We start from the raw sequence: 56,776 nt of genomic DNA, 5'->3' as shown, positions 1-56,776 counted from the left end.
GTTCCACTTGACGAGCTTCTCCATGACCACGGAGCGGGCGGGCATGTTGATGCCCAGGGCCAGCGTCTCGGTCGCGAAGACGGCCTTGACCAGGCCCTTCACGAACAGCTCCTCGACCACTTCCTTGAACCGGGGCAGCATGCCGGCGTGGTGGGCGGCGATGCCGCGCTCCAGCCCGTCCAGCCACTCGAAGTAGCCGAGGACGTGGAGGTCCTCGTCGGGGATGTCGGCGCAGCGCTCCTCGACGAAGGCGCGGACCCGCGCCCGGTCGCCGTCCTTGTTGAGCCGCAGGCCGGAGGAGAGGCACTGCTGGACGGCGGCCTCGCAGCCGGCCCGGCTGAAGATGAAGGTGATCGCGGGCAGCAGGCCCTCGGCGTCGAGGCGGTCGATGACGTCGACCCGGCCCGGGGTCCAGACCTTGCCGGGGCGGCCGTTGGGCATGGAGCGGCCCCGGCCGCGGCCGAAGCGGTCGCGCGGGTTGCGGTCGAGTTCGCTGCGGGCGAGGCGGACCAGCTCGGGGTTGACGGCCTTGGCCGGGTTGCGCGGGGCGTCCTTGGGGCGGCCGTCGCGGTCCGGGTTCGCGAACAGGTCGTACATCCGGTTGCCGGCCATCACGTGCTGCCAGAGCGGGACGGGGCGGGTCTCCGAGACGATGACCCGGGTGCCGCCGCGGACGGTGTCCAGCCAGTCGCCGAACTCCTCGGCGTTGGACACGGTCGCGGAGAGCGAGACCAGGGTGACGGACTCGGGGAGGTGGATGATGACCTCCTCCCAGACCGCGCCGCGGAAGCGGTCGGCGAGGTAGTGGACCTCGTCCATGACCACGTAGCCGAGGCCGTCGAGGGTGCTGGAGCCCGCGTAGAGCATGTTGCGGAGCACCTCGGTGGTCATCACCACCACCGGGGCGTCGCCGTTGACGGTGTTGTCTCCGGTGAGCAGGCCGACCTTGGCGGCGCCGTAGCGCTTGACGAGGTCGCCGTACTTCTGGTTCGACAGCGCCTTGATCGGCGTCGTGTAGAAGCACTTCCGCCCGCCGCGCAGGGCCAGGTGGACGGCGAACTCGCCGACGATGGTCTTGCCGGATCCGGTGGGAGCGGCGACCAGGACGCCCTCGCCCGCCTCCAGGGCGCGGCAGGCCTCCAGCTGGAAGTCGTCCAGCGGGAAGTCGTACAGCTCCTGGAAGCCGTACAGGGCGGTGGCCTGCTCCTTGGCCCGCCGGCGGGAGGCCGCGAAAGCCTCGGCGGGGCTCAGCTCCCGGTCGTCGGAGGGCTCGGGCTCAGGAGTGTTCATCGCCGTCCGGGGGTCGTTGGTGTGATCTCGCATCTCAGCGAGAGGTTACCCGGCGGGACCGACATCGATAGCACCGTTTTTCCCGGGCAATGCATCGGATCTCTCTCACATCCATAGTTGCAAATGTCTTCAAGCAGTCACCCGGCGACCATCTTCGAACGACTCCGGTCATCCGCGCTGCCACGCCGGGAGTCCTCCCTACATTCGGTGCCACATCCCGGTGGCACCCACCGGGCCCGCGGGAGGAGCGCACGATGGCGAATCTGGAGACCTCGCTCAAGGAGGCCATGGCGATCGAGGGCGCGATCGGCGTGGCCCTGGTCGACTACGGCAGCGGCATGGCGCTCGGGAGCCTCGGCGACAGCACCGAGATCGACCTCCACGTCGCCGCCGCCGGGAACACCGACGTGGTGCGGGCCAAGATGCGGGCGATGGAGATGCTCAACCTCCACGACAACGAGATCGAGGACATCCTGGTCAGCCTCACCAGCCAGTACCACCTGTTGCGGCCGCTGACCACGCAGAGCGGGCGCGGGCTGTTCCTCTTCCTGGCGCTCAACCGCTCCCGCGCCAACCTGGCGATGGCCCGCCACCAGCTGAAGCGGATCGAGCTCTCGCTGGAGATCTGAGCCGCCGCAACACCGGGGACGCACCGCGGACGCACCAGGGACGCGGCAGGGACGCGGCAGGGGCCCGCGAGGGCCCGCACCAGGGAGGGAGCACCGTGGCGGTCGCGCTGTACCAGGCCAAGGCCGAGTTCTTCCGGATGCTCGGCCACCCCGTCCGGATCCGGGTCCTGGAGCTTCTGCAGGCCGGACCGACGCCCGTCCGCGACCTGCTGGCGGATCTGGAGATCGAACCGTCCAGCCTCTCCCAGCAGCTCGCGGTACTGCGCCGGTCCGGCATCGTCACCGCCACCCGGGAGGGCAGCACGGTGGTGTACGCGCTGGCCGGCGGGGACGTCGCCGACCTGCTCCGGGCGGCGCGGCGGATCCTCACCGGGCTCATCTCGGAACAGCACGCGCTGCTCGCCGAGCTGCGCGCCGCCGCGGACGGGCCGGGCAAGGACGGGCCGGGCAAGGACGGGCCTGCCGTCGCCCGGACCCCCGACGACGGGACCCCGGGCGACGGCCACCCCCACGACGGCCACCCCCACGACGGCTGACTACCGCAGCAGCTCCGCCAGCCCGTCCGCCAGCACCTTGTACTCCGGCGCCCGGTTGTACAGCTGCCCGCACAGCCGCAGCACCCCGCCGCCCGCCCAGGGCCGCGCCACCGTCCGCACCGCGTACCGCCGCCACATCTGCGCCATCAGCCCCTGCGCCTGCGGGAGCGTCTCGGAGACACCGGGCGGCAGCCGCAGCGCGCGCATCGACAGCCCGGCCGAGGACGGCAGCGCGGCCAGCCCGGCCCGCTCGGCGACCACCGCCGCCCCGTGGGCGACGAGCCGCTCGTTGTGCTCGCGCACCAGCCCCGGCCCCAGCCCGTCCAGCAGGTCGATCCCGGCCGGGGCGGCCAGCCAGGGCGTGTAGTCCAGCGTGCCGCGCCACTCGACGGCGGCCGGATAGCCCTGGTGGTCCTCCCAGGACAGGATCAGCGGCCGGATCTTCCCGGTCCACTCCGGGCGGACCACCAGCACGCCGGTGGCGCGCGGGGCGAACGCCCACTTGTGCAGGTTGCCGAACCAGAAGTCGGCCTCCGCCGGGACCGGGTCGGCCAGCATCCCCGGCTCGTGCGCGGCGTCCACCACGGTGGTCACGCCGCGCCCGCGCAGCTCCCGGAGCAGGCCGGGGGTGGCGATCCGGCGGGCTGTGGGCGAGGTGATGCCGTCCAGCACGGCGAGCGCGGTGCGGTCGGTGACCTCGGCCAGCACGGCGTCCCGGACCGCGTCCCCGTCCGGGAGGTCCAGCGGCAGCCGGACGGTGCGCAGTTCGGCACCCAGCTCCTCGGCACGCCGCCGGACGGCCTCGGTGACCGTGCCGTAGCCGTGGTCGGTGACCAGCACCTGGTCCCCGGCCGCGAGCGGGACGTTGGCGAGGGCGACGGCGATCGCGTCGGTCACGTTGGGGACGAGCGCGAGCAGCTCCGGCCGGGTGCCGAGGGCGTCGGCGAGCCGGGCCCGGGCCGCCGCGACCCGGCCGGGCAGGTCGGCGAAGAAGCCGTCCGGATCGGCCTCCTGCTCCTCGTACAGCCGCCGCTGGACCTGCTGGACCGGGACCGGGACGGCGCCGAAGGAGCCGTGGTTGAGGTGGACCACCGCCGGGTCCAGCGTGAACAGCCGTTCGGTCCCGGCCAGGGGCTCGGGGGCTTCGACGGTCGGCGCGGTCTCGGTCACTGCGTTCCTCCTGGAAGTGGGGCCGGGGCCCGGGGGTTCGGCACCCGGGTCTCTGTTACCCAGATCACGTGATGTGTGACATTTCACATGTCGTCCTACTGGTGGCGAGCCCGTTCCACGGCGACCATCGGGCGGTGACCATCACCGACTCCTACCTCTCCCTCAGCGCCCGGACCGGCCGCTTCAGCTTCGGTGCCCCGCGAGCGATCTCGCTCAACGAGGACGGTACCCGCCTGCTGCTGCTCCGCTCCAGCGGTCCCGAGGACCGGTTCGACCGGCTCCACCTCCTCGACCTCACCACCGGTGCCGAGCGGGAGGTCGCCGATCCGACCGCGCTGGCCCCCGGACGCACCGGCTCCACCGCCGACCTGCCCGACGTCGAGCGCCGGCTGCGCGAGCGGTCGCGGCTCACCGCCGCCGGCATCGGCACCTTCGGCGCCACCCCCGACCTCTCCGTCGCCGTCTTCGCCCTCGACGGCCGGCTCTTCCGCACCGAGACCGCCACCGGCCGCACCACCGAACTCGCCACCGCCGGACCCGTCTTCGACCCCCGCCCGGACGCGACCGGCGAGCGCGTCGCCTACGTCGCCGACGACGCCCTGTACGTCACCGACCCGGCCGACGGGCCCGACCGGCGCCTCAGCCCGGACGACGGCGCCCGCTGGGGCGTGGCCGAGTTCGCCGCCGCCGAGGAGCTGGGCCGCCACCGCGGCCACTGGTGGCGCCCCGACGGCGGCGCCGTGCTCGCCGCCCGGGTGGACGAGTCCGCCCTCCCGCCCCGGTACTTCGCCGACCCGGCGCACCCGGATCAGGCTCCCGAGCAGTTCGCCTACCCGCAGGCCGGCGGCCCCAACGCGGACGTCCGGCTCTTCGTGCTCGGCCTGGACGACAGCCGGGTCGAACTCCGCTGGGACACCGCGGCCTTCCCCTACCTGTGCGCCGCCCGCTGGGCCGGACCCGAGGAACTGCTGCTCACCGTCGCCGACCGGCTGCAGCAGAACGTGCTGCTGCTGAGCGCCGACCCGGCCACCGGCGGCACCACCGAACTCTCGCGCACCACCGACGAGTTCTGGGTGGACGACCTGCCCGGCACGCCGGACCGGCTGGACGGGGGCCGGCTGCTCACCGTCCTGGACACGCCCGAGGCCCGAGGCCTGGCCGTGGACGGCAAGCCGCTGGACACCACCGGTCTGCAGATCCGCCGGGTCGTCGGCCGGGTCGGCGGCCGGCTGCTCTGCGAGACCGGCGAGGGCGACCCGTTCGACCAGCACGTCCACCTGGTCGACCCGGACGGCGGCGCGCCCGAGCGGCTCTCCGAGGGCCCCGGCGTGCACAGCGCGCTGGCCGCCGGCGACACCCTGCTGCTCGTCTCGGCCGGCCCGGACGGCGTGCGCCGCGAGGCCCGCACCCCGCACGGCACCGTCCCCCTGACCGACCTCTCCGCCCCGCTGCCGTACCGGGTGGAGCCGCTGCTGGCCCGGGTCACCGAGCGCGGCCTGCCGAGCGCCGTGGTCTACCCGCGCGGGCACGTCCCGGGCCGCAAGCTGCCCGTACTGCTCGACGTCTACGGCGGCCCCGGCTTCCAGGCGGTCGCCAACGAGCCGCGCCGCTGGCAGCTCAAGCAGTGGTGGGCCGACCAGGGCTTCGCGGTGGTCACCGTCGACAACGGCGGCACCCCGTTCGTCTCCCCCGCCTTCGCGCGGACCATCTTCCGCCGCTTCTCCCAGGTGGCGCTGGACGACCAGGCCGACGCGCTGCGGGCGCTCGGCGAGACGCACCCCGACCTCGACCTCGACCGGGTCGGCGTGCGCGGCTGGTCGTACGGCGGCTACCTCGGGGCACTGGCCGTGCTGCGCCGCCCGGACGTCTTCCACGCCGCCTGCGCCGGCGCCCCGCCCACCGACTTCCGGCTGTACGACACCGCGTACACCGAGCGGTACCTGGGACTGCCCCAGGAGAACCCCGACGGCTACGCGGCCGACTGCCTGGTGGGCGACGCGGCCTCGCTCGATCGGCCGCTGCTGCTCGTTCACGGTCTGGCGGACGACAACGTGCACCCCTCGCACACCCTGCTGCTCTCGCAGGCGCTCACCGGGGCAGGCCGGCCGCACAGCCTGCTGGCCCTGCCGGGAATCACCCACATGACCCCGGGCGGCGTCAACGAGCAACTGGCCCAGGCCGAACTCGCCTTCCTGCGGAGCGCGTTGAAACTCTGAATCGCTGTGATGCTCGCCACCCGGGCGGAAGCCGCCGCTCCACTGCCGCTCGGGTGGCGGGCACCCCTACCGTGACGCGGGCCACACCGCCCGACTCCACGCCACAGGGGGAACCTTGAACATCTCGACCGCACTGCGCACCCGGACCGCGCGGGTCACCGCCGCCACCCTGACCGCCGCGGCCCTCGGTCTCACGGCCGCCGGCACCGCCGAGGCCCGCACCACCGGCGTCGTCTACGCCTACGCCCTGCAGAACCAGAACACCGGCCGCTGCGTGGACGACAGCGGCGCGGCCGGCCTGCGCGCCTTCCCCTGCAACGGCCTGAACTACCAGCGGTTCAACTACTACAAGCAGAACGACGGCTCCTGGGTCGTGCAGAACCAGAACACCGGGCGCTGTATCGACGACAGCGGCGCGGCCGGCCTGCGCGCCTTCCCCTGCAACGGCCTGAACTACCAGCAGTGGCGCCTGATCTACCTGAACGGCGGCGCGGCGTACCAGAACGTCAACACCGGCCGCTGCATGGACGACAGCGGCGCCTACGGCCTGCGCGCGTTCACCTGCAACGGCCTGAACTTCCAGAACTTCAACTTCGTGTAGTCGCGCCCCGGCGCCGCGCCTCCCGCGCCGCCGGACCCGCACCGCACCCGCCCCGGGCCGCCCGTCGCACCACGCGGGCGGCCCGGCCGCGTTCCCCCGCCGGAGGCCGCTCACACCTCCCGCCGTCCGATCTCTTCCGTGTGACCCATGACATGTGAAATATTACCTGCGCTCGCCCGACCACCCACCGTCCGGAAAGGACAGGTCAGTTGCGCAGACTGTCCGCGGCGTTCGCGGCCGCGCTCACCACGAGCGCGATAGCGGTCACCCTCCTCGGCACCCCCGCCCAGGCCGCTCCCCCCACGCCCGCACCCACCATCTCCGCCGAGTCCGGCGACAGTGCCGAGGCCGGCGGTCTCGAGGCCCCGCCCGCACCGCTCGCGCCCCAGGAGCGCGAGCGCCAGTCGCTGCGCACCAAGGCACTTGAACAGCTCAACAAGGGCGCCGTGGCCAAGACCACGGACCGCCGGGCACCCGCCAAGGTGCGGGTCGGCAACGACTACGTCCAGCTCGCGCAGCAGCGCAAGGACAAGGTCTTCGTGATCCTCGCCCAGTTCGGCGACCAGGTGGACAACACCACCCTGTACAACGGCCAGCCGCGCTACGGGGGCACCCCCGGGCCCGCGCACAACACCATCCCGAAGCCCGGCAAGAGCGACAACCACACGCTCTGGAACCAGGACTTCGACCGGAAGTACTACCAGAAGATGTTCTTCGACGACTCGCCCGGCGCGGTCTCGATGCGCAACTTCTACCGCACCCAGTCCTCCGGCCGGTACGACATCGAGGGCACCGTCAGCGACTGGGTCACCGTGCCGTGGAACGAGGCCCGCTACGGCTCCAACAAGGGCCCGCAGGGCTCCGGCGCCTGGACCCAGGGCCAGGAGTTCATCCGGGACGCCGTCAAGGCCTGGTACGACGGCGAGATCGCCAAGGGCCGCACCGCCGCGGCCGTCAAGGCCGAGCTGGCCCAGTACGACGTCTACGACCGCTACGACCACGACAAGGACGGCGAGTTCGACCAGCCCGACGGCTACCTGGACAACGTCATCGTCGTGCACGCGGGCGTCGACGAGACCTGGGGCGGCGGCGCGCAGGGCGCCGACGCGCTGTGGGCGCACCGCAGCTGGACCTTCCCGGACCCGACCGGCCAGACCGGCCCGGCCGGCAACAAGATCGGCGGCGCGCCGGTCGGCGACACCGGCCTGTACGTCTACGACTACGTCCAGGCGGGCGAGAACAGCGGAGTCGGCCTGTTCTCCCACGAGTTCGGCCACAACCTCGGCCTGCCCGACCTGTACAGCACCAGCGGCGGCGACAACAGCGTCAACTTCTGGTCGCTGATGTCCTCCGCCTCCTACCTGGGCAAGGGCAAGAACACCACCGGCGCCTACCCCGGCGACCTCGACGCCTGGAGCAAGCTGCAGTTCGGCTGGCTCAACTACGACGAGGCGCAGGCCGCCACCCGGTCCAGCCACGCGCTCGGCGTCAGCGGCTACAACACCGACCAGGCGCAGGCCGTCCTGGTCCACCTGCCGGACGGCACCACCAGCACCGACCTCGCCGACCCGCGCGAGGGCGCCAAGCAGTGGTGGAGCGACACCGGCGACAACCTGGACAACGCGCTGGCCCGCGACGTCGACCTCGGCGGGGTCACCGGCCCGGCCGCCCTCGACGCGGCGGTCTGGTACGACATCGAGCAGGACTACGACTTCCTGACCGCCGAGGCCTCCACCGACGGCGGGAAGACCTGGACCGCCCTGCCCGGCACCGTCGACGGCACCCCGATCGGGAACACCAGCGCCAACGTCCCCGGCCTGAGCGGCACCTCCGGCGCGTACCGGCAGCTGCACATCCCGCTGGACGCCTACGCCGGCCAGAAGGTCCGGCTGCGGCTGCACGTCACCTCCGACGGCAACACCCACGGCAAGGGCGTCCTGGTCGACGCGGTGAGGATCACCGCCGGCGCCACCACGCTGTTCACCGACGGCGCCGAGAACGGTACCAACGGCTGGACCGCCACCGGCTTCACCGTCATCACCGGCCGCACCGCGGTCAAGCAGCACCCGCGCGCCTACCTGGTGGAGAACCGGCGCTACGCCGGCTACGGCGAGTTCCTGAAGACCGGCCCGTACAACTTCGGCTACACCGGGGTCGAGGGCAAGAAGGACATCGTCGACACCTACCCGTACCAGGAGGGCGTGCTCGTCTGGCTCTGGGACACCGGCTACGGCGACAACAACACCAAGGACCACCCCGGCGGCGGCCTGATCCTGCCGATCGACGCCCACCCGGCGCCGATCCGCTTCGCCGACGGCACCCTGGTCAACGGCCGGGCGCAGACCTTCGACGCGACCTTCTCGCTCAAGCCCACCACCGGGTTCACCCTGCACAAGGCCGGCGTCCCGGTGAAGATCGGCCCCGAGAAGGCCGTCCCGGCGTTCAACGACCGCACCGGCGTCTACAGCGACCCGGCCACCCCGCAGCTCGGGGTGAAGGTCCCGGACACCAACACCAAGATCGAGGTCGTGCGCGAGTCCCAGGGCGGGCGGATCACCACCGTCCGGGTGGGCCCCGCGTCCTGACCCCGCTGTCCGGGGCCGGCCGCGCACACCCCGCCCGGCCGGTCCCGGCAGTCCGGCCCCCGGTGTCCTGAGCACCGGGCCTCCCCGTGGAAGACAGGTCCCACGGACAGGCAGACCGCCCCGGCCCTCCCACACGGAGGGCCGGGGCGGTCGTGTCTCCCGCACGGCTCAGCCTTCGGCGCGCGACCGCCGCAGGCTCAGCGCGGCGGTGGCGGTGCCGAACACGGTGAGGGCGCCGAGCCCGAAGACCATGTAGCGGGCACCCTCCAACGTGGAGTCCCCGCCGAAGCTCACCAGCGTCCCGGCCAGCGCCGAGCTCACCGTGAAGGCGATCAGCTGGGTGGTGTTGAGACCGGCCGCCGCCTTGGCGCCCTCCACCTCGTCGTCGGTGCTGCGCATCGCCGTGACGCTCAGGTGCGGGAAGGCCGCCCCGATGCCGGTCCCGCCGATCACCAGCACCACCGCCCACAGCAGCACCCGGCCGCCGGAGGCCTGCGAGGTCTGCAGCAGGCCGTAGGCCAGCAGACCGGCCGTGAGCACCGCGGGGCCGACCCGGATCGCCAGCGAACGGGCCCGGTCCGAGCGCAGGTTGACGCTGAACAGCTGCGCCGAGGTCCAGCCGACCGACACCGTCGCGCCGAGGAAGCCGGCCGCCAGCGGGCTCAGCCCGCCCAGCTCCTGGCCGAACAGCGGGATGAAGGTCTCGGTCATCACACCGGTGCAGTACACAGCCACGGTCAGGTAGATCCACTTCAGGTGGTTGCCGCGACGGTAGGTCAGCTTCGGCAGCACGGTCGCCGACCCGCGGCGCTCCACCAGCAGGAAGCCCGCCAGCAGCACCAGGCCCAGCACGATGCACAGCGCCGTCGCCCAGCCGCGCGGCACGGTGGAGCTGATGCTGAAGGCGCCCGCCGCGAGCGTCAGCAGCAGCAGCGAGGGCAGCGGCAGCGGTTCGACGGTGCGCGCCGACCCGGTCGGGCCGGGCAGCGAACGACGGGCCAGCACGGCCAGCACCAGGGCGGCCGCCATGAGCAGGACGTAGGAACCGCGCCAGGCGTTCAGTTCGGCGAACAGCCCGCCGAGCGAGGGGCCGACCAGCGTGCCCACGCCCCACATCGCCGACACCAGGCCGGCCGCCCTGGTCCACAGCCGTTCCGGCAGCGCGGTGCGGATCACCGCGTAGCCGAGGCCGGCCATCAGCCCGCCGCCCAGGCCCTGCACGATCCGGCCGACGATCAGCGTCTCCATCGACGGGCTGGCCGCGGTGAGCCCGGCGCCGGCGGCGAACACCAGGAACCCGGTCAGGTAGGAGCGCGAGGGCCCGAGCCGGGCGAGCAGCCGGCTGACCAGCATCGCGGCGGTGACCGCGGCGATCAGGAAGCCGGTCGCCACCCAGGCGTAGAAGCGGGCGCCGCCGATGTCCTCGACGATCGAGGGGAGCAGGGCGGCGGTGAAGTAGAGGTTCATCGCGTAGAGCGCGACACCGCCGGCCATGATCGAGGCCTGGGCGGCGTACTGCTTGGAGAAGAGGTCCCCCCAGCCGCCGGAGGGCGCCCCGGACTCTGCAACGGGAGCGCGATCTCCCTGGTCGGAGGGGGTGGAGGCGGTCTGGACGCGCGAAGTTTCGGTCACGTGGACACGCTATGAGTTCAAGTGAACTTCAAGTCAAGCGTTCACCCGGAGCCGGGGCCGGCGCTCTCCCCGGGAACGACACCCTCGCCGCGAACGGCGCTTCCCCCCGGGAACGGTGCTCTCTCCGGGAACGGCGAAGGGCCCGCCGGTTCCGACGACCCGGTCGGATCCGGCGGGCCCCGCCCGCCCGGTGGAGGTCCACCGGACGGGACCCGGTCGGGCGCGGCCCTCGTCACAGGCTCCCCGCCGCTCCCGACCGGGGGCTCGGCACGCGAGGAGGGTCGCTCCTCGCGCGTTCGGTGCCGTACCGTCCGCCGTGGGGGTGGCCGGACGGTACGGCGGTTCAGCCGCGGTCGGGGACGCGCCCATCGGCAGGCGCCCCCGACCGCGAGACCGCGTCCCGGATCAGTCCTCCGGGAAGTGGCAGGCCGCCTCGCGCCCGCCCGGCCCGGCGATCCGCAGCAGCGGACGCTCGGTCCGGCAGATCTCCTGGGCCTTCGGGCAGCGCGGGTGGAAGGTGCACCCGGGCGGCGGGGCGGCCGGGCTCGGCGGGTCGCCGAGCAGCACGATCCGCTCCCGCGCCCGCTCCGCGGCCGGGTCCGGCAGCGGCACCGCGGACAGCAGGGCCTTGGTGTACGGGTGCGCCGGGTTGCCGTACACCTGGTGCTTGTCGCCGATCTCGACGATCCGGCCGAGGTACATCACGGCGACCCGGTCGCACACGCGCTTGACCACGGAGAGGTCGTGCGCGATGAAGATGTACGCCAGCCCCAGTTCGTCCTGGAGGCGCTCCATCAGATTGACCACCTGGGCCTGGATGGAGACGTCCAGCGCGGACACCGGCTCGTCGGCGACCACCAGCCGGGGCGAGGTGGCCAGCGAGCGGGCGATGCCGATGCGCTGGGCCTGGCCGCCGGAGAACTCGTGCGGGTAGCGGTCCAGGTGCTCGGGGATGAGGCCGACCAGCTCCATCAGCTCGGCGGCCCGCTTGCGGGCGTCGGCCGCGCCGCTGCCCTGGACCAGCAGCGGCTCGGAGATGATCCGGGCCACCGTCTGCCGGGGGTTGAGCGAGGAGTACGGATCCTGGAACACCATCTGCAGGTCCCTGCGGTGCGGGCGCAGCTGGGCCTGGGTCAGGCCGCCGATCTCGGTGCCGTCGAAGTTCACGGTGCCCGAGGTCGGGTCGATCAGCCGGACGACCATGCGCCCGGTGGTCGACTTGCCGCAGCCGGACTCGCCGACCAGGCCGAGGGTCTCGCCGGCGCCGACGTCGAAGCTGACGCCGTCCACCGCCCGGATCGGGGCGCCGGGCTTGCCGGTGCGGGAGCGGCGGCCGGGGAAGGTCTTCACCAGGTCCCGGACCGTCAGCAGGGGTTCGGTCATCCCAGGACTCCTTCCGGCACCAGCGGCAGGTGGCAGGCGGCCTGGTGGCCGGGGGCGAGCGGGCCGAACTCGGGCCGCTCGGACAGGCAGCGGGCGTGCTCCTCGGCGGCCGCGGCGGTGGTGCGGGCGCAGCGCGGTGCGAAGGAGCAGCCGGGGGCGGGGGCGATCAGCGACGGCGGGCTGCCGGGGATGGCGCGCAGCGGGGCGTCGTCGGTGTCGTCCAGACGGGGCAGCGAGTCGAGCAGCCCGCGGGTGTAAGGGTGCGCGGGGGCCGCGAACAGCCGGTCCACGGGAGCCTGTTCGGCGGCGCGGCCGCCGTACATGACGAGCACTTCGTGGGCGACCCGGGCGACCACGCCGAGGTCGTGGGTGATCATCACGACGCCGAGTCCGCGCTGCTCCTGGATCCTGGCGATCAGGTCGAGGATCTGGGCCTGGACGGTGACGTCGAGCGCGGTGGTCGGCTCGTCGGCGATCAGCAGCTCGGGCTCGCAGGCGAGCGCCATGGCGATCATCACGCGCTGGCGCATGCCGCCGGAGAACTGGTGCGGGTACTCGTCGACCCGGCGGGCCGGCTCGGGGATGCCCACCTCGGCGAGCATCTCGATCGCGCGCTCGCGGCCGGCCTTGCGGGAGGCCTTGAAGTGCACCCGGTAGTGCTCGGCGATCTGCTCCCCGACCGGGTAGAAGGGGTGCAGGCTGGACAGGGGGTCCTGGAAGATCATGGCGATCCGCCGGCCGCGGATCGCGCCGAGCCGCTTCTCGCCCAGGCCGTTGAGCTCCTGGCCGTCGAGCCTGATCGAGCCGTCGACCCGGGCGCCGCGGTGCAGGCCCATGACGGCGAGCGAGGTGACGGACTTGCCGCTGCCGGACTCGCCGACCAGGCCGAGGGTCTTGCCGGCCTCGACGGTGAAGTTGATGCCGTCGACGGCCCGGACGGTGCCGCGCGGGGTGTCGAAGGCGACCTTGAGGTCCTCGACCTCCAACAACGACGTCATCAGTACCTCACTCTCGGGTCGACGTAGGCGTAGAGCACGTCGACCAGCAGGTTCGCGACGACGATGAAGAAGGCCGCGAGCAGGGTCACGCCGAGGATGACGGGCTGGTCGGAGCGGAGCAGGCCGTCGTAGAAGAGGCGTCCGATTCCGGGCAGTCCGAAGATGGACTCGGTGATGACGGCACCGGCCAGCAGACCGCCGAGGTCCATGCCGAAGATGGTGAGGATCGGCGTCATGCCGGAGCGCAGACCGTGTTTGACGGTGACGGTGAGCGCCGGCATGCCCTTGGCGCGGGCGGTGCGGATGTAGGGCTCGGCCATCGCCTCGATCATCGAGGTCCGGCTCTGCCGGGCGTACTGGGCCGCGTAGAGCAGCGCCAGGGCGGTCCAGGGCAGCAGCAGGTTGGAGGCCCAGGACAGCGGGTTGTCGGTGAGGTTGTGGTACGCGGGGTAGGGCAGCAGGTCGGCGGTCCGCACCACGCCCCAGATCAGCATGATCGAGGTGAAGTAGACCGGCAGCGAGGCGGCGCCGACCGACAGGACGGTGAGGACCTTGTCGACGACGGTGTTCTTGCGCAGCGCCGAGGTGATGCCGGCGCCGAGCCCGAGCAGCAGCCAGAGCACGGCCGAGCCGATGGCGAGCGAGACCGACACCGGCAGGCGGTCGACCAGCAGGTCCCAGACCGGCAGCGAGTACTCGTAGGAGTAGCCGAGGCAGGGGAAGCCGCAGTGGGTGGCGCTGGCTCCGCTGCCGTAGTCGCGGCCGGCCACGATGCCCAGCAGGTAGACGAAGAACTGCTCCCAGACGGGCTTGTCGAGGCCCATCGCGGCCTTGACCTCGATCAGCCGCTCGGGGCTGCAGGTCTTGCCGCAGGCGGCCGCGGCCGGGTCGTTGGGCAGCAGGTAGAAGATGGTGAAGGTGATGGCGCAGATGGCCAGCAGGATGCCGGCGACGCCGAGCAGCCGGCGCCCGAGGTAGAGGATCACGACCGTCCTCCCTTCGGGTCGAGGATGTCGCGCAGCGCGTCGCCGAGCAGGGTGAAGGCGAGGACGGCGACGAACAGGAAGACCGTCGGGATGAGGAAGTACGTCGGGTCGGTCTCGTAGAAGACGATCGACTCGGCGATCATCTGCCCCCAGGAGGGGGTCGGCGGCCGGACGCCCACGCCGAGGTAGGAGAGCGCGGCCTCGGTGGCGATCATGCCGGGGATCAGCAGCGTGGTGTACGCGATGATCGGCCCGGAGACGTTGGGCAGGATCTCCCGGGTGAGGATGCGCCAGGACCGGGCGCCGCCGACCTTGGCCGCCTCGACGTACTCGCGGTGCTTGAGCGAGAGGGTCTGGCCGCGGACGACGCGGGCCACGCCGGGCCAGCCGAACAGGCCGATGACCACGGTCATCAGCAGGATCCGGTTGACGTCCTTGGCCACCGACATCATCGCGATCATGAAGATCAGCGATGGGAACGACATCGTGAGGTCCATCAGCCGGGACAGCAGGCTGTCGACGCGGCCGCCGAAGTAGCCGGCCGCGATGCCGGCCAGGGTGCCGGCGATCACGACGACGGCGGTGGCGACGAACGCGATCAGCAGCGACACCTGGCCGCCGTGCAGGACCCGGGCGAACAGGTCGCGGCCGGTGGCCGGCTCGACGCCGAACCAGTGCCGGGCGCCGACGCCGCCGAAGTCGCCCTTGGGCAGGCCGCCCAGGTAGGCGTCGACGGAGCGCTTGTCGAACTCCTCGGCGTTCCAGCCGCCGAGCGCGCTCAGCGGCCCGGCCAGCACGGCCATCAGGACGAGGAGGACGACCATGACCAGGCCGAAGCGGGCGGAGCCCTTGGCCCACAGCTGGTCCCAGACCAGCCGCCAGGGCCCGCGCCCGGAGGCTTTCGCGGGGCCCGCCGCCGCGACGGGCGCGGCGGCGGGCTCAGTCGTAGTGGTGCTCATGACCGACGGTTCCTCAGCCCTGGCTCTTGGCGGGGTCCTTGAGGCCGATCGTGGCCATGTCGATCATGCCGGCGTAACCCGGGGCGCCGAAGGCACCGGCCACGTTGGTGCCGACCAGCAGCGCGCGGCGCTGCCACATGAGCGGGACGGCCGGGGCCTTCTGCAGCAGCGCCTCGTCCAGCTTCTTCCAGGCCTCGTTGGCCTCGTTCACGTCCGGGAGGGCCGCGATGCGGTCCATCTCGTCCATGGTGGCCTGGTCGCGGAACTGGCTGTAGTTGCCCTGGTTGCCCTTGTCCTTGATGGTGCGGCCGTCGAACAGGAAGGGCAGGAAGGTGGCGCCGGACGGGTAGTCCGGGCACCAGCCGTTGATGGTCAGCTCGGGCGCGGCCTTGGCGTCGCCGAGGGTGTCGGTGAACGCCGAGGGGTCGACGGTGTTGACGGTGACCGTGATGCCGGCCTTGGACAGCGACTGCTGGATGGCCTCGCCGCGGGTCTTGTCGCCGAGCGAGACGGTGAGCGAGACCTTGAGGTCGGTCTTGCCGGCCGCCTTGAGCAGGTCCTTGGCCTTCGCCGGGTCGCCGGCGGCCGGGATCTTCAGCGGGTCGGCCTTGACGCCGCCGGTCAGCGACGGCGGCAGGAAGGAGGTGGCGACGTCGGCGATCGCGGGGCCGCCGAAGGCGGTGACCTGGGCCTCGCGGTCGACCGCCCACATGACGGCCTCGCGGACCTTCGGGTCGTCGAACGGCGCCTTGGAGGTGTTCAGGTAGAGGCTGTCGGTGCAGCCGGTGCGCTCGGCCACCATCCGGGCCTTGACGTCGGCCTTGGGCAGCACCTTCGCGACGGACTCGGGGCGCATCCAGGGCATCTCGATCGCGGAGGCGTCGGCGCCGTCGCTGGCGATGATGCGGTCGTCGACCTGGCCGCCCTTGAGGCCCTGGGTGACGACGATCTTGTCCGGGTAGGCCTTGCGGATCGGGTCCGAGGACGGGTCCCAGTTGGTGTTGCGGACCAGCACCAGCTGCTTGCCGCGGTCGTAGCTCTCGATCTTGTACGGGCCGGAGGAGAACGGCCGCATGTCGTACTGGGTGCCCTTCTCCTGGGCCGGCGGCACCGGCGCGAAGGTGGGCAGGGTCGCGGTGTAGGCGAACTCGGCGACCGGGCGCTTGAGCCGGAAGACGATGGTCCGGTCGTCCGGCGTCTCGATGCTCGCCAGGTGCTCGCCGGTCAGCGGGCCCTTGTAGTTCTCGCCGCCGGCCAGGTACTGGGCCGCGTAGTCGGGGCCGCCGGTGAGGTCCGGGGAGAACGAGCGCTCGACGTTGTACTTGATGTCGGACGACTTGATCGGCGAGCCGTCCTCGTACTTCAGCCCCTCGCGCAGGGTGAAGGACCAGGTCTTGCCGCCGTCGGACGGACGGCCGGTGTCGGTGGCCAGGTCGGGGACGATCTGGTTGCCGGCGTCACCGGGCTCGGCCTTGAAGGTGACCAGGGTGCGGTAGATCAGCCGGGTGCCGAAGTCCATCTGCGGCAGGGTCCAGTTGCGGGCCGGGTCGAGGTGGGCGAAGTCCTGGTTGGTCAGCACCGTCAGGGTGCCGCCCTTGACCGGGGTGCCGCCCACGATCGTGCCGCTGTCGGCACCGGGCCCCTTGGTGGAACTGGCGGCAGCGGTGTCGCCGGAGCCGTCGTCGCCCTTGTCCTTGCTTCCGCAGGCGCCGAGCCCGAGGGTGAGTGCCGCCGCGATGGCCGCCGCGAGGGCGGTCTGGGTACGCCTGTTCATATCTGACTCCGCAGTGGGGGGCCCGCCGAGAAGGCCCGTCGTCCAACCCCGGGGGTGGATCCGGGGCCCGGCCGGGAGGGCGACCTCAGGGGGTCTAGCCGCTCCGCGGTGTGACCCGTAACATAGTAATGTGAAATTGCACTGCACAAGAGGTGACGCCACCCGTTACCGAGCTGTGTCCGTGCAACCCCCTCCTCCCCCCGACTCCGCACCACGCGTTTAGGAGTACCCGGTGACCCTCCGTCAGACCGGCCTCAACACCGGCAGCCACGACCTCCCGGTGTCGGCGGCGCTCAACGCCTTCATGGGCACCTCCTGGGCCCCCACCCCGCTCCCGGCCGAGAACCGCGTCCCCGGCTACGCCGTCACCCCCGGCCGGCGCACCCGGCTCTCCGCGGCCTTCCCCGGCGAGCGCCTGATCGTCCCGGCCGGCCGGCTCAAGGTCCGCAGCAACGACGTCGACCACCGCTTCCGCCCGCACAGCGCCTACGCCTGGCTCACCGGCCTCACCGGCGAGGACCAGGTCGGCCACGTGCTCGTCCTGGAACCGACCGGCCCCGACGGCCACGAGCCCGTCCTCTACCTGCGCCCCCGCTCCCCCCGCGGCGGCGACCCGGTGCGCGGCGCCGAGTTCTTCCGCGACCGCCGCTACGGCGAGTTCTGGGTCGGCCGCCGACCCGACCTCGACGAGGCCGCCCGGCTCACCGGCGTGCGCGTCGAGCACCTCGACGAGCTGGACAAGCTGCTCGCCGGACCGCGGCCCGCCACCCGGGTGCTGGCCGGCGTCGACCCCGAGGTCGACACCGCCACCGGCCGCCCCGGCCCCGCCGAACTCGCCGACGCCGACGGCCTGTTCGCCGCCGTGCTGTCCGAGCTGCGGCTGGTCAAGGACATCTGGGAGGTGGAGCAGCTCCAGCTCTCCGTCGACCACACCGTGCTCGGCTTCGAGGACGTCGTCCGCGCCCTGCCCGCCGCCCTGCGCCACCACCGCGGCGAGCGCTGGATCGAGGGCGTGTTCAACCTCCGCGCCCGCGCCGAGGGCAACGGCGTCGGCTACGAGACCATCGCCGCCGCCGGCGCCCACGCCTGCGTCCTGCACTGGATCCGCAACGACGGCGCGCTCGACCCGAACGCCCTGCTGCTGCTGGACGCCGGCGTCGAGACCGACACCCTCTACACCGCCGACATCACCCGCACCCTCCCGCTGAGCGGCACCTTCACGCCCGTCCAGCGCCAGGCCTACGAGCTGGTGCTCGCCGCCCAGCAGGCCGGCATCGACACGCTGCGCCCAGGTGCCCGCTTCCGCGACTTCCACGCCGCGGCCGCCCGGGTCATCGCCGAGGGCCTCGCCGACTGGGGCGTCCTGCCCGTCTCCGCCGAGGAGGCGCTCGCCGAGGACAGCGGCCTCTACCGCCGCTACACCCTCTGCGGCACCGGCCACATGCTCGGCCTCGACGTGCACGACTGCGCCCGGGCCCGCGCCGAGACCTACCTGGACGGCGTCCTCGAGGAGGGCCACGTGCTCACCGTGGAGCCCGGCCTCTACCTCCAGCCCGACGACGAGACCCTTCCCGCCGAGCTGCGCGGCCTCGGCATCCGGATCGAGGACGACCTCGTCATCACCGCCGACGGCGCCCGGCTGATGTCCGGCGCGCTGCCGCGCAGCGTCCCGGCCGTCGAGTCCTGGATGGCCGGACTGCTCGGCTGAGCCGACGGTGCCGGCCCCGCGGCGGTGGGGCCGGCACCGTTCGGGGGCCTCGCTCCCGGCCCCCGCCCCGGCAGGGGTCCGGGAGCAAGGCCCCCGGGAACGGCCGCAGGGCCGCCGGGCTCACCGCCCGGCGGCCCGGGCCTCCTCCCACAGGCGGGCCACGATCCCCGCCGCCGGGCCGCCGCGCGCCGCCCGGTGGCCCGTCCCGGCCCACAGGTGCATCGCCCCGGTGTCACCGCGCCCGGCCGCCGCCGCGCGCAGCGGCTGGGTCAGGTGGTGCACCTCCGGATAGGCGGCGGGCGCGTACGGCCCGTACCGGTCGATGAACGCGTTCCGCAGCCCCCGCGCCGGGCGCCCGGTGAACGCCCGGGTCACCGCCGTCGCCTCGAACTCCGTCAGCGCCGCCCGGTGCGCCGCCGACGTGCCCGCCTCGTCCGCCCGCAGCAGCGCCGTCCCCAGCTGGACCGCCACCGCCCCGGCCCGCAGCGCGGCCGCCACCGACGCCCCGTCGGACAGCCCGCCCGCCGCGACCAGCGGCAGCCCCGTCACCGAGCGCACCCCGGCCAGCAGTTCCAGCAGCGGGACGTCCCCCGGCCGGTCCGCGACCGCGTGGGTGGCCCGGTGGCCGCCCGCCTCCGGGCCCTGCACGCACAACGCGTCCATCCCGGCCGCCTCGGCCCGCCGGGCCTCCTCCGGCGTGGTCACCGTGCCCACCTGGAACACCCCCGCCGCCCGCAGCGCCCGCGCCTCCTCGGCGGCGGGCAGCCCGAAGGTGTACGAGACCACCGCGACCGGGTCGGCGAGCAGCACGGCGACCTTGGCGTCCCAGTCGTCCCGGTCCGGCCCGATCGCCTCCGGCAGCACGACCCCGTGCCGCTCCGCCTCGGGCCGCAGCCGCTCCCGGTAGGCGGCCACCGCGGCCGGGTCACCGGGCGGGGCCGGCACGAAGAGGTTCACCCCGAACGGACGGTCCGTCACCTTCCGGGTCAGCCCGATCTGTTCGGCCGTGGCGGCGGCGCTCCGGTAGCCGGCGGCCAGGAAGCCCAGCCCGCCGGCCGCGTTCACCGCGGCCACCAGCTCCGGCGTGGTCGCCCCGCCGGCCATCGGTGCGCCGAGCACGGGCACGGCGAGTTCGTCGAGTCGGACGGCCATCCGGGGATCCTCCGATCACACGGCACACGGGGTCGCCGACCACCCTACGCCCGCCGCGTGCCGCCTCTCCTCGCTCACCCTCCGCGCCGGATCAGCCCCCGCGCCCGCGCCTCCCGCACCGCCGCCGTCCGCGACTCCACACCCAACTTGGTGTAGATGTGCACCAGATGCGACTTCACCGTGGCGAGGCTGAGGTGCAGCCGCCCGCCGATCGCCTGGTTGGTCAGCCCGTCCGCGACCAGCCCCAGCACCTCGGTCTCCCGCGCGCTCAGCGCCGCCGCCGGCGTCCGCATCCGCTCCAGCAGCCGGTCCGCCACCGTGGGCGCCAGCGCCGGCCGGCCCGCCGCCGCCGACCGCACCGCCCGGGCCAGCTCCTCCGGCGGCGCGTCCTTCAGCAGGTACCCGGTGGCCCCGGCCTCCAGCGCCGGCAGCGTGTCCGCGTCCGTGTCGTAGGTGGTCACCACCAGGACCCTCGGCGCCCCCGCGCCCCGGGCCGTGATCGCCGCCGTGGCCTGCGCCCCGTTCATCGCCGCCCCCGGCCCGAACTGCAGGTCCATCAGCACCACGTCCACCGCCACCTCGGCCGCCAGCTCCACCGCGCGCTCGGCCGTGGCGGCCTCCGCGACGATCGCGAAGTCCGGCTCGCTCTCCAGCACGGCGCGCAGCCCGGCCCGGACCACCGGGTGGTCGTCGGCCAGCAGCAGCCGGATCACGGACCCCGTCACGACGACTCCTCCCCGGGCACCGGCAGCAGCACCGCGAGCACGGTGCCCTCCCCCGGCGCGGACTCCACCGCGAAGGTCCCGCCCAGCGCCCGCGCCCGGGCCCGCATCGACGGCAGCCCGTAACCGCCGTCCCCGCCGCCGGCGGCCCGCGTCCGCACGGCCTCCGGGTCGAACCCCGCACCGTCGTCCACCACGTCCAGCGCCACCTCGCCCGGCATGAAGCTGAGGGTCACCTCGGCGTGGCCCGCTCCGGCGTGCCGCACCGTGTTGCCGAGCGCGGACTGCGCGATCCGCAGCAGCGCCACCTCGTGCGGCACCGGCAGCGGGACCCGCTCCCCGGACACCTGCAGCCGCACCGGCAGGCCGCCGCGCACCGACGTGGTCGCGCACAGCCGCTCCAGCGCCACCGGCAGGGTGTCGCCCTCCAGCGCCGGCGGAGTGAGCGCACGCACGAAACGGCGGGCCTCGTCGAGGTTGTCCTGCGCGGCCTGCCGGGCCTGCTCCACGTACTCGCCGGCGGTCTCCGTCCGCTCCGGCAGCGCACGCTGCGCGGCCCGCAGCAGCAGCTGGATGCTGGTGAGGCCCTGCGCCAGGGTGTCGTGGATCTCCCGGGCCAGCCGCTCCCGCTCGGCGAGCACCCCGGCCGCGTGGTGGGCGGTCGCGAGGTCGGCGCGGGCGGCCGTCAGCTCGTCGATGAGCCGCCGGCGCTCCTCGCTCTCCCGGTAGAGGGCCTGGTAGCCGAACACGGTCGCGACGGCGAAGGCGGCCCCCAGCAGCGGACCGATCGCCGGCGCGACGCCGACGGTGTGCTGATGGGCCGAGTAGGCGACGATCGCCGCGACGGCGGTGAGCCCGACCGCGGCCACCCCGGACCGCCGGCCGAGCAGGTGCAGTTCCAGGAAGTACAGCGGGAACGCCAGCCAGACCCCGTCCGGGGTGGCGACCAGCACACCCGCCCAGGTGACCCCGAGCAGCGCCAGCCAGAGCGCGGCGGCCCGCCGGGAGCGGCCGACGGCGCCGATCAGCGGACCGGCCGCGTAGACGGCGGCCGTCGCGCCGGCCGCGGCGGTGACCGCCGCCGGATCGCCGTCGTGCCCGGCCACGGCCCGGACCACGGCGAGCGCGAGCAGGCCCGCCACCAGCAGGTGCAGACAGACCCGGAGCACGCGGGCGACGGGGGTGGTTCGGGGTCGATCGGTCGCCATCCGTCCAGCCTAGGGGCCGTGCCGCCGACCGGCATCAATCGAAAGGTTGAACTCCGTTTCCGCCCTTCGAAGCCGAGGATCCAATCCCCGGTGCGATGCCCGGCGGGCCCGCGTCCGGCCACTCTCGTCAGTGTCGCAGCGGATCGGACGAAAGGGCTCGCGGTGTTCGTCGCCTGGAGGGATCTGGGGTTCGCCAAGGGGCGGTTCGCCCTGATGGGAACCGTCGTCGTGCTGATCACCGTGCTGGTCGGCCTGCTGTCGGGGCTGACCGCCGGGCTCGGCCGGCAGAACACCTCGGCCGTCACCGGCCTGCCCGCCGACCACCTGGCCTTCGGCCGGCCCGCCGACGGCCGGAAGCTGTCGTTCACCGACTCCCAGGTCACCCCCGAGCAGTGGCAGGGGTGGGCCCGCACCCCCGGCGTGACCGACGCGCAGCCGCTCGGCATCGCCACCACCAAGGCCGCGGCCGGGCCGCGCACCGCCGCCCTCTCCGTCTTCGGCCTCCCCGACGGCTCCGCACTGGCCCCGCGGGGCGACTCCCTCGCCCCGGGCCGGGCCGTGCTGTCGCGGACCGCCGCCGAGGACCTCGGCGGGCTGCGCCCCGGCGACGCCTTCACCGTCGCGGGCCTGCCGCTGACCGTCGCGGCCGTCGCCGGGGACGCCTCCTACAGCCACACGCCGGTGGTCTGGACGACCCTGGCCGACTGGCAGCGGGCCGCCCCCGGCGGCGCCGGGCACGCCACCGTGGTCGCGCTGACCACCACGAAGGGCGCCGACCTGGCCGCCGCCGACACCGCCCTCGGCACCGAGACCCGCGACCGCGACGGCGCGCTCGCCGCGATCGGCTCCTACACCTCGGAGAACGGCTCGCTGCAGCTGATGCGCGGCTTCCTGTTCGCCATCTCGGCGCTGGTGATCGGCGCCTTCTTCACGGTCTGGACGATCCAGCGCAGCGGCGACATCGCCGTCCTCAAGGCCCTCGGCGCCTCCACCCGCTACCTGTTGCGCGACGCCCTCGGCCAGGCCGTCCTGCTGCTGCTCCTGGGCACCGCGGTCGGCACGGCCGTCGCGGTCGGCGTCGGCGCGCTGCTCGGCTCCGCCGTCCCGTTCGTGCTGGACGCCCCGACGGTGCTGCTGCCCGCCGCCGTCATGATCGCGCTCGGCGCGGTCGGCGCGGCCCTGTCCGTCCGCCGCATCACCTCCGTCGACCCGCTGACCGCCCTGGGGAGTGCCCGATGACCCTGCACCTCGACCGCGTCACCCTCACCTACCCGGACGGCGACGGCCGGCTGACCGCCCTCGACGAGGTGTCGCTGACCGTGCCGAAGGGCACCCTCACCGCCGTGGTCGGCCCGTCCGGCTCGGGCAAGTCCAGCCTGCTGGCGGTGGCCGCGACCCTGATCGCCCCGGACTCCGGACGGGTGGTGGTGGACGGCACCGACACCGCCGGACTGGACCGGGCCGGGCTGACCGCACTGCGGCGGCACCGGATCGGCATCGTCTTCCAGCAGCCCAACCTGCTGCCCTCGCTGACCGCCGCCGAACAGCTCCAGGTGATGGCCCACCTCGACGGCCGCTCCGCACGGGCCGCACTCCCCCGCGCCCTGGAGCTGCTGGCCGCCGTCGGCCTGCGCGACCTGGCCGGCCGCCGCCCGCACCAGCTCTCCGGCGGTCAGCGCCAGCGGGTCAACATCGCCCGCGCGCTGATGAACGACCCCACCGTGCTGCTGGTGGACGAGCCCACCAGCGCCCTCGACCACGAACGCGGCGCCGCCGTGCTCGACCTGCTGACCTCCCTCACCCACCGCCGCGCCACCGCCACCGTCCTGGTCACCCACGACCGCAGCCACCTGACGGCGGTCGACCAGGTGGCCGAGGTCCAGGACGGCAGGCTGACGGTGCCGGCGGTCAGCGCCTGACCTCGACCAGGTCCGCCACCGCGAACGTCACCGAAGCCCCGATCGACGGCGGCAGGGTGAACTCCTCGCCGGGACGGCGCACTTCCCGCACCCGGTACTCGGCCCCGCGCGGCTCGGTGAACACCACGACCTGCTCACCGGCCCGGTCCACGACCACGTAGACCGGCACACCGGCGGCGGCGTACGCGGCCGGCTTCCGGGTGAGTTCGTCCCCCAGCACGGACGACCCGACCTCCACGACCAGACGGAAGCACGCCGGGTCGTAGCAGTCGTAGCAGTTGAAGTCGAGCATCCGGTCGTCCGATTCCGGCTCGACGACCGACACGTCCGGCATCGCGTAGTCGAAGGGCCCGGTCGGCAACCGGATCGCCAGCTGCCGGAAGACCTCGGCCCTGCCCGGTTCGTCCAGTCCGGCCCGGAACAGGGCCGCCATCACATCGGTCAGGATCTCCGCGTGCCCACCGTCCGGCAGCGGTTCGACCGAGACGAGGCCACCGAGGATCTCGACGCGGTGGCGGGGGAAGCGGTCGAAGAGGACATCGGCCATGTCGAACGGTGAGGGAGGCACACTGGTCATCCTCCCGAAGGCGGCCCGAGCGCCCCGGAAACACCCGGAACCCTCACCCGAACGGGTGGCTCACCCCTATCGGGCGCGCAGCCGCAGGCCGGTGCGAGACTCCTCCTCGGCCGCCTCCTCCTGGCCCTCCGCCCACAGCGAGCGGACGTGGCTGAGGTGACGGGTCATGCAGGACTCGGCGGCCGGGGCGTCGCCGGCGATCATCAGGTCCAGCAGCTCCAGGTGCTCCTCCGCCGAGGAGACCAGCTCGCCGCGCTCGGCCAGCCGGTTGAGGCCGTAGAGGCGGGAGCGCTTGCGCAGGTCGCCGACGACCTCGACCAGTCGGGAGTTGCCGGCCAGGCCGAGCAGGTCGAGGTGGAACTGACGGTCCGCCTCCAGGTAGCCGATGAGGTCCTGCTTGCCGGCCGCGACGACGATCGCCTCGGCCTGCGGGCGCAGCGCCTCCAGCTGCTCGGGGGTGGCGGTGCGGGCGACCCGGCCGACGGTCGGGACCTCGATCAGGGCGCGGATCTCGGTGAAGTCGTCGAGGTCCCGCTCGGTGAGCTCGGTGACCCGGAAGCCCTTGTTGCGGACGGCCTCGACCAAGCCCTCGCGGGCGAGGTCCAGCATGGCCTCGCGGACCGGGGTGGCGGAGACGCCGAAGTCGGCGGCCAGGGCGGGCGCGGAGTAGACCACCCCGGGGCGCAGCTCGCCGGAGATCAGCGCGGCCCGCAGGGCGTGGGCGACCTGGTCGCGCAGCCGCTCCTGGACGGAGATCAGGGTGCGGGGTTTGAGGTCGGCCATGGTGTTCCTCCGGTGAGTGCAGAACACCAGCGTACAATGTCACGTTACGTTGAGTGTGCAACATTCCGTGATTTCGAACGACCGGTCAGCGCACGGCATCCATGGTCGGACACCATCGTGACAGGGCCGCCGCCCGCTGACAACGGCCGGCGGCCCGACTCCTCGATTCCGCCCCCTCACTCCCCCTTGAACAACGGCACCAGGCTGGTCACGCTGGACCCTCCGCGCCCGGCCCCGACCGCCTTCCGGAAGGTGTCGGCGAGCAGCCTCGGCAGCGCCCCGTCCACGCCGGAGGCCTCGACGGTGTGCAGGACGTGCTCGATGCTCGCGACGCCCATGGTCAGCCGGTCGACGTCGCCCGCGTGGTTCCCCGCGGCGATCCGGGGCGCGTAGAAGGCGAGGAAGCCCGGCAGCGAGGCGGCCGTCGAGGTGGCGTAGGGCAGGAACTCGTCCGCCGGGATGCCGTTGGCCTCCGCGACGGCGGTGGCGTGCAGATAGGCGGCCAGCGAGGTCCAGAACAGGTCCATCTGGATCTGGTAGTAGAGCTGCGCCAGCCCCGGGTCGTCACCGCGGTAGTCGGCGCCGGTGAGCACCTCCAGGGCGGCGCGGTGCCGCCGGAACAGCTCGGCCGGGCCGCTGTAGTAGGTGGACGACTCCGGCCGCCCGATGCCCGACGGCGGGACCTGCACACCACCGGTGAGGTGCCCGGCGCCCCGTTCGGCCAGCCAGCGGGCGGCCTCCCGGGCCCGGTCGGGGGTGTCCGAACTGAGGTTGACCACGACCTTCCCGGACAGCTCCGCCGCGGCGGCGGCCAGCACGGCGAACACCGCGTCGTAGTCGGTCAGGCTCAGCACGACCAGGTCGTTGGCGGCGACCGCCGCGGCCGCGTCCGGCGCTAGCACGGCGCCCCGGGCGACCAGCTCCCCGGCCCGGCCGGGGCTCCGGTTCCACAGCGTCACGGCGTACCCGGCGTCCAGGTAGGCGCCGGCCATCGCCAGGCCCATCGGGCCGAGGCCGATCAGGGTGACGGAGGGCCTGCCGCCCTCCTGCCGCTCGTGACCCTGCTGCTCGTGGCCCTGCTGCTTGTTCTCCTGGTGCGCGACAGACATGGGGATCCCCTCCGAGGACGACCGGAACGATGACCGGAACGAGGAGTAGAACGAACGCTCTATCCAGGAGCTGACGCTAACACAGCTCTGGAACGAACGCTCTATCCATTTGATCGGCTAGACTCCCCCCGTGAAGACGACGACCACCGGCACCCGCGAGCGGATCGTCCGGGCCACCTCCCGGCTGCTCCAGCGCCAGGGGTACGAGGGCACCGGCATCAAGCAGATCTCCCGCGAGGCGGAGGCCACCCTCGGCTCCGTCTACCACTTCTTCCCGGGCGGCAAGCAGGAACTGGCCGCCGAGGCGATCCGCCACGGCGACCAGGAGTTCGCGGAGCTGCTGCGCCAGGGGCTGGACAGCGCCACCGACCCCGCCGAGGCGGTCACCGCCTGCACCCGGCTGCTCGCCGAGGCCCTGCGCGCGTCCGACTGGCAGGACGGCTGCCCGATCACCACCACCGCGCTGGAGACGGTCGGCCGGGCGCCGGTGATCGAGGAGGCCGTCACCGCGGCGTTCGCGCACTGGCGCGCCGTCGTCGAGGAGAAGCTGCACGGCAGCGGCATCGGCCTCACCGACGCCCGCGAGCTGGCCGCCACCGTCATCAACACCCTGGAGGGCGCCGAACTCGCCGCCCAGGTCGCCCGCAGCGAGGAGCCGCTGCACCTCACCGGCCGTCACCTCGCCCGGCTGATCGACACCTACCGGCCGCAGCCGTCGCCCGCGACCGCCACTGCCGCCGCAGCCGGCACCAACGCCGCCGCAGCCGCCACCGCCTGACCGGAACGCGAAAAAGCGGTCGGCGTGGCGGGGGATCCCTTCCCACCACGCCGACCGCGACTCCGGCCGGCACAACAACGACCGATCCCCGTCCGGGGCAACCGACTCGGGGACGGACACCGGCACAGCGCCGAGCGCCGGTACCCGATCGGCCGGGCCCCACAGCAGACCGGTGCCGACCGGAAGCCCTATCCGCCCGTCCCGCACCGGTGCACCTCGGCCGCGACCGCGAGGTCCTGCCAGGCCATGCCGACGCTCTTGAAGAACCTCGGCCGGTCGGCCGGAACCGGGGCCTCGCCCCGTACCAGCTCGGCCAGGTTCCACAGCGGGTCGGCACCGGTCACACCCGCCATCAGCAGGTCACCGGCCTCCCGCAGCGCGGCGGCCCGGGCCTCCACGTACAGGGCGGACCGGCCGACCAGTACCTCGTCCACCTCGCGGGCGTCCACCTCGTGCGAGCCGACCGCGGCCACCGCCGCGTGGTCCGGCACCAGCGCGCCGTCGAACAGCGGCGTGCGGGCGGTGGTGCAGCAGACCACCAGGTCCGCCTCCGCCACCGCGGCCGAGGTCCCGGCGGCGGCCTCCAGGCCGAGCCCCCGGGCGTACCGGACCAGCGCCCCGGCCGGCTCCGCGCTGCGGGCGACCACGGTCACCCGGGTCAGCCGGCGGACGGCGAGCAGGGCGTCCAGGTGCCCGTAGGCCTGCGGACCCGAGCCGAACAGCACCAGGTGCTCCGCCTCCGGCACCGCCAGCCGGTCCAGCGCGACGGCCGTGACCGCGGGGGTGCGCAGCGAGGTCAGCGCGATGCCGTCGAGCAGGGCGACCGGCTGCAGGGTCGGACCGTCCAGCAGCAGGTAGCCACCGGTGATCCGGGGCAGCCCGGCGGCGGGATTGGCGGGCGCGACACCGGCGATCTTCACCCCGACGTAGGCCGCGGAGGCGGCCGGCATCATCAGCAGTTCGCCGGCCGGTACCGGGACCGCCGAGCGGGCGGGGGCGCTCTCCGGGTCGAGTCCTTCGAGCAGCACCCCCTCGATCGCCCGTGCCGCCTCCTCCGGCGTCAGTGCGACCGCGCCGGTCGGCAGCACCACCGGCCCGGCGGTCGGCGCGGCGATCGGCGCGGCGATCGGCCCACCGGCCGGGGCGGCCGGGACGACGGCGACGGAGCCCGGGACGGCCGGGACGGCGGCGACGGAGCCCGGCGCGGCGGGCCGGAGCGGCTCGGCCGCCACGCCGGGCGGTACGGGGGCGGTCCGCAGGTCGCCGCTCACAGCAGGAACCCCGCGCCGAGCGTGTCCTGCGGGTCGAGCACGAAGCGGTGCTCGCCGGTCCGGTGCGCGGTGCCGGTCACCTCGGTGACCACGCCGTCGCCCCACGGGTCGCCGCCGGGCAGGACCCGCCCGCCGAAGACCGTGCCGACGATCGACTCGTGCCGCAGCTCCGCGCCCGGGGCGAGCCGCCCCTCGGCGGCCAGCACCGCCAGCCGGGCCGAGCTGCCGGAGCCGCACGGCGAGCGGTCGATCTGGCCGTCCGCGAAGACGGTGACGTTGCGCTGGTTCAGCGCGCCGTCCACCGACGGGAGCTCGTCGAACAGGATGACGCCGTAGACGCCGGACAGCCGCGGGTCCACCGGGTGCCGCACGGCCGGGGAGTCGGCCAGCGCGGCCCGGATCTCCCGGCCGGCGGCGGTGAGCTCGGGCAGCCGGTCGAGGGTCACCGAGAGGCCGAGGGCCGCGGCCGGGACGGAGACGTAGCAGGCGCCGGAGTGGGCCACGGCCACCTCGACGGTGCCGCGCGAGGTCTCCACCGGGAGCTTCAGCTCGCTCACCCAGGAGGGCACGTTGCGGAAGGTCACCCCGGTGGTCCGCCCGGCGGACCGGTTGACCAGCGCGGTGACCCGGCCGGACGGCACGTCGATCCGGACCCGGGCGACGCCGTAGTCGGGCGCGGCGACCAGGCCGGAGTCGACCGCCCAGGCGCCGAGCGCGATGGTGCCGTGGCCGCAGGCGGTCGAGTAGCCGTCCTTGTGCCAGAACAGCACGCCGAGGTCGGCCCCATCGTCGTCGGGCGGCACCAGGAAGCCGCCGTACATCCCGGCGTGGCCGCGCGGCTCACGGGTGAGCAGCTGCCGGACGTCGTCCAGCGGGCCGGGCCGGGGCGCGGTGGCGGTGCCGCCGGCACCGATCGCGATCGCCCGCCGCTCGGCGACGCTGTCGCCGGGGACGACGGGTGTGCCGCCGACGACGATCCGGAACGGCTCGCCGGCCGTGTGGTAGTCGACCGTGTCGACGTGCACCGCCGCGGGCGCCTCCCGGCCGGGGAGGTCCGAGGTCATCAGGCGCCTCCGCCCGGCAGCAGGGTGACGGTGCGGCTCTGGGTGTAGAAGTCCAGCGCGGCCTGCCCCTGCTCGCGGGCACCGTGGCTGGCGCCCTTGGCGCCGCCGAACGGCAGGTGGAAGTCGACACCGCTGGACGGCGCGTTGACCCGGATCATGCCGGCGTTCAGCCGGTCGGCGGTGGCGAGCGCCGCGTCCAGGTCGCGGGTGTGCACCGAGGCGGACAGCGTGTACGGGGTGTTGTTGGCGAGCGCGATCGCCTCGTCCAGGTCGGCCGCCGCGTGCAGCACGGCGATCGGGCCGAAGAACTCCTCCCGGCTCAGCGGGTGCTCGTCCGGGACCCCGGCGACCAGGGTCGGCTCCAGGTACCAGCCGTCCCGGGCGGGCGCGCCGCCGCCGGTCAGCACCTCGGCACCGGCCTCCCGGGCGGAGTCGACGGCCGCGGTGATCTCGTCCCGGGTGGCCTCGTTGATGACCGGCCCGCAGGAGGTGCCGTCGACCTGGCCGAGCGCCTTGACCAGGGCGGCGCGCAGCGGCTCGTAGGCCCCACCGACCGCGACCACCCGGCTGGTGGCGGTGCACTTCTGCCCCGCGTAGCCGGCGATCGCGTTGGCGAGGTGGGCGGCGGCCTGGTCGATGTCGGCGTCGGGCAGGACGATCGCGGTGTTCAGCCCGCCGAGCTCGGCCTGGACCGGGATGCCGCGGTCCGTGGCGGTGCGGACGACCTGGCGGCCGACGCCGGTGGAGCCGGTGAAGGAGACCACGTCGGCCGCGCCGACCAGGGTGCCGCCCTCGGCGCCGCCGCCGGGCAGCACGGTGAAGACATCGGCCGGCAGCCCGGCCTCGGCGACCAGCTCGGCCAGCCGGCGGGCGCAGCCGATCGCCTCCGAGGAGGGCTTGAGCACCACGGTGTTGCCGACGGCCAGCGCCGGGGCGGCCTTCCAGGTGGGGATCGCCAGCGGGAAGTTCCACGGCGTGACCAGGCCGGCGACCCCGTACGGGCGGCGGCGGGTGAGCAGCAGGCCGGGCCCGCCGGCGGTCTCGTGCACCTCGCCGGAGGCCGCGAACGGCGCCTGCGCGTAGTAGCGCCAGATCGCGACGGTGCGGGCGACCTCGCCGCGCGCCTCGGCGACCGGCTTGCCGACCTCGCGGACGACCAGCTCGGCCAGCTCCTCGGCGTGCGCCTCGACGACGGCGGCGATCCGGGTGAGCGCGGCCGAGCGGCCGCCGGCGCCGGCGGCGAGCCAGCCGGGCTGGGCGGCGCGGGCGCGGGCGACGGTGGCCAGGACGGCCTCGGCACCGGGGGCGGGCGCCTCGGCGACGAGGTCCGCGGGGTCGGCGGGGTTGTACGAACGGATCGTCACTGCAGGCAGCCCTTCGGGGGTTCGACGGGTTTTCGGAGCGGGTCGGAGGCCCGGCCCCGCGGTGGGTGGCCGGCCCCGGGACGGGGGGGCCGGCCGGCGCGGGGCCGGGGCGGAGCGGGAAGCGGGGCGGAGCGGGGCCGGGGCGGAGCGGGAGGCCGTGGCCCCGGTCAGAGCAGGAAGCCGGCCGGGAACGGGTCGCTGGGGTCGAGGAAGTACTGGGCGGTGCCGGTGATCCAGGCCCGCCCGGTGACGGTCGGCACGACGGCCGGGCGCCCGCCCACCTCGGTCTCCTCCACCAGCCGCCCGGTGAAGGTGGTCCCGATGAAGGAGTCGTTGCGGAAGTCGCGGTCCAGCGGCAGCTCGCCGCGCGCGTGCAGCTGGGCCATCCGGGCCGAGGTGCCGGTGCCGCAGGGCGAGCGGTCGAACCAGCCGGGGTGGATGGCCATCGCGTGCCGCGAGTGCTCGGCGGTCGAGCCGGGGGCCAGCAGCTGCACGTGGTGGCAGCTGTGGATGGACGGGTTCTCCGGGTGCACCGGCCGGTCCGGGCCCGCGTTGATGGCGTCCATGAGGGCGAGGCCGGCGTCCAGGATCTCCTGCTTGCGCTCCCGCTCGAACGGCAGGCCGAACTCCGCGAGCGGCAGGATCGCGTAGAAGTTGCCGCCGTACGCCAGGTCGTAGGTCACCGTGCCGTGGCCCGGGACCTCGATCTTGCGGTCCAGCGCCTCCGAGTAGGACGGCACGTTGCGGATGGTGACCGCCGTGGCGGCACCGTTCTCGACCGCGACATCGGCGATCACCAGGCCCGCCGGGGTGTCCAGCCGGACGGTGGTGACCGGTTCGACGACCGGCACCATGCCGGTCTCGACCAGCACGGTGGCCACGCCGATGGTGCCGTGGCCGCACATCGGCAGCAGGCCGGAGACCTCGATGTAGAGCACGCCGAAGTCGGCGTCCGGCCGGGTCGGCGGCTGCAGGACGGCGCCGCTCATCGCGGCGTGGCCGCGGGGCTCGTACATCAGCAGGGTCCGGAAGTGGTCCAGGTGCTCCTGGAAGTACGTCCGGCGCTCGGCCATGGTGGCACCGGGAATGACACCGAAGCCACCGGTGACGACCCGGGTGGGCATGCCCTCGGTGTGCGAGTCGACGGCGTGGAAGACGTGACGGCTGCGCATCTGCTGACGCTCCGTGGGTGGGGAGATGGCTGGCATTCGTCGAGGCCGGGACGGTCCGGACGGGGGTGGACCGGCGGGGCCGGAAGGTGGCCCGGAGGCCGGCTGCCCCCGCAGCCGGCCGTCCCGGACACTCGGAACCGGAAATCCGGTCCGGGTCAGGCGAGGCCCTCGGCCAGCGCCTTCTCGGTGGCCGCGCGGACGGCCGCCTCGATCTCCGGCGTCAGCGGCAGGCGCGGCGCGCGGGTCGGACCGCCGGGGCGGCCGGCGATGTCCATGGAGAGCTTGATCGCCTGGACGAACTCGGTCTTGGAGTCCCAGCGCAGCAGCGAGTGCAGCGACTTGTACAGCGGCAGCGCGGTGCCCAGGTCGTGGGCGATCGCGGCCTTGTACAGCGCGGCGCTCGCCTCCGGCAGCGCGTTCGGGTAACCGGCGATCCAGCCGACGGCGCCGGCCAGGGCCAGCTCCAGCAGCACGTCGTCGGCGCCGATCAGCAGGTCCAGGCCCGGGGCCAGCTCCGCGATCTCGTAGGCCCGGCGGACGTCGCCGCTGAACTCCTTGACCGCGACGATCGAGCCCTCGGCGTGCAGCTCGGCGAGCAGCGCCGGAACCAGGTCGACCTTGGTGTCGATCGGGTTGTTGTAGGCGACGATCGGCACGCCGGCCTTGGCGACCTCGGCGTAGTGCCCGCGGACGGCGTCGTGGTCGGCCCGGTAGGCGTTCGGCGGCAGCAGCAGCACGGAGCCGGCGCCGGCCTCGGCGGCCTGCTCGGCCCAGCGGCGGGACTCGGCGCTGCCGTAGGCGGCGACGCCGGGCATCACGCGGGAGCCGTCACCGGCGGCCTCGACCGCGACCTCGACGACCTTGGCGCGCTCCTCGGCGGTCAGGGTCTGGTACTCGCCGAGCGAGCCGTTGGGGACGACACCGTCGCAACCCGACTCGATCAGCCAGCGGACGTGGTCGGCGTACGCGTCGTAGTCGACGGAGAGGTCCGGGCGCAGCGGGAGCGTGGTGGCGACCATGATGCCGCGCCAGGGCCGGGTGGTGTCGTGCGAGATCTGGGACACGGATGACTCCTTGGTGAGGTGTGACATTTTATTAGAAGGCGCGCGGTGGAGACAAGAGCCACCACCGGGCGTTTTCGGTCGGATTCGGACCGACCGGCCGACGGGGAGCGGCCGGTCGGTCCGAATCCGGCCGGTGCTACCGGTCCTGCCGGTCGTCCTGGTGGTCCCGATGGCCCTGGTGGTCCTCGTGCCCCTCGTCGGCCCGGTGGTCCGGGCCGTCCGGATCGCCCCGCTCGGCCGCGAGTTGCCCGAGCGGAACGGGGCAGGAGAACGGCCGGCTGTCCGGCCGGACCTCGGCCCGGTCGGCGCCGCCCGCCAGGCAGGCCACCGCCGGACCGCACATCCGGCCCTGGCACCAGCCCATCCCGGCCCTGGTCAGCAGCTTGACGGTGCGCGCGTCGCCCGCGCCCAGCTCGTCCACCGCCTCCTTGATCCGCCCGGCCGGGACCTCCTCGCAGCGGCAGACATCGGTGTCCTCCCGCAGCCAGTCGGTCCAGCCCGGGCCGGGCCGGTGCGCGGCGGCCATCAGCTCGGCGAAGGCCCGCAGCCGGGAGCGGCGGCGCAGCAGCGCGGCCCGGACCGGCCGGTCCGCGACCGCGTGCGCCGCCAGCTCGCCCTCGGCGATCGCGAGGTCGGCGCCGCCGACACCGCAGGCCTCGCCGGCCGCCCAGAGCCCGGGCACGGTGGTCCGCAGACGGGCGTCGACCTCGAGCGCGGCCGTTCCGTCGGGAGTGGTCCTGGTGGCCGCGCCCAGCTCGGTGGCCAGCTCGATCTGCGGCACCAGACCGTGGCCGACGGCGAGCGCGTCGCAGGCGATCCGCCGCTCGGTACCGGGCACCGGACGCCACTGGGCGTCCAGCCGGGCCACCGTCACGGCGGTGACCCGGTCGGTGCCGTGCGCCTCGACCACCGCGCTGCGCGGCCGCAGCCGGACGCCGTGGCGCAGCAGCGCCGAACCGTGCCCGGCGCCCTCGACCAGCTTGGCCGGGACAGCGGCCAGCACGCCGGGGCGCCGGGCGTACCCGAGGTACGCGGTGGCCTCCACCACGGCCGGCACCTCGGCGCCGGCCGTGACCAGGGAGGAGGCCGCCGCGAGCAGCAGCGGGCCGCTGCCCGCCACCACGATCCGTCGGCCGGGCAGCACCAGACCGGCCTTGAGCATGGCCTGCGCGCCGCCCGCGGTGACCACCCCGGGCAGGGTCCAGCCGGGGAAGGGCAGCTGCCGCTCGTACGCGCCGGTGGCGAGCAGGACGGCGGCGGCGCGGACGGTGGTCCGGTCGTCGGCGTCCGGGCCGGTGGTGGCGTGCAGCCGCCAGTCGCCGTCCCCGGCCCGCTCCAGCGCCCAGACCTGGTGGCCGGTGAGCAGTTCGACCCGGCCGGCCGCGCGATGGGCGGCGAGCCGGTCGGAGAGGCCGGTGTAGACGGACCAGCCGTGGTGCAGCCGGTCGGGGCGGGCGGCGCCGAGGCCGGGCGCGGGGTGGCGGTAGAACTGCCCGCCGGTGCTCCGGCCGGCGTCGACCAGGACGCAGCGCAGGCCGAGGTCGGCGGCGGTCACGGCGGCGGCGAGGCCGCCGGGGCCGGCGCCGATCACCGCGAGATCGTGGCACGGGCCGCCGGGGCGGTGGGGCCCCGGGGACTGCGCGGGCTCAGACTTCGAGGTCGGCACGGCCGTGGCCCTCCTGGGTGGTGACGGTGGTGCCGGGCTCGGCCGGCAGCAGGCAGGTGCGCTGGTTGGGCCGCCCGTCGACGGTGGCCAGGCAGTCGAAGCAGGCGCCGATGCCGCAGAACGCCCCGCGCGGCTTCCCGCCGACCCGGGTGGTGCGCCAGGCCAGCACGCCGTCGGCCCAGAGGGCGGCGGCGATCGTCTGCCCGGGCAGCGCGGGCACGGGCCGACCGTCGAAGTCGATGGTGTGGGCGGGCCCGGGCTCGGCCCGGACCAGCTCCGCGGGGGTGCGGGTACGGCGCATGGGTGGGGGTTCTCCGTTCAGCTCACGAGCCGGTCGTGGGATTGGCGAGGGGGGTACCGGGAGGCGGGCGGCCCCGGGGGGAAGCGGGTCCGGGCACCCGCGGCGCCGCGTACCCGGCCGGCACACCGGGTACCTGCGGCGCCGCCCCGCGGGTGTCCGCGCACTTTGCAAAGTGCACTTTGCAAAGTCCTCGCGCACTTTGCAAAGTGCGCGGGACCCCTCAGGCGGCGGCGTCCGCCGCCGGGAAGCGGTCGGGCCGGAAGGGCGCGAGGTCGCGTTCCGGGTCCTTGCCGGTGAGCTGCTGGGCGATCAGCGCCCCGGTGCCCGGGGCCAGCCCGATGCCGGCGCCCTCGTGGCCGCAGGCGTGGTACAGGCCGGGCACCCGGGGGTCGGCGCCGATCGCGGGCAGGTGGTCCGGAAGGTACGGACGGAAGCCCCGGTAGGCGCGCATCACGTTCACCCCGGCCAGCACCGGGAACAGCGCGGCCGCCTGGGCCGCCAGCCGGTGCAGCACCTCGACCGAGAGGGTGCGGTCGAAGCCGACCCGCTCGCGGCTGGCGCCGATCAGCACCGGCCCGCCCGGCGTCCCCTCGACCACGGCCGAGGTCTGCAGGGCGGCCGAGCCGCTGGCGACGTCGGCCACGTAGTCGGCGGCGTACACCTTGTGCCGGACGATCCGCGGCAGCGGCTCGGTCACCAGGACGAACCCGCGCCGCGGCAGCACCGGCAGCCCGACGCCGGCCAACGCGGCCAGCTCCCCGCCCCAGGTGCCGGCGGCGTTGACCACCGCGGCCGCGTCCAGCCGCCGCCGCTCGGTCTCGACCCCGCGGACGGCACCGTCGGCGCCGATCCGCACCGCCCGGACGGCCTCGCCGGTGTACAGCCGGGCACCCGCGCGCCGAGCCGCACGCAGCAGCTGCGCGGCGGCCAGCGCGGGCTGGACCTGGGCGTCCTGGGGGTAGTGGAATCCTCCGGCCAGCCCGGGGGCGAGGTGCGGCTCCAGCTCGCGGAGCCGCTCGCCGGGGACCTCCTCGGCGAGGACGCCGGAGCCGGCCTGCCCGGCCGCGAACGCGCGCAGCGCCTCCTGCCGTTCGGGCGTACCGGCGACCACCAGGCCGCCCTTGTCCTCGTACTCGACGGCGGCACCGAACTCGGCGGCGAGTTCGCGCCAGAGCCCGCCCGAGTACAGGGCGAGGTCGAGCTCGGGACCGGGCTCCTTGTCGGAGACGAGCAGGTTGCCCTCGCCGGCGCCGGTGGTGCCGCCGGCGACCGGGCCGCGGTCGACGACGTCGACGGCGAGTCCGGCCCGCGCGGCGTAGTACGCGCAGGCGGCGCCGACGACGCCGGCTCCGACCACCACGACATCCGGGAGTCTCTGTGAGTAGGACACGCCAGTAATATGTCACATGCCATCGAACCTGCCAAGACTGTCCGGGCAAGATCGGGCGAGTCGCACCAAAAAGCCCCGGCCCACCGCGGAACGGTGGGCCGGGGCTCGGCGGGATCACCCGCGACGGATCAGGTGATGTCGTCCATCTGCTCCTGCCGCGCGGCCGGCACATGACCGGAGGCGCTCGGCGTGGCGGAGGCCTCGATCGCCTCGGCCCCGGCGACCGGTGCCACCGAGAGGTCCACGTGCGAGGCCTCCTCGTCGTCCAGCGCGAGGTCCGGGTTGCGCCGGGCCCGACGGCGGTCGTTCAGCATCGCCACACCGACCGCGACGAAGTACAGGCCCCAGATCGGCGCCGCCAGCGCCAGCATGCTCAGCGGGTCGGCACTCGGCGTCGCGAAGGCCGCGAACACGGTGATGCCCATCACCATGCCGCGCCACCAGCCGAGCAGCCGCTTCCCGGTGACGACGCCGACCAGGTTCAGCATGACCAGCAGCAGCGGGAACTCGAAGGCCAGACCGAACACCAGCACCAGGCGGGTGGCGATGTCGAAGTAGTCCGCGGGCGGCAGGATCGGCGTGGTCTCGTTCGGGGTGAACGAGATCAGGACCTCGACGGTCAGCGGCAGCAGCATGATCGCCAGCGCCACACCGGCCAGGAACAGCGGCGCGCCGCAGGCCAGGAAGATGACGGTGTACTTGCGCTCGTGCTTGTGCAGACCGGGCGCCACGAAGGCCCACAGCTGGTACAGCCAGACCGGCACGGTCGCGACCACGGCCGCGGTCAGCGCGACCTTGAGCATCCAGTTGAAGCCCGCGGTCAGACCGATGGTCGAGACCTGGGCGCAGCGGCCCTTGGTGGACGCGATCGTGTCCGGGTTGCACTGCGGCAGCGGCTTGAGCAGGAACGTCTCGATCTGCTTGTGGAAGATCAGCGCGATGATCGTGAACAGCACGATCGCCAGGACCGATTTGACCACGCGGTTGCGCAGTTCCCGCAGGTGGTCGGCGAGGGCCATCCGCCCCTCGGGATCCTTGGCCGTCTTCGGCGCCTTTGTGAGCTTGCTCAACCCCGGTCCTCAACTCGTGCGTCGGGGCCCGCCGGTCGGCGGGCCTCCAGTGGTGGCGTGCGGCGCGCGTTCAGCGCGTCCCGCCCTCCGGGGCGGAGTGACTCGCGGACTGGCCGGCGGACTGCCCGGCGGACGGCTCGCTCACCGGGCGGGCGCCTGCGGACGCGCCCGGGGCGGACTGGATGGTCTTCGCGGCGACACCCTCGGCCGCCGCCGGGGCGGGCGCGGCCGGGGTGTCGGCGGAGCCGTCGGTGCGCATCGCCTTGGCCTCGCTCTTGAGGATCCGGGCCGACTGGCCGAGCGAGCGTGCCAGGTCCGGCAGCCGCTTGGCGCCGAAGAGCACAATGGCAATGACCGCGACCACCAGGATCGCGGTGAACGAGACCCGCATGCTCGACCACCTTCAGTCTCGGCGGCACCGACCGGGCCGCTCGCTGCGGGGATGGTAACCGCTGCGGATGACACCGTGACGACGGCCGCCCGAACAGGACAGCGGCCCCCCGTCCGTCTTCAGGAGCCATCTGAGAGCGTAACGCGCCCCTACCGCCGAGCAGCAGCCCCCCGCGTCCGCCGGACCGGACTCCCCGGGCTCAGGGGCGGGCCGCCGCCGAGGCCGCGAGGTCCTCGGCCGCCTCGGCCAGCGCCCGGGAGGCCGTGTCCACTCCCTCGGCCAGCGCCCGCACGTCCAGCCAGAGCCGGACCGCGAGGACACCGAGCACCAGCAGGCCGGCGGTGACGAGGAGGACTGCGGCGACGGGCATCCAGGACATGGCCCCACCCTATCGGCCCGCCCGCGCCCGGGAACGCGCCGCCCGGACCGCGCCGCCGGGTGCCCCGCACCGCGGACCCGCCGCCGGGCCGGGGGCCGGGGCCGGCGATGTGCGCTGCTGCACGGCCCCCGCCCCGGCTCACTGCTCGGCCGGCACCAGCCGCATGGTCCGCACCCCGGCCTCGGTCAGCGCCGCGACGATCTTCTCCCCGGCCGGCTTGCGCACCGCCGCCCCGCACAGCGGGCAGGAGAAGCTGTAGTGCGTCCGGTCCGCCGTGCGGCCGAAGGTCAGCCGGAACCCCTCGGCCGGCACCTCGACCTTCTCCCGGCACTCGGAGCAGTACACCTTGAATCTGGTACCGGGCTCCACGGCTCAGACCAGCCCGTCACCGTAGTGGGCGAGCGCCTCCAGTGCCGCGGCCCGGGCCTGCTCGACGAGCGCGGGCGGGGAGACGATCCGCCCGTCCCGGCCCAGCCGCAGGGCCAGCGGCCGCAGCTGCGAGGGGTCGGCGCTGCGCAGGGTGATCCGCAGTCCGCCGTCGGGCAGTTCCTCGGCGTGGTCGTGGGTGTAGTACTCGGCGACCCAGCGCCCGCCGGAGGAGACCTCGACGACGACCTCGGGGTCGTCGGCGGAGGGGTTGACCAGTCCGCCGGAGAGGTCGCGCGGCTCGCGCTTGGGCGGGTCGGCGGGGACGTCGAGGACCTTGATCTCGGCGACCCGGTCGAGCCGGAACATCCGGTGGTCCTCGGAGGTCCGGCACCAGGCCTCGAGGTAGGTGTGGCCCTCGGTGAGCAGCCGGATCGGGTCGACCTCGCGCTCGGTCATGCCGCCGCGCCCGTGCGAGTAGTAGCGCAGCCAGAGCCGGCGGCCCTCGCTGAGGGCGCGGTCGATGTCGGCGAAGACGTGGCTCTCGGCCTCGAAGGTGACGCCGACCCGGGCGCTGCCCTCGGCGCTCTCCCCCGCCGCGTTCTCGATCTTGGCGACGGCCCGGGTGAGGGCCTCGCGGTCGCCGGCCCGCAGGCCGGGCAGACCGGCGACGGCGCGGGCGGCGACCAGCAGGGCGGTCGCCTCGTCGGCGGCGAGGCGCAGCGGCTGCGCGACGTCGTCGACGTTGTGCCACCAGATCCGCTCGCCGTCGGTGTCGATGTCGAGCAGGTCGCCGCCGCGGAAGCTGGTGCCGCACATCGGGAGCACGTTGAGGTCGGCGATGAGTTCGCGCTCGCTGATGCCGAAGGCGCGGGCGACCTCGGCCACCTCGGCGCCGGGGCGCTCGCGCAGGTAGGTGACCAGCGAGAGCATCCGCCGGGTCTGGTCGATCGCGTTGCTCATGCCCGCACGTCCTCGGTCTCGGTGCTGTCCACTCCGGCGGTGCCGGCCGCCCCCGCGCCGGCCACCGCGCGCAGCCGGTCGACGACGTCCGCCCGCAGTTCCTCGGGGCCGACGACGAGCACGTCGGGCCCGAACTCGGCGAGGTCGGCGCCGAGCCCGTTGCCGAAGGGGATGTCGAGCTCGTCCCAGGTGTCGTCGATCCGGCGGGTGCCGAGCGCCTTGGTGCGCAGCGGGAAGCCGGCGCCGCGGCGGACCCGGACGACGGCGGTGGCGGTGGCGCCCTCGCCGGCGAACTTGGCGACGGTGGCGCGGACGTCGACGTGCTCGGGCACGGTGCCGAGGAAGGCGCCGGACCGGGCGCGGACCTTGCCGGTGATCCGGCCGAGCCGGAACACCCGGGCGTCCTCGCGGTCGCGGTCCCAGCCGGCCAGGTACCAGTGGCCGCGCCAGCATTCCAGGGCCCAGGGCTCGACGCTGCGCTGCTGGGCGGCGGCGGCACCGGCCTTGCGGTAGTCGAAGGTGACCGGGCGGCGGTCGCGGGCGGCGGTGAGCAGCGGTTCGAACGCGGCTTCGCGGGCGGGGATGCGCGGTTCGAGGGCGGGTCGGCCCTCGGTCTCGGTGAACGGGACGCCGGCGGCGCGCAGCTTCTGGAGGGCGCCGCTGGCGGCGCCGGACATCTTGGCCTGCTGCCAGACGCGGGCGGCCAGGGTGAGCGCGGCGGCTTCCTCGGCGTCGAGGGCGATCTCCGGCAGGCGGTTGCGGTCGGCGCGGGCGAGGTAGCCGAGTTCGCCGTCGAGGGCGTTCTCGTCGACGTCGATGACCAGTCCGAGTTCGCGCAGGTCGTCCTTGTCCCGCTCGAACATCCGGTTGAAGGCTTCCTCGCTGCTGTGCTGCCAGGCTTCGCGGTAGGCCTCGATGGATTCCCGCAGCTCCTTCTTGGAGAGCGGACGTCTGGTGTTCATCAGGCACAGGGCGAGATTCATCAGCCGCTCTGCCTTGGCGATCGCCATCGCTGACCCTTCCGGTGTGCCGCGCCGCGCGCGGGGTGTGCCCGCCGGGCGTCGTGGACCCGGCGGGACCGACCGTACCGGTAGCGGTACGCGGTGCAAAAGCCGAGTCCGGGAACGCGTGGGGCCGCACCCCGCGGACGGGGTGCGGCCCTGGTGGTCCGCGCTTCTGCGGGGTGTGCTCAGACGCCGATCAGGTCGACCACGAAGATCAGGGTCGAGCCGGCCGGGATGAGCGGGCTCGGCGACTGGTTGCCGTAGGCCAGGTGCGGCGGGATGACCAGCTCGCGGCGGCCGCCGACCTTCATGCCGGCGACGCCCTGGTCCCAGCCCTTGATGACGCGGCCGCCACCGAGCGGGAACTTGAAGGTCGAGCCGCGGTTCCAGCTGGCGTCGAACTCCTCGCCGGTCGCGAAGGTCACGCCGACGTAGTGGACCTCGACGGTCTGGCCCGGCTTGGCCTCCTCGCCGGTGCCGACGGTGATGTCGCGGATCTGGAGCTCGGTCGGCGCGTCGCCGACCGGGAAGTCGATCTCAGGCTTGCTCACTGTGCCTCTTCTCACGGTTGGTTCGGTCCATGACCAAGCGGCGGGCGCCCGCACCCGGTCCGTTCCCGGACCACGGTACGGGCGCCCGCCGCCGTCCGGGTCCGGCCACGCGGCCGGACCCGGAGGTCACACGCACACCATTGTCACCCGAAAGTGGATCAGCCCTGACCGGCGTCGAGGATGTCGACGACGAAGACCAGCGTGGAGTTGGCCGGGATGTCGCCCTGGGCCTGGTCCTTGTAGCCGAGGGAGGCCGGGATGACCAGCTCGACCCGGCTGCCGATGGTCTGGCCCTCCAGGCCCTGGTCCCAGCCGGCGATGACCTGGCCGCCGCCGAGCGGGAAGGAGAACGCCTGGCCCTTGCTGAGCGAGGAGTCGAAGACCTTGCCGTCCTTGAACAGCGCGCCGGTGTACTGGACGAGGATCTTCTCGCCCTTCTCGACCTTGCGGCCCTCGCCCTTGATCAGGACGTGGCTCTTGAGCTCGGTCGGGTCGGCGGCGCCGGGCACCGGGGTGATGTCGGCGGGCTTCTTGCCGTTGTCCTTGACCTGCGGGAAGTCCGCGGGCGGCGGGGTCACGGTGCCGCTGACCACGGCGTCGGGGGCGTTGCTGTTGCGGATGTCGATGACGAAGACCAGGTTGTCCTTCGCCCCGATCGACATGCTGGGGTTGCCCTGGGCGCCGAAGGCGGCGGCCGGCGGGGCGACGACGAGCAGCCGGGAGCCGGCCTTCTTGCCGACGACGGCCTGGTCGAGCGCCGGGATGAGGGCGTCGGTGCCGGCCTGGAAGATCTGCGGCTTGCCCTTGTCGTCGTACGAGGACGGGATGTCCTTGCCGGTGTTCCAGTCCTTGCCGGTGTAGTCGACCGAGGTCCAGGAGTTCTTCTCGACCTTGGGGCCGCTGCCCTCGGAGAGGACCTTCACCACGAAGCTGCCGTCGGCCTGGTCGGCGGGCGGCACCTCGATGGTGGCCTTCTTGCCGAACTCGCCGGTGACGGTCGGCAGCACCTTGGCGCTGTCCTTGATCGGCGGGACGGGCTCGGCGCTCGGCGTGGCCGGGGCGGACTTGGCGGTGTCCGGCTTGGCGGCGGCGCTGTCGTCGGAGGAGCCGTCCTTGTTCACCAGGTACAGGGTGACGGCGCTGCCGATGAGCAGGACGCCCAGGACGGTGCCGAGGATCACACCGAGCCGGCCGACGTTGCCGGGGTTCTCGTCGTACCCGGCCTCGGAGCCGTCCTGGCGGCGGACGGTGGACGCGAAGATCTGCGGGACGTCGTCGGTCTTCGTCCCTGCCGTCCGCGGCGCCTCGTCGGTGCCGCCCCAGCCGGCCTGCTGCCGCAGGATCGCCGGGGGGACGATGATCGACTCGCCGTCGCCCGGGAGCGGGCCGCCGGGCCGCGAGTCGGCCGGGTCTCCGACGGAGTTACCGTGCGCGGTGCCGGACCCGCCCGGGCTCGACTCTTTCTCAGACATGACTCCCCATCCATCTCGCCACGAGGTATTCGAGGTCTACGGCCGGCGTGGTGGCGCCGGGGTGCTGTCGCACTGCCCGCCCGGACCCCGGACGCCGGCGGCGCCTACCACAGTGCGAGGGCAGTATGACAGGTCAGGATGAGGGCGGGCGCTTCCGTGTGCGAGCGCCCGCCCAAGCGTACGGAATCCCCCCGGGCCGGAACCAGCCCGGGGGAAGGATCTCCGTGTTCCCCGCGTCGGCGCGGTCCGGCAGAAGGTCCGGCGGAACGTCCGGCGGAACGTCCGGCAGAAGGTCCGGGAAGCGTCCGCCGAGAGGCTCCCGAACCTGACGGACGCTAGACCGCTTCCAGGATGTCGATCACGAAGACCAGGGTGGAGTTCGGCGGCACGGCGCCCTGCGCCTGGTCCTTGTACCCGAGGGCCGGCGGCACCACGAGTTCGACCCGGCTGCCGACGGTCTGCCCGACCAGCCCCTTGTCCCAGCCCTCGATGACGCTGCCGGTGCCGATCTGCAGGGCCTGCGCCCCGCCGTGGCTCCAGGAGGAGTCGAACTGCTGGCCGTTGGCCCACAGCACCCCGGTGTACTGCACGACCAGGGTCTGCCCGGACTTGACCTGCTTGCCCTCGCCCTTGATCAGCACGGCCTGCTGGAGCTCGGTCGGCGGCTCCTGCCCGGCCGGCACGGTGATGGTCACCGCGGCCTTGCCGTTGTCCTTGACCTGCGGCAGGTTGGCCGGCGGCGGCGTCATGGTGCCGGACAGCGTGGCGTCCGGCGGCAGGCTCTCCATGATGTCCAGCACGAAGACCACGGTGTCGCCCCCCGCGACGCCGAGCTGGGTGCTGCCCTGGCTCCCGAACGCGGCGGCGGGCGGTGCGACGACCAGCAGCCGGCTGCCGACCTTCTTGCCGATCACGCTCTGGTCGAAGGCCGGCACCAGCTGGCCGCTGCCCGCCTGGTAGAGCTGCGGCTTGCCGCCGGAGTCGTAGGAACTGGGCAGGTCCTTGCCGGTGGTCCAGTCCTTCGCGGTGTAGTTGACCGTCACCCAGTCGCCCTTGTTGACGGTGGAGCGGTCGCCCTCGCTGACGGTGTTCACCACGAACTGCCCGCTGGGCTGCTGGCCCTCGGGGATGGTGATGGTGGCCTTGCTCCCGAAGCCCCCGCCGGACAGGGTCGGCATCGGCGAGGCCTCGTTCACCGGGGCGGGCACGGTGGGCGCCGCGCTGGGCGACGCGCTGGGCGTGACCTGGCTGGCGGGCTTGGTGGAACTGCTGCAGGCCACCGCCAGCAACAGGGGCAGGGTGACAAGCAACCCGGCGGTGCGGCGCACGGCTTTCCTCACTGTCGGTCAAAGTCGGCTCTCCGGAACCGGCTCCGGACTCGACGGACAGCGTATGCGCAGACGGTGTCCGGTCCCGGGAGGCACCACCGGGACCGGACACCGCGAAGATCACATCGGCGGGGGCACCGCTCCCCCGCTCCCGCACGACGGCGGCGCAGGCCGGACACCGGCACCGCGCCGGCCACCGACCGGCCCTCCCGCCGTCACATGCCGGCGATGAGCTTCTCCACCCGCTCGTCGACGGAACGGAACGGGTCCTTGCACAGCACCGTTCGCTGGGCCTGGTCGTTCAGCTTGAGGTGCACCCAGTCGACGGTGAAGTCGCGGCGCTGCTCCTGCGCCCGGCGGATGAAGTCGCCGCGCAGCCGGGCCCGGGTGGTCTGCGGCGGGATCGACTTGGCCTCGAAGGTCTTGAGGTCGGTGGTCACCCGCTGCGCCTGGTTCTTGGCCTGGAGCAGGTAGAACAGGCCGCGGCGACGGTGGATGTCGTGGTAGGCCAGGTCGATCTGGGCGATCCGGGGGTTGCTCATGCTCATCTGGTGCTTCTCGCGGTAGCGCTCGATGAGCTTGTACTTCATGATCCAGTCGATCTCGTCGGCGACCCCGTCGAGCCGTTCGCTACGGACCGCCTCCAGGGTGCGGCCCCACAGGTCGAGGACCCGGGCAATGGTGCCGGTGTTGATGCCCTTGCGGTCGGCGAACTCCAGCGCCTTGGTGTAGTACTCCTCCTGGATGTCCAGGGCGCTGGCCTCCCGGCCGTTGGCGAGCCGGACCTGGTGGGTGCCGGTGAGGTCGTGGCTGACCTCGCGGATCGCCCGGATCGGGTTCTCCAGGGTGAGGTCGCGCATGACCACGCCGGCCTCGATGAGCCGGAGCACCAGGTCGGTGGAGCCCACCTTGAGCAGGGTGGTGGTCTCCGACATGTTGGAGTCGCCGACGATGACGTGCAGCCGGCGGTAGCGCTCGGCGTCGGCGTGCGGCTCGTCGCGGGTGTTGATGATCGGGCGGGAGCGGGTGGTCGCGGAGCTGACGCCCTCCCAGATGTGCTCGGCCCGCTGGCTGACGCAGTAGACCGCGCCGCGCGGGGTCTGCAGCACCTTGCCGGCGCCGCAGATGAGCTGCCTGGTCACCAGGAACGGGATCAGCACGTCCGCCAGCCGGGAGAACTCGCCGTGCCGGGCCACCAGGTAGTTCTCGTGGCACCCGTAGGAGTTGCCGGCCGAGTCGGTGTTGTTCTTGAACAGGTAGACGTCCCCGGCGATGCCCTCCTCGTGCAGCCGCCGCTCGGCGTCCACCAGGAGGCCCTCGAGGATGCGCTCGCCCGCCTTGTCGTGCGTCACGAGCTCGGTGACGTCGTCGCACTCGGGGGTGGCGTACTCGGGGTGGGAGCCCACGTCGAGGTAGAGGCGGGCACCGTTGCGCAGGAACACATTGCTGCTGCGGCCCCAGGAGACTACGCGGCGGAAGAGGTACCGGGCCACCTCGTCCGGGGACAGCCTGCGCTGCCCGCGGAACGTACAGGTGACGCCGTACTCGTTCTCCAGCCCGAAAATTCGGCGGTCCATGGGCCATCCATTCTCTGATGGGAGCTGTCCGAAACCGCCTCCGCGGCGCCGTCGGGGCCGCCGCAGGGGCACCGGGGTCCCCGCGGCGGACGTCGCCGGCCGCCGCGGGGACCCCGCAGGCACTACTGGTCGGAGTCGCCCGGCGGGGTGGCCGCCGGCTTCTCCTCGTCGTCCGTCTCGGCGGACTGGTCGCCGTCGAGCAGCCGGGCGAGCTGACCGCCCAGGATCCGCTTGAACTTGCGCTGCTGGAAGCGCTCGCGGTCGAGGACCGCCACCTCCAGCTGGTCGGGGGTGAGGGTGCGCGGGCTGCCGCCGTTGGGGTCGCGGGCGAGCGAGTCCACGGCGACCTTGATGGCCTCGGTGAGCGAGAAGCCGGCCCGGTGGCGCTGGCCGAGGTAGTTGCCGATCGAGTCGGCGTTCCCGCCGACCACCACGTAGTTCTTCTCGTCGACGACCGAGCCGTCCGGGGTCAGCCGGTAGATCTGGTCGTCCTCGGTGCTGCGGCCGACCTCGGCCACGATCAGCTCGACCTCGTAGGGCTTCTCGCCGACCGAGGAGAAGATCGTGCCGAGCGTCTGGGCGTAGACGTTGGCCAGGCCCCGGGCGGTGACGTCGGCCCGGTCGTAGGTGTAGCCGCGCAGGTCGGCGTAGCGCACGCCGCCGATGCGCAGGTTCTCGAACTCGTTGTAGCGGCCGACCGCCGCGAACGCGATCTGGTCGTAGATCTCGGACACCTTGTGGAGCGCCCGGGAGGTGTTCTCGGCGACGAAGACGATGCCGTCGGCGTAGGTGAGCACGACCACGCTGCGGCCACGCGCGATGCCCTTGCGGGCGTACTCCGCGCGGTCCGCCATGGCCTGCTGGGGGGAGACGTAGAACGGTGTCGACACCGGCGGTCGTCCCTTCCTTCTCGGTTGACGGCTAGAGCAGCGGGGCCTGGGGCCCGTTGGGCTGGGTCAGGCGCTGGTCGGTGATGGAGACGGCGATCTCGGTCACCTCGGCCTCGGTGAGCCGGCGGAAGCCGTCCTCGGTGATCAGCGAGACGATCGGGAAGATCTTGCGGGCGAGGTCGGGGCCACCGGTCGCGGAGTCGTCGTCCGCCGCGTCGTAGAGGGCCTGCACGACCATGGTGGACGCCTGCTGGGCCGTCAGGTCGGCGCGGTGGAGCTTCTTCATCGAGCCGCGGGCGAAGACCGAGCCGGAGCCGGTGGCGGCGAAGCCGCGCTCCTCGGAGCGGCCGCCGGTGACGTCGTAGGTGAAGATCCGGCCGCGGCCGTGGTCGAGGTCGTAGCCGGCGAACATCGGGACGACCGCGAGGCCCTGCATCGCCATGCCCAGGTTGCCCCGGATCATGGTGGTCAGGCGGTTGGCCTTGCCCTCCAGGGAGAGGACGGTGCCCTCGATCTTCTCGTAGTGCTCCAGCTCCAGCTGGAACATCCGGACCATCTCGATCGCGAGGCCGGCGGTGCCGGCGACGCCGACCGCGCTGTACTCGTCGGCGGGGAAGACCTTCTCCATGTCGCGCTGGGCGATCACGTTGCCCATCGTCGCGCGGCGGTCACCGGCCAGGACCACGCCCTTGTCGAAGACCGCGGCGACGATGGTCGTCCCGTGCGGGGCCTCGACGACGCCCTCGGGAAGCCGCTGCCGTCCGGGGATCAGCTCGGGCCGGTAGGCCTCCAGGAAGTCGAGGAACGACGAGGACCCCGGGGTGAGGAAGGCAGCCGGTAGACGCCCGGTGCCACGAGTGTTGGCTTCCACACGATTCCTTCCAGGTAGCTTGAAGCGCGCACTGCCCGACCCTATCGGCCGGGCGATCACTGTCCAGCGGACCCGTGCGCCGGGACCGGGCGGACGGGCGGCTCGCGCCGCCCGTCCGCCGTCATCGGCCGCGACCGTGAATTCCCGGAATGCCCACCGGGCGCCCGGCCGGTTTCCGGTCCGGTTACTGTCCGCCCTTTTGCACGAACTGCCGCACGAAATCCTCGGCGTTCGATTCCAGGACCTCGTCGATTTCGTCCAGAACCGCGTCGACGTCGTCGCTCAGCTTTTCCTGGCGTTCCTTGAGCTCGTCGGAATTCTGCGCTTCCGCGGCCTGCTCCTCGACCTCCTCGGAGGAGCGGTTCGCCCGCTGCTGGCCGCCGCCGGTGTCCTTGCTCGCCATTTACCTCACCCCGCTCGATCATCTGGCACGGTTTGGTCGCTGCTTGCTGCATCGACCCTATACACAAGCTGCGACAATCCGCTTCCGGTTTGCCGGTGGCGCTTCCTGTCCAACACCCGCCGTCCCCCCGGATGATTCCCATTTGCCCGGGCTTCACCCGTGGTGATCGAAAAGTTACCCGCCGGAGAGCACCCGCAGCAGGTCCTCCGCCGTGCGGCAGCGGTCCAGCAGTGCCTTGACGTGGTTGCGGGTGCCGCGCAGCGGCTCCAGGGTGGGGACCCGCTGCAGCGAGTCCCGGCCCGGCAGGTCGAAGATCACCGAGTCCCAGGAGGCCGCCGCGACGTGCTCCGCGTACTGCTCGAGGCAGCGGCCCCGGAAGTACGCCCGGGTGTCCTCCGGCGGCTTGGTGACGGCCCTGACGACCTCTTCCTCGGTCACCAGCCGGTCGAACCGGCCGCGGGCCACCAGGCGGTTGTAGAGGCCCTTCTCGGGCCGCACGTCGCTGTACTGGAGGTCGACCAGGGCGAGCCGCGAGTTGTCCCACTCCAGCCCGTCCCGGTTGCGGTAGCCCTCCAGGAGCTCCCGCTTGGCGATCCAGTCCAGCTGCCGGGAGAGCGACATCGGGTCCCGCTCCAGCCGGCCCAGCACGTCCTCCCAGCGGGCCAGCACGTCCACGGTCTGCTCGTCGGCGTCGGTGCCGAAGCGGTCCTCGACGTACTTGCGGGCCAGCTCGAAGTACTCCAGCTGGAGCTGGACGGCGGTGAGCCGGCGCCCGCTGCGCAGCGTGACCAGGTGCTTCAGCGAGGGGTCGTGGGAGATCCGGTGCAGGGTGCGCACCGGCTGGTCGACGGCCAGGTCCGAGGTGATGAAGGCGTCCTCGATCATGGCCAGCACCAGCGAGGTGGTGCCGAGCTTGAGGTAGGTGGAGATCTCGGAGAGGTTGGCGTCCCCGATGATCACGTGCAGCCGGCGGTATTTCTCGGCGTCGGCGTGCGGTTCGTCGCGGGTGTTGATGATCGGGCGCTTGAGGGTGGTCTCCAGTCCGACCTCGACCTCGAAGAAGTCGGCGCGCTGGCTGATCTGGAAACCGTGCGCGGAGCCGTCCTGCCCGATCCCGATCCGGCCGGCGCCGGTGACCACCTGGCGGGACACGAAGAACGGGGTGAGGTGGCGGACGATGTCGGCGAACGGGGTCGCCCGCTTCATCAGGTAGTTCTCGTGGGTGCCGTAGGAGGCGCCCTTGTTGTCGGTGTTGTTCTTGTACAGGTGGATGGTCTGCCCGTTGGGCAGTTCCAGGGCGCGCTGCGCGGCCGCCGCCATGATCCGTTCGCCGGCCTTGTCCCAGAGCACGGCGTCGCGCGGGTTGGTCACCTCGGGCGAGCTGTACTCGGGGTGCGCGTGGTCCACGTAGAACCGCGCGCCGTTGGTGAGGATGACGTTGGCGAGGCCGATGTCCTCGTCCGTCAGCTGGCTGGCGTCGGCGACGTCCCGCGCGAGGTCGAAGCCCCGGGCGTCGCGCAGCGGATTCTCCTCCTCGAAGTCCCAGCGGGCCCGCCGGGCCCGGTGCATCGCCGCCGCGTACGCGTTGACGATCTGGGACGAGGTGAGCATGGCGTTGGCGTTGGGGTGTCCGGGCACGGAGATCCCGTACTCGGTCTCGATGCCCATCACGCGCCGTACGGTCATGCGGCCCTCCTTGCCCCGGTGCGCCGCCCCCGACGGACGGCACACGCTGACGTACCGCTGATCAACACCGACGCCGGGCCGTCTGCCCGCGAACGGTGGGTCGAGCCTAGAACGCCGTACCGACCGGCGGGCCCCGAGACGCGCCGTCCGGCTGCGGGGCCGCGAGGCGCCACAGCCGGACGGGGTGCGTGCGTTCCGGAGGTCCGGAGCGGAGCGGTTACAGGTACTGCCCGGTGTTGGCGACAGTGTCGATGGAGCGGCCGGACTCGGCGCCCTGCTTGCCGGTGACCAGGGTGCGGATGAAGACGATCCGCTCGCCCTTCTTGCCGGAGATCCGGGCCCAGTCGTCCGGGTTGGTGGTGTTGGGCAGGTCCTCGTTCTCCTTGAACTCGTCCACGCAGGCGTTGAGCAGGTGGGAGACCCGCAGACCGCGCTGGCCGTGGTCGAGGTAGTCCTTGATGGCCATCTTCTTGGCCCGGTCGACGATGTTCTGGATCATCGCGCCGGAGTTGAAGTCCTTGAAGTACAGGACCTCCTTGTCACCGTTGGCGTAGGTGACCTCCAGGAAGCGGTTCTCCTCCGTCTCGGAGTACATCCGCTCCACCACGGACTGGATCATCGCGGCGACGGTGGCCTCGAGCGAGCCGTCGTGCTCCTTGACGTCGTCCGGGTGGAAGGGCAGCGAGCCCTTGAGGTACTTGGAGAAGATGTCCTTGGCCGCCTCGGCGTCCGGGCGCTCGATCTTGATCTTGACGTCCAGGCGGCCGGGCCGCAGGATCGCCGGGTCGATCATGTCCTCGCGGTTCGAGGCGCCGATGACGATGACGTTCTCCAGGCCCTCCACGCCGTCGATCTCGGCGAGCAGCTGGGGGACGATGGTGTTCTCCACGTCCGAGCTGACGCCGGAGCCGCGGGTGCGGAACAGCGACTCCATCTCGTCGAAGAAGACGATGACGGGCGTGCCCTCGCTCGCCTTCTCGCGGGCCCGCTGGAAGACCAGGCGGATCTGCCGCTCGGTCTCGCCGACGTACTTGTTGAGCAGCTCGGGGCCCTTGATGTTGAGGAAGTAGCTCTTCCCCTGGGGCCGGCCGGTGACCTCGGCGACCTTCTTGGCCAGCGAGTTCGCCACCGCCTTGGCGATCAGCGTCTTGCCGCAGCCGGGCGGGCCGTAGAGCAGGACGCCCTTGGGCGGGCGCAGCTCGTACTCCTTGAAGAGGTCGGCGTGCAGGTAGGGCAGCTCGACCGCGTCGCGGATCTGCTCGATCTGGTTGGCGAGGCCGCCGATCTGGCGGTAGTCGATGTCCGGGACCTCTTCGAGGACGAGCTCCTCGACCTCGGCCTTGGGCACGACCTCGTAGACGTAGCCGGAACGCGGTTCCAGCAGGAGGGCGTCCCCCGCCCGGAGGGTGGTCTCGCGCAGCGGTTCGGCCAGCCGCACCACCCGCTCCTCGTCGGTGTGGCCGACGACCAGGGCCCGCTCGCCGTCCTCGAGGACCTCCTTGAGGGTGACGAGGTCGCCGATGCTCTCGAAGGCCATCGCGTCCACGATGTTGAGGGCCTCGTTGAGCATGACTTCCTGGCCGCGCCGCAGTTCGTCGAGGGCGACGTTGGGGCTGACGTTCACGCGGAGCTTGCGGCCGCCGGTGAAGATGTCGGCGGTGCCGTCCTCGTTGGAGCTGAGGAACACGCCGAATCCGGCCGGGGGCTGTGCCAGCCGGTCCACTTCCTCCTTGAGGGCCACGATCTGGTCGCGGGCCTCGCGCAGGGTGGAGGCGAGCCGTTCGTTCTGGGCGGTCACGCCGGCCAGGTTGGTCTGGAGCTCGACGATCCGCTCTTCGAGGATTCTCGAATTGCGCGGCGAGTCGGCGAGCTTGCGGCGCAGTCCGGCGATTTCCTGCTCAAGGTACGAGACCTGAGCGGCCTCGTCGGAACCACGAGCGGGCCTGCCGGTGCTGCGGTTGTAGTCGTCATCGTGGGCTGCCACGGTCCTCACCTCCTCCGGGGAGCTGGACGCTTCCAGACCCTACCTGGGACCAGGGGTCCGTAAACCCCTAGATCAAGAAAGATGGAACGGGCGTGTCCGATCTTCGCCCTCGCGTGCTTCCCCTCTGCTAGGGGGATACCCACCGCGCACCGGCCAAAGCGGACCAGATGTATCGTCGATCGAGTCGATATCCGATCGCGACCGACGCCCCAGGTCCGATCGTTGTACGAATGGCGGGAATGCCCCAGGACGGGGCGTCCCGGGACAGAAACGGCGGACGAAACATGTCGGTGAACGGGACGACGGAGGCGGCCGAGCCGCTGGAGGTCTGGATCGACCAGGACCTGTGCACCGGCGACGGCATCTGCGCGCAGTACGCCCCTGAGGTCTTCGAGCTGGACATCGACGGCCTCGCCTATGTGAAGGGCGAGGACGACGAACTGCGCCAGCAGCCGGGCGAGAGCGTGCCGGTGCCGCTGACGCTGCTTCAGGACGTGGTGGACTCGGTGAAGGACTGCCCCGGCGACTGCATCCACGTGCGCCGGGTCAACGACCGGGTCGAGGTCTTCGGACCCGACGCCGAGTAGGCCGGTACGCGCCATAGGGCGTGTCTTCAAACCCCCGCCGTCCGCCCGAAGGGCGGGCGGCGCGGCGTTGGGGTGCGTGCATCGGCGGCGCCGAGGAGAGAGTCCATGCGGAGCATCGGCGACCGACGAGAAGCCGGCGAGGTGCGTGCCCCGGCGTCGCCCCGCAGGCGCGGGTTTGAAGACACGCCTTAGGTGAGGGCCAGTGGGGCGGCGGTCTGGGAACGGTCCCAGGCGCCGCCCTTGTGCGTCCAGGTGAGGTCGAGCGAGATGTCGGGGGCGAAGCGCGGCACCTCGTCGCTCGAATACCCCTGCGCGTGGCCGGTGATGGCGCCGTCCGAACGCAGCGCGAGCCGGCTGACGATCAGGTTCTCGCGCTCCGAGAGCAGGGTGGCGAGGACGGCGGGACGGCCGCCGGGGCCGGGGCCGAGCAGGAAGACGCCGTCGGGCGGGGTGCCGTTCCCGGCCGCGCAGTGGGCGGCGGCGACGGTGCCGGGCCGGCCGTCGCCGAGGTCGGCGGCGAAGCTGACGGCTATGGTCACCGGGAACGGCCCGCAGTCGAGCGGGAGTTCGGCCCGGGCCGGATCGGGCGCGGCGGCCGCGGGCAGGGCCCTGGGGGTGGGCCGGGCGGGCCCGGTGGTGCCGCCCGCGGGACCGGCGGCGAGCGCGGCCGCCACCACGGCGGCGCAGCCGCCCACCGTGACGCCCCAGTGCCAGGGGGTGGTGCGCCCCCGACCGGGGCCGGTGCGGCCCGTCGCGGTCCGCTGTCCAGCCGTCGTCCCGACCGCGGTCTCCACCAGGCGTCCCCTCCAGTGGTCTGTGTGAGCGAGCATCGTCCCACACCGGGGCGGCCGCGAGGTGTCACGGGTGTGCGGGAACGCGGGAGGGGTGGTACGGCATCGCCGTACCACCCCTCCGGACGGTGTCTCAGCCGAGGTCGACCTGGTCGGCGCTCTCGGCGCGGGCGGCGGCCCGGGCGGCCGCGCGCTCCTGCAGGGTGGGCTCGGGGGCCCCGTTGTCGTACTCCTCGCCGTAGGCGCCCTTGGCCGGACGGCGGCGGCGCAGCGGCGGCTCGACGCCGTCGGCGAGGCGCCGGGCGGTGAGCAGGAAGCCGGTGTGGCCGATCATCCGGTGGTCCGGGCGGACGGCCAGGCCCTCCAGGTGCCAGGTGCGGACCATGGTCTCCCAGGCCTGCGGCTCGGTGTAGGTGCCGTGCTCGCGCAGCGCCTCGACGGTCCTGGACATCTGCGTGGTGGTGGCGACGTAGCAGCAGATCAGGCCGCCGGGGACGAGCGCCTTGGAGGCGACGTCCAGGCACTCCCAGGGGGCGAGCATGTCCAGGATGACGCGGTCGACGTCGTTCTCGACCAGGTTGTCCTGGAGGTCGCCGACGGTGAGCTTCCACGCCGGGTGCGGGCCGCCGAAGTAGCGCTCGACGTTGGACTGCGCGATGTCGGCGAAGTCCTGGCGGCGCTCGTACGAGGCGAGCAGGCCGGTGTCGCCGACCGCGCGCAGCAGGTACGTGGACAGCGCGCCGGAGCCGACGCCGGCCTCGACCACGCGGGCGCCCGGGAAGATGTCGGCCATCGCCAGGATCTGCCCCGCGTCCTTGGGGTAGATCACGGCGGCGCCGCGCGGCATGGACAGGACGTAGTCGGGGAGCAGGGGGCGCAGCGCGAGGTACGGGACGTTCCCCGTGGTGCGCACGACCGTGCCCTCGGGGGCGCCGATCAGCTCGTCGTGGGGGAACGCACCCTTGTGGGTGTGGAACTGGTTCCCGGCCTGGAGCGTGAACGTGTAGTGGCGGCCCTTGGGGTCGGTCAGCTGGACCTGGTCCCCGACCTGGAAGGGCCCGCGTCGGCGGGTGGCACCGGTCGGTTCGGACATGCGGACAATCCTAAGGGAAGCGCGCCGTCCGCCCGACCAGGTGATCGTTCCGGCGGTGCCGGAGCGTCGCTCCCGGGGTGCCGGAGGGTCGCCCCCGCCCCGCCGGACGGCCGTCTCAGCGGCCGCTGACGGCCGCCGTCAGCCGCTGTTCGATGTCGGTGAGCGTGGCGACGCCGAACACCCGTCCGTCCGCCTCGACCACCAGGTACTCCCCGGCGGGGGTGGCCCGGACGGCCCGCAGCAGGTCCTCGCCGGCGAGGTCGGCGGGGAGCCGCAGCCCGGGTTCGAGGTCGCGGGCGAGCGGGCCGACGGCGACCCAGGGGCGGCGGTGCTCGGGGACGGCGCGCACGGCGGACTCGCGGACCAGGGCGATCGGCTCGCCGCGCCCGTCGACCACGACGACGGCGCCGGCCTCGGCCTCGTGGGCGCGCCGCATGGCCTCGCCGAGCGGGGTGTCGGCGGTGACCTCGACGGCCCGGCGGGCCAGGTCGCGCAGCCGCAGGCCGGGCAGGACCTCCTTGAGCCGGGCGTTGCGCAGGGCGTTGGTGGCGCCGTTCCAGATGATGGCGGCGAGCACGGCGGCGAGGACGGCGTCGACCAGGGTGTCGGTGCGGCTGCGGTCGAGTTCGCGGGCGGAGCTGACCAGCGGCAGGCCGATCAGGACGGCGACGGCGAGCGCCCGGCCGGCCCAGGCGGCGGCGACGGTGCCGGTCATCGGCCGGCCGGTGACCGCCCAGACCACGGCGCGCAGCATCCGGCCGCCGTCGAGCGGCAGACCGGGCAGCAGGTTGAAGGCGGCGACGACGAGGTTGGAGACCATCAGGCCGGTGAGCAGGACGCCGGGGACGGTGGACAGCTCGACGGCCTGGAGGGCGAGGTAGAACACGCCGCCGAGGACCAGCGAGAGCAGCGGGCCGACGAAGGCCAGCCAGAACTCGCGCCAGGGGCGTTCGGCCTCGTTCTCGATCTCGGAGACACCGCCGAAGAACTGCAGCTGGATCCGCCGCACGCCGAGCTCGTAGCGCAGCGCGACCAGGGTGTGGGCGAGTTCGTGGATCAGTACCGAGCCGTAGAAGGCGACGGCGAAGAAGAAGGCGAGCAGGTAGCGGGCTGCGCCGAGCTCGGGCAGGACCCGGTCGAGCTGGCCGCCGAAGACCCAGGTGATGAGGGCGGCGATGACGAACCAGGACGGGGTGACGTAGATCGGCACGCCGAAGGGGCGGCCCATCAGGATGCCGCCGCGGGGCTCCGGGTCCTCGGGCGGCGGGGTCCCGGGCCGGGTGCCGCTGTCGTGCGGTGGCTGGTCGGAGGTCCGCCGGCCACTGGAGTCGCTCACCGTGTTCCCTTCGTCCGTCTGCCACCGGCGCGCGCCGCGCGCCGGTGCGCCCACGCTACGTGATCGGGGCGGTCGTCCGGCGCGCGCCCCTCGCCTTCCCACTGCCTTCATACCCACCCGCGGGCGGCTTGCGGCAGCACCGTGGCAGCGGGATGACAGCGCAGGGCAATAGGGTCTGGGGTATGCAGCAGACCGAGACCAGCAGCGCCGTCGTGGCCCCGGTGCGGGCGGCGGCGGCCCCGACCGGGCTCTCCCCGTCGCGCGCGGGCGACTTCCTGACCTGCCCGCTGTTGTACCGGCTGCGGGTGATCGACCGGCTGCCGGAGCCGCCGAGTCCGGCGGCGACCCGGGGCACGCTGGTGCACGCGGTGCTGGAGCGGCTGTTCGACTCCCCGGCGGCGGACCGTACGCCGGAGCGGGCGCTCGGGCTGCTGCGCCCGCAGTGGGAGCGGCTGCTCGGCGAGCGGCCGGAGCTGGCCGGGCTGTTCCCGGAGGACCCGGACGGCGCCGCGCTGACGCGCTGGCTGGGGGACGCGGAGAAGCTGGTCGCCCAGTGGTTCCGGCTGGAGGACCCGACCCGGCTGCATCCGGTGGAGCGGGAGCTCTACGTGGAGACGGCCCTGGAGTCGGGGCTGCTGCTGCGCGGCTACATCGACCGGGTCGATGTCGCGCCGACCGGCGAGGTCCGTCTGGTGGACTACAAGACCGGCCGGGCCCCCTCGAGGGATTTCGAGGGCAAGGCGATGTTCCAGATGAAGTTCTACGCGCTGGTGGTCTGGCGCTGGAAGGGCGTGCTCCCCCGGCGACTGCAGCTGGTCTATCTGGGCGGCGGCGGGGACGTGGTCAGCTACGACCCGGACGAGGCGGACCTGCTGGCGGTGGAGCGCAAGCTGCTGGCGCTGTGGGAGCGGATCGGCCTGGCGGTGGCGACCGGCGACTTCCCGGCGACCCGCAACCGGCTCTGCGACTGGTGCGATCACCAAGCCAGCTGTCCGGAGTTCGGCGGCACGCCGCCGCCGTACCCGCTGCCGCTGGCGCGTACGCCCGACGAGGACGATCCCGCGGGGGATCCGACGAGCAAGGAGTCCTAGGTGACGATCCGAGTGCTGCTGGTCGACGACCAGCCGCTGCTGCGCACCGGTTTCCGGATGATCCTGGAGGCCGAGTCCGACCTGGTGGTGGTCGGTGAGGCCGGCGACGGCCAGCAGGCGCTGGACCAGGTGCGGGCGCTGCAGCCCGATGTGGTGCTGATGGACATCCGGATGCCGCGGATGGACGGGGTGGAGGCGACCCGCCGGATCGCCGGTCCGGGGCGGGACGGCCCGGCCAAGGTGCTGGTGCTGACCACGTTCGACCTGGACGAGTACGTGGTCGAGGCGCTGCGCGCGGGCGCGAGCGGCTTCCTGCTGAAGGACGTGCCGGCGGAGGAGCTGGTGCAGGCGATCCGGGTGGTGGCGGACGGCGCGGCGATGCTGGCGCCGTCGATCACCCGGCGGCTGCTGGACATGTACGCCACGAAGCTGCCGTCGGGCGAGGAGGCGCCGCCGCAGGCGCTGAACGCGCTGACCGAGCGGGAGCTGGAGGTGCTGAAGCTGGTGGCGCGCGGGCTGTCGAACGCGGAGATCGCGGCGGAGCTGTTCGTCAGCGAGACGACGGTGAAGACGCATGTCGGCCATGTGCTGACGAAGCTGCAGCTGCGGGACCGGGTGCAGGCGGCGGTGTACGCGTACGAGAGCGGCCTGGTGCGGCCCGGCGCGCTGTAGCGGACGACGGAGCGGCCCGCCCGCCCCCACCCCGGTCCGGGGTGGGGGCGGGCGGGCCGCTCCGTCGTGTTCGGGGCGCCGGCCCCGCGGGTCACTTGCCCTTGCCGACCCGGCCGATCTCCCAGAAGCGGAAGAAGCCGGTGGTGTCGACGGTCGACTCCACGCCGGTGATGTTGGAGCGGGAGGTGTAGAACGCCTTGTTCTGGAACAGCGGGATCAGCGGGGCGTTCTCGGCCACGATGCCCTGGATCTGGGCGTAGAGGC

Annotated in this window: 53 protein-coding genes (2 of these 53 cut by a window edge); 12 read left to right on the top strand and 41 right to left on the bottom strand. The window is 73.3% G+C overall.

What is annotated here, in order from left to right; genetic code table 11:
* Window positions 1–1,290, bottom strand: partial view of a DEAD/DEAH box helicase gene (locus tag BLU95_RS30205; protein ID WP_093862762.1) — the 5' end (the start) only. Its footprint begins 1,566 nt before the window's first position; only the first 1,290 of its 2,856 coding nucleotides appear in the window; the start codon lies at window positions 1,288–1,290; its stop codon lies beyond the left edge, outside the window.
* A gap of 254 nt (window positions 1,291–1,544) precedes the next feature.
* Between BLU95_RS30205 and BLU95_RS30200 the strand changes: the two genes are divergently transcribed.
* Together BLU95_RS30200 and BLU95_RS30195 are read left to right on the top strand one after the other, a co-directional pair.
* Window positions 1,545–1,919, top strand: coding sequence for a hypothetical protein (locus BLU95_RS30200; protein ID WP_030395945.1), 375 nt, complete (start codon window positions 1,545–1,547; stop codon window positions 1,917–1,919).
* A gap of 95 nt (window positions 1,920–2,014) precedes the next feature.
* Window positions 2,015–2,455: an ArsR/SmtB family transcription factor gene (locus BLU95_RS30195; RefSeq protein ID WP_093862761.1), complete on the top strand. Its 441-nt coding sequence runs from the start codon at window positions 2,015–2,017 to the stop codon at window positions 2,453–2,455.
* On the opposite strand, the gene BLU95_RS30190 is transcribed toward BLU95_RS30195, so the two are convergent.
* Window positions 2,456–3,625, bottom strand: coding sequence for an aminotransferase class V-fold PLP-dependent enzyme (locus BLU95_RS30190; RefSeq protein WP_231977895.1), 1,170 nt, complete (start codon window positions 3,623–3,625; stop codon window positions 2,456–2,458).
* A 134-nt stretch (window positions 3,626–3,759) separates the two neighbouring features.
* On the opposite strand from BLU95_RS30190, the gene BLU95_RS30185 reads away from it, so the two are divergent.
* From BLU95_RS30185 to BLU95_RS30175, 3 genes are all read left to right on the top strand, one after another.
* Complete coding sequence (locus tag BLU95_RS30185) at window positions 3,760–5,841, top strand: S9 family peptidase (protein ID WP_197698633.1); 2,082 nt, start codon at window positions 3,760–3,762, stop codon at window positions 5,839–5,841.
* 115 nt (window positions 5,842–5,956) lie between these two features.
* On the top strand, window positions 5,957–6,442 hold the full coding sequence (locus tag BLU95_RS30180) for an RICIN domain-containing protein (protein WP_093862759.1): 486 nt from the start codon (window positions 5,957–5,959) through the stop codon (window positions 6,440–6,442).
* Window positions 6,443–6,651: 209 nt separating this feature from the next.
* On the top strand, window positions 6,652–9,027 hold the full coding sequence (locus tag BLU95_RS30175) for an immune inhibitor A domain-containing protein (RefSeq protein WP_173862163.1): 2,376 nt from the start codon (window positions 6,652–6,654) through the stop codon (window positions 9,025–9,027).
* A 168-nt stretch (window positions 9,028–9,195) separates the two neighbouring features.
* Here the strand turns inward: BLU95_RS30175 and BLU95_RS30170 are convergent, their stop codons facing one another.
* The 6 genes from BLU95_RS30170 to BLU95_RS30145 form a co-directional block, all read right to left on the bottom strand.
* Window positions 9,196–10,659, bottom strand: a complete 1,464-nt coding sequence (locus BLU95_RS30170) for an MFS transporter (RefSeq protein ID WP_197698632.1) — start codon at window positions 10,657–10,659, stop codon at window positions 9,196–9,198.
* 405 nt (window positions 10,660–11,064) lie between these two features.
* Window positions 11,065–12,042: an ABC transporter ATP-binding protein gene (locus BLU95_RS30165; protein WP_093862757.1), complete on the bottom strand. Its 978-nt coding sequence runs from the start codon at window positions 12,040–12,042 to the stop codon at window positions 11,065–11,067.
* Entirely contained in the window at window positions 12,039–13,040 is a 1,002-nt protein-coding gene (locus BLU95_RS30160; RefSeq protein WP_093862756.1) for an ABC transporter ATP-binding protein, read from the bottom strand. Before BLU95_RS30160 ends, BLU95_RS30165 begins: the two co-directional genes overlap by 4 nt.
* A complete protein-coding gene (locus tag BLU95_RS30155) occupies window positions 13,040–14,026 on the bottom strand; it encodes an ABC transporter permease (RefSeq protein ID WP_093862755.1) in 987 nt (328 codons plus the stop codon). Before BLU95_RS30155 ends, BLU95_RS30160 begins: the two co-directional genes overlap by 1 nt.
* Window positions 14,023–14,985 carry an ABC transporter permease gene (locus tag BLU95_RS30150; RefSeq protein ID WP_093862754.1) on the bottom strand — a complete coding sequence of 321 codons (963 nt, stop codon included), beginning with the start codon at window positions 14,983–14,985 and terminating at the stop codon, window positions 14,023–14,025. Before BLU95_RS30150 ends, BLU95_RS30155 begins: the two co-directional genes overlap by 4 nt.
* Before the next feature lie 13 nt (window positions 14,986–14,998).
* On the bottom strand, window positions 14,999–16,759 hold the full coding sequence (locus BLU95_RS30145) for an ABC transporter substrate-binding protein (RefSeq protein ID WP_093862753.1): 1,761 nt from the start codon (window positions 16,757–16,759) through the stop codon (window positions 14,999–15,001).
* A gap of 232 nt (window positions 16,760–16,991) precedes the next feature.
* Between BLU95_RS30145 and BLU95_RS30140 the strand changes: the two genes are divergently transcribed.
* On the top strand, window positions 16,992–18,467 hold the full coding sequence (locus tag BLU95_RS30140; protein WP_231977893.1) for an aminopeptidase P family protein: 1,476 nt from the start codon (window positions 16,992–16,994) through the stop codon (window positions 18,465–18,467).
* 120 nt (window positions 18,468–18,587) lie between these two features.
* Here the strand turns inward: BLU95_RS30140 and BLU95_RS30135 are convergent, their stop codons facing one another.
* From BLU95_RS30135 to BLU95_RS30125, 3 genes are all read right to left on the bottom strand, one after another.
* Entirely contained in the window at window positions 18,588–19,619 is a 1,032-nt protein-coding gene (locus BLU95_RS30135; RefSeq protein WP_093862752.1) for a nitronate monooxygenase, read from the bottom strand.
* A 74-nt stretch (window positions 19,620–19,693) separates the two neighbouring features.
* The gene (locus BLU95_RS30130) at window positions 19,694–20,344 is read right to left on the bottom strand and encodes a response regulator (RefSeq protein WP_093862751.1); all 651 of its coding nucleotides are present in this window, start codon (window positions 20,342–20,344) and stop codon (window positions 19,694–19,696) included.
* Window positions 20,341–21,549 carry a sensor histidine kinase gene (locus BLU95_RS30125; protein WP_093862750.1) on the bottom strand — a complete coding sequence of 403 codons (1,209 nt, stop codon included), beginning with the start codon at window positions 21,547–21,549 and terminating at the stop codon, window positions 20,341–20,343. Before BLU95_RS30125 ends, BLU95_RS30130 begins: the two co-directional genes overlap by 4 nt.
* Window positions 21,550–21,711: 162 nt before the next feature.
* Here BLU95_RS30125 and BLU95_RS30120 point away from each other — a divergent pair, with 162 nt between their 5' ends.
* Window positions 21,712–22,788 carry an ABC transporter permease gene (locus tag BLU95_RS30120; protein WP_093862749.1) on the top strand — a complete coding sequence of 359 codons (1,077 nt, stop codon included), beginning with the start codon at window positions 21,712–21,714 and terminating at the stop codon, window positions 22,786–22,788.
* Window positions 22,785–23,468, top strand: a complete 684-nt coding sequence (locus tag BLU95_RS30115) for an ABC transporter ATP-binding protein (protein ID WP_093862748.1) — start codon at window positions 22,785–22,787, stop codon at window positions 23,466–23,468. The genes BLU95_RS30120 and BLU95_RS30115 overlap by 4 nt, the downstream gene beginning before the upstream one ends.
* On the opposite strand, the gene BLU95_RS30110 is transcribed toward BLU95_RS30115, so the two are convergent.
* The 3 genes from BLU95_RS30110 to BLU95_RS30100 form a co-directional block, all read right to left on the bottom strand.
* Window positions 23,458–24,036, bottom strand: coding sequence for a Uma2 family endonuclease (locus tag BLU95_RS30110; RefSeq protein ID WP_231977891.1), 579 nt, complete (start codon window positions 24,034–24,036; stop codon window positions 23,458–23,460). The two genes, BLU95_RS30115 and BLU95_RS30110, sit on opposite strands and share 11 nt — an antisense overlap.
* A gap of 75 nt (window positions 24,037–24,111) precedes the next feature.
* Window positions 24,112–24,828, bottom strand: coding sequence for a GntR family transcriptional regulator (locus BLU95_RS30105; RefSeq protein WP_043471943.1), 717 nt, complete (start codon window positions 24,826–24,828; stop codon window positions 24,112–24,114).
* A gap of 176 nt (window positions 24,829–25,004) precedes the next feature.
* Window positions 25,005–25,937 carry an NAD(P)-dependent oxidoreductase gene (locus BLU95_RS30100; protein WP_093862746.1) on the bottom strand — a complete coding sequence of 311 codons (933 nt, stop codon included), beginning with the start codon at window positions 25,935–25,937 and terminating at the stop codon, window positions 25,005–25,007.
* A gap of 130 nt (window positions 25,938–26,067) precedes the next feature.
* Here BLU95_RS30100 and BLU95_RS30095 point away from each other — a divergent pair, with 130 nt between their 5' ends.
* A complete protein-coding gene (locus BLU95_RS30095; protein ID WP_093862745.1) occupies window positions 26,068–26,715 on the top strand; it encodes a TetR/AcrR family transcriptional regulator in 648 nt (215 codons plus the stop codon).
* 188 nt (window positions 26,716–26,903) lie between these two features.
* Here the strand turns inward: BLU95_RS30095 and BLU95_RS30090 are convergent, their stop codons facing one another.
* The 23 genes from BLU95_RS30090 to arc form a co-directional block, all read right to left on the bottom strand.
* Entirely contained in the window at window positions 26,904–27,986 is a 1,083-nt protein-coding gene (locus tag BLU95_RS30090) for an ornithine cyclodeaminase family protein (RefSeq protein WP_502689750.1), read from the bottom strand.
* Window positions 27,983–29,050: a proline racemase family protein gene (locus BLU95_RS30085; RefSeq protein WP_093862744.1), complete on the bottom strand. Its 1,068-nt coding sequence runs from the start codon at window positions 29,048–29,050 to the stop codon at window positions 27,983–27,985. The genes BLU95_RS30090 and BLU95_RS30085 overlap by 4 nt, the downstream gene beginning before the upstream one ends.
* Window positions 29,050–30,423 carry an aldehyde dehydrogenase family protein gene (locus BLU95_RS30080; RefSeq protein ID WP_197698824.1) on the bottom strand — a complete coding sequence of 458 codons (1,374 nt, stop codon included), beginning with the start codon at window positions 30,421–30,423 and terminating at the stop codon, window positions 29,050–29,052. Before BLU95_RS30080 ends, BLU95_RS30085 begins: the two co-directional genes overlap by 1 nt.
* 158 nt (window positions 30,424–30,581) lie before the next feature.
* Window positions 30,582–31,586 (bottom strand): proline racemase family protein, encoded by a 1,005-nt coding sequence (locus tag BLU95_RS30075; RefSeq protein WP_093862742.1) that lies wholly within the window; start codon window positions 31,584–31,586, stop codon window positions 30,582–30,584.
* Between the two features lie 155 nt (window positions 31,587–31,741).
* Entirely contained in the window at window positions 31,742–32,605 is an 864-nt protein-coding gene (locus BLU95_RS30070; RefSeq protein WP_400755198.1) for a dihydrodipicolinate synthase family protein, read from the bottom strand.
* 181 nt (window positions 32,606–32,786) lie between these two features.
* Window positions 32,787–34,316, bottom strand: coding sequence for an FAD/NAD(P)-dependent oxidoreductase (locus BLU95_RS30065; RefSeq protein WP_093862740.1), 1,530 nt, complete (start codon window positions 34,314–34,316; stop codon window positions 32,787–32,789).
* Window positions 34,297–34,617, bottom strand: a complete 321-nt coding sequence (locus BLU95_RS30060) for a (2Fe-2S)-binding protein (RefSeq protein ID WP_030395919.1) — start codon at window positions 34,615–34,617, stop codon at window positions 34,297–34,299. The genes BLU95_RS30065 and BLU95_RS30060 overlap by 20 nt, the downstream gene beginning before the upstream one ends.
* A 220-nt stretch (window positions 34,618–34,837) precedes the next feature.
* Entirely contained in the window at window positions 34,838–36,007 is a 1,170-nt protein-coding gene (locus BLU95_RS30055) for an NAD(P)/FAD-dependent oxidoreductase (RefSeq protein WP_093862739.1), read from the bottom strand.
* 128 nt (window positions 36,008–36,135) lie between these two features.
* Window positions 36,136–37,026 carry a twin-arginine translocase subunit TatC gene (gene tatC / locus BLU95_RS30050; protein ID WP_093862738.1) on the bottom strand — a complete coding sequence of 297 codons (891 nt, stop codon included), beginning with the start codon at window positions 37,024–37,026 and terminating at the stop codon, window positions 36,136–36,138.
* A gap of 121 nt (window positions 37,027–37,147) precedes the next feature.
* Entirely contained in the window at window positions 37,148–37,468 is a 321-nt protein-coding gene (gene tatA, locus BLU95_RS30045; RefSeq protein WP_093862737.1) for a Sec-independent protein translocase subunit TatA, read from the bottom strand.
* A 199-nt stretch (window positions 37,469–37,667) separates the two neighbouring features.
* Entirely contained in the window at window positions 37,668–37,847 is a 180-nt protein-coding gene (locus tag BLU95_RS30040; protein ID WP_093862736.1) for a hypothetical protein, read from the bottom strand.
* Between the two features lie 138 nt (window positions 37,848–37,985).
* Window positions 37,986–38,192, bottom strand: a complete 207-nt coding sequence (locus BLU95_RS30035) for a hypothetical protein (RefSeq protein WP_231977872.1) — start codon at window positions 38,190–38,192, stop codon at window positions 37,986–37,988.
* A gap of 27 nt (window positions 38,193–38,219) precedes the next feature.
* Window positions 38,220–39,176 carry a helix-turn-helix transcriptional regulator gene (locus BLU95_RS30030; protein WP_030395913.1) on the bottom strand — a complete coding sequence of 319 codons (957 nt, stop codon included), beginning with the start codon at window positions 39,174–39,176 and terminating at the stop codon, window positions 38,220–38,222.
* Window positions 39,173–40,186: a helix-turn-helix transcriptional regulator gene (locus BLU95_RS30025; RefSeq protein ID WP_093862735.1), complete on the bottom strand. Its 1,014-nt coding sequence runs from the start codon at window positions 40,184–40,186 to the stop codon at window positions 39,173–39,175. Before BLU95_RS30025 ends, BLU95_RS30030 begins: the two co-directional genes overlap by 4 nt.
* Before the next feature lie 179 nt (window positions 40,187–40,365).
* Window positions 40,366–40,746: an FKBP-type peptidyl-prolyl cis-trans isomerase gene (locus BLU95_RS30020; RefSeq protein ID WP_093862734.1), complete on the bottom strand. Its 381-nt coding sequence runs from the start codon at window positions 40,744–40,746 to the stop codon at window positions 40,366–40,368.
* A 143-nt stretch (window positions 40,747–40,889) separates the two neighbouring features.
* A complete protein-coding gene (locus BLU95_RS30015) occupies window positions 40,890–42,203 on the bottom strand; it encodes an FKBP-type peptidyl-prolyl cis-trans isomerase (RefSeq protein WP_093862733.1) in 1,314 nt (437 codons plus the stop codon).
* 335 nt (window positions 42,204–42,538) lie between these two features.
* Window positions 42,539–43,531, bottom strand: coding sequence for an FKBP-type peptidyl-prolyl cis-trans isomerase (locus tag BLU95_RS30010; RefSeq protein ID WP_093862732.1), 993 nt, complete (start codon window positions 43,529–43,531; stop codon window positions 42,539–42,541).
* A gap of 215 nt (window positions 43,532–43,746) precedes the next feature.
* Window positions 43,747–45,108, bottom strand: coding sequence for a Pup--protein ligase (pafA, locus tag BLU95_RS30005; RefSeq protein ID WP_093862731.1), 1,362 nt, complete (start codon window positions 45,106–45,108; stop codon window positions 43,747–43,749).
* Window positions 45,109–45,230: 122 nt separating this feature from the next.
* Complete coding sequence (gene prcA, locus BLU95_RS30000) at window positions 45,231–45,998, bottom strand: proteasome subunit alpha (RefSeq protein WP_093862730.1); 768 nt, start codon at window positions 45,996–45,998, stop codon at window positions 45,231–45,233.
* 31 nt (window positions 45,999–46,029) lie between these two features.
* Window positions 46,030–46,869, bottom strand: a complete 840-nt coding sequence (prcB, locus tag BLU95_RS29995) for a proteasome subunit beta (protein ID WP_093862729.1) — start codon at window positions 46,867–46,869, stop codon at window positions 46,030–46,032.
* Window positions 46,870–47,053: 184 nt separating this feature from the next.
* The gene (locus tag BLU95_RS29990) at window positions 47,054–47,272 is read right to left on the bottom strand and encodes a ubiquitin-like protein Pup (protein WP_030299936.1); all 219 of its coding nucleotides are present in this window, start codon (window positions 47,270–47,272) and stop codon (window positions 47,054–47,056) included.
* Between the two features lie 174 nt (window positions 47,273–47,446).
* Window positions 47,447–48,958, bottom strand: a complete 1,512-nt coding sequence (gene dop, locus BLU95_RS29985) for a depupylase/deamidase Dop (protein ID WP_093862728.1) — start codon at window positions 48,956–48,958, stop codon at window positions 47,447–47,449.
* Window positions 48,959–49,175: 217 nt separating this feature from the next.
* A complete protein-coding gene (gene arc / locus BLU95_RS29980) occupies window positions 49,176–50,942 on the bottom strand; it encodes a proteasome ATPase (RefSeq protein WP_093862727.1) in 1,767 nt (588 codons plus the stop codon).
* 290 nt (window positions 50,943–51,232) lie between these two features.
* Here arc and BLU95_RS29975 point away from each other — a divergent pair, with 290 nt between their 5' ends.
* The gene (locus tag BLU95_RS29975; RefSeq protein ID WP_375983339.1) at window positions 51,233–51,529 is read left to right on the top strand and encodes a ferredoxin; all 297 of its coding nucleotides are present in this window, start codon (window positions 51,233–51,235) and stop codon (window positions 51,527–51,529) included.
* A gap of 188 nt (window positions 51,530–51,717) precedes the next feature.
* On the opposite strand, the gene BLU95_RS29970 is transcribed toward BLU95_RS29975, so the two are convergent.
* The 3 genes from BLU95_RS29970 to BLU95_RS29960 form a co-directional block, all read right to left on the bottom strand.
* On the bottom strand, window positions 51,718–52,323 hold the full coding sequence (locus BLU95_RS29970; RefSeq protein WP_093862725.1) for a hypothetical protein: 606 nt from the start codon (window positions 52,321–52,323) through the stop codon (window positions 51,718–51,720).
* Window positions 52,324–52,453: 130 nt separating this feature from the next.
* A complete protein-coding gene (locus BLU95_RS29965) occupies window positions 52,454–53,413 on the bottom strand; it encodes a tRNA (adenine-N1)-methyltransferase (RefSeq protein WP_093862724.1) in 960 nt (319 codons plus the stop codon).
* Window positions 53,414–53,528: 115 nt separating this feature from the next.
* The gene (locus tag BLU95_RS29960) at window positions 53,529–54,749 is read right to left on the bottom strand and encodes a site-2 protease family protein (RefSeq protein ID WP_400754940.1); all 1,221 of its coding nucleotides are present in this window, start codon (window positions 54,747–54,749) and stop codon (window positions 53,529–53,531) included.
* 182 nt (window positions 54,750–54,931) lie between these two features.
* Here BLU95_RS29960 and BLU95_RS29955 point away from each other — a divergent pair, with 182 nt between their 5' ends.
* Complete coding sequence (locus BLU95_RS29955) at window positions 54,932–55,840, top strand: RecB family exonuclease (protein WP_231977868.1); 909 nt, start codon at window positions 54,932–54,934, stop codon at window positions 55,838–55,840.
* Window positions 55,841–56,512, top strand: coding sequence for a response regulator (locus tag BLU95_RS29950; RefSeq protein WP_030299918.1), 672 nt, complete (start codon window positions 55,841–55,843; stop codon window positions 56,510–56,512).
* A 91-nt stretch (window positions 56,513–56,603) separates the two neighbouring features.
* On the opposite strand, the gene BLU95_RS29945 is transcribed toward BLU95_RS29950, so the two are convergent.
* On the bottom strand, window positions 56,604–56,776 hold the 3' end of the coding sequence (locus BLU95_RS29945) for an ABC transporter substrate-binding protein (RefSeq protein WP_159425042.1). The gene runs 1,435 nt beyond the window's last position; 173 of the gene's 1,608 nt are visible here — the last part of the coding sequence; its start codon lies beyond the right edge, outside the window; it ends in the stop codon at window positions 56,604–56,606.

It is taken from the genome of Streptomyces sp. TLI_053 (assembly GCF_900105395.1).
In the GTDB taxonomy this organism is placed as follows: domain Bacteria; phylum Actinomycetota; class Actinomycetes; order Streptomycetales; family Streptomycetaceae; genus Kitasatospora.
This window is presented reverse-complemented; position numbering and strand designations above follow the sequence as displayed.

Coding starts and splice junctions, on each gene's coding strand:
- BLU95_RS30200 (WP_030395945.1), top strand. CDS start 1,545: ATGGCGAATCTGGAGACCTCGCTCAAGGAGGCCATGGCGATCGAGGGC.
- BLU95_RS30165 (WP_093862757.1), bottom strand. CDS start 12,042: ATGACCGAACCCCTGCTGACGGTCCGGGACCTGGTGAAGACCTTCCCC.
- BLU95_RS30160 (WP_093862756.1), bottom strand. CDS start 13,040: ATGACGTCGTTGTTGGAGGTCGAGGACCTCAAGGTCGCCTTCGACACC.
- BLU95_RS30150 (WP_093862754.1), bottom strand. CDS start 14,985: ATGAGCACCACTACGACTGAGCCCGCCGCCGCGCCCGTCGCGGCGGCG.
- BLU95_RS30145 (WP_093862753.1), bottom strand. CDS start 16,759: ATGAACAGGCGTACCCAGACCGCCCTCGCGGCGGCCATCGCGGCGGCA.
- BLU95_RS30135 (WP_093862752.1), bottom strand. CDS start 19,619: ATGGCCGTCCGACTCGACGAACTCGCCGTGCCCGTGCTCGGCGCACCG.
- BLU95_RS30125 (WP_093862750.1), bottom strand. CDS start 21,549: ATGGCGACCGATCGACCCCGAACCACCCCCGTCGCCCGCGTGCTCCGG.
- BLU95_RS30115 (WP_093862748.1), top strand. CDS start 22,785: ATGACCCTGCACCTCGACCGCGTCACCCTCACCTACCCGGACGGCGAC.
- BLU95_RS30105 (WP_043471943.1), bottom strand. CDS start 24,828: ATGGCCGACCTCAAACCCCGCACCCTGATCTCCGTCCAGGAGCGGCTG.
- BLU95_RS30100 (WP_093862746.1), bottom strand. CDS start 25,937: ATGTCTGTCGCGCACCAGGAGAACAAGCAGCAGGGCCACGAGCAGCAG.
- BLU95_RS30085 (WP_093862744.1), bottom strand. CDS start 29,050: ATGACCTCGGACCTCCCCGGCCGGGAGGCGCCCGCGGCGGTGCACGTC.
- BLU95_RS30075 (WP_093862742.1), bottom strand. CDS start 31,586: ATGCGCAGCCGTCACGTCTTCCACGCCGTCGACTCGCACACCGAGGGC.
- BLU95_RS30070 (WP_400755198.1), bottom strand. CDS start 32,605: ATGGTCGCCACCACGCTCCCGCTGCGCCCGGACCTCTCCGTCGACTAC.
- BLU95_RS30060 (WP_030395919.1), bottom strand. CDS start 34,617: ATGCGCCGTACCCGCACCCCCGCGGAGCTGGTCCGGGCCGAGCCCGGG.
- tatC (WP_093862738.1), bottom strand. CDS start 37,026: ATGGCCCTCGCCGACCACCTGCGGGAACTGCGCAACCGCGTGGTCAAA.
- tatA (WP_093862737.1), bottom strand. CDS start 37,468: ATGCGGGTCTCGTTCACCGCGATCCTGGTGGTCGCGGTCATTGCCATT.
- BLU95_RS30040 (WP_093862736.1), bottom strand. CDS start 37,847: ATGTCCTGGATGCCCGTCGCCGCAGTCCTCCTCGTCACCGCCGGCCTG.
- BLU95_RS30030 (WP_030395913.1), bottom strand. CDS start 39,176: ATGAGCAACGCGATCGACCAGACCCGGCGGATGCTCTCGCTGGTCACC.
- BLU95_RS30025 (WP_093862735.1), bottom strand. CDS start 40,186: ATGGCGATCGCCAAGGCAGAGCGGCTGATGAATCTCGCCCTGTGCCTG.
- BLU95_RS30015 (WP_093862733.1), bottom strand. CDS start 42,203: ATGTCTGAGAAAGAGTCGAGCCCGGGCGGGTCCGGCACCGCGCACGGT.
- pafA (WP_093862731.1), bottom strand. CDS start 45,108: ATGGACCGCCGAATTTTCGGGCTGGAGAACGAGTACGGCGTCACCTGT.
- BLU95_RS29990 (WP_030299936.1), bottom strand. CDS start 47,272: ATGGCGAGCAAGGACACCGGCGGCGGCCAGCAGCGGGCGAACCGCTCC.
- dop (WP_093862728.1), bottom strand. CDS start 48,958: ATGACCGTACGGCGCGTGATGGGCATCGAGACCGAGTACGGGATCTCC.
- BLU95_RS29965 (WP_093862724.1), bottom strand. CDS start 53,413: ATGTCCGAACCGACCGGTGCCACCCGCCGACGCGGGCCCTTCCAGGTC.
- BLU95_RS29955 (WP_231977868.1), top strand. CDS start 54,932: ATGCAGCAGACCGAGACCAGCAGCGCCGTCGTGGCCCCGGTGCGGGCG.